General features: G+C 69.9%; 47 protein-coding genes and 1 pseudogene (2 of these 48 running past the window's edge). 13 read left to right on the top strand and 35 right to left on the bottom strand.

The window, feature by feature from the left end; genetic code table 11:
- The 4 genes from ACIBQ1_RS41750 to ACIBQ1_RS41735 form a co-directional block, all read right to left on the bottom strand.
- Positions 1-258, bottom strand: partial view of an HPP family protein gene (locus ACIBQ1_RS41750; RefSeq protein WP_397285938.1) — the 5' portion only. It extends 228 nt beyond the left edge of the window; only the first 258 of its 486 coding nucleotides appear in the window; it begins with the start codon at positions 256-258; the stop codon falls past the left edge of the window.
- Positions 259-482: 224 nt separating this feature from the next.
- Positions 483-1,322, bottom strand: a complete 840-nt coding sequence (locus ACIBQ1_RS41745; protein ID WP_397285936.1) for a universal stress protein — start codon at positions 1,320-1,322, stop codon at positions 483-485.
- A gap of 93 nt (positions 1,323-1,415) precedes the next feature.
- On the bottom strand, positions 1,416-1,589 hold the full coding sequence (locus ACIBQ1_RS41740) for a hypothetical protein (protein ID WP_397285934.1): 174 nt from the start codon (positions 1,587-1,589) through the stop codon (positions 1,416-1,418).
- 13 nt (positions 1,590-1,602) lie between these two features.
- Positions 1,603-1,794: a hypothetical protein gene (locus ACIBQ1_RS41735; protein ID WP_397285932.1), complete on the bottom strand. Its 192-nt coding sequence runs from the start codon at positions 1,792-1,794 to the stop codon at positions 1,603-1,605.
- A 341-nt stretch (positions 1,795-2,135) separates the two neighbouring features.
- Between ACIBQ1_RS41735 and ACIBQ1_RS41730 the strand changes: the two genes are divergently transcribed.
- Positions 2,136-2,900 carry a hypothetical protein gene (locus ACIBQ1_RS41730; RefSeq protein ID WP_397285930.1) on the top strand — a complete coding sequence of 255 codons (765 nt, stop codon included), beginning with the start codon at positions 2,136-2,138 and terminating at the stop codon, positions 2,898-2,900.
- A 171-nt stretch (positions 2,901-3,071) separates the two neighbouring features.
- Here ACIBQ1_RS41730 and ACIBQ1_RS41725 read toward each other — a convergent pair whose 3' ends face one another.
- The 10 genes from ACIBQ1_RS41725 to ACIBQ1_RS41680 form a co-directional block, all read right to left on the bottom strand.
- A complete protein-coding gene (locus tag ACIBQ1_RS41725; protein WP_397285928.1) occupies positions 3,072-4,154 on the bottom strand; it encodes a cellulose-binding domain-containing protein in 1,083 nt (360 codons plus the stop codon).
- Between the two features lie 152 nt (positions 4,155-4,306).
- Positions 4,307-6,094, bottom strand: coding sequence for a GxGYxYP domain-containing protein (locus ACIBQ1_RS41720; protein WP_397285926.1), 1,788 nt, complete (start codon positions 6,092-6,094; stop codon positions 4,307-4,309).
- A gap of 92 nt (positions 6,095-6,186) precedes the next feature.
- Positions 6,187-7,545 (bottom strand): FAD-dependent oxidoreductase, encoded by a 1,359-nt coding sequence (locus tag ACIBQ1_RS41715; RefSeq protein ID WP_397285924.1) that lies wholly within the window; start codon positions 7,543-7,545, stop codon positions 6,187-6,189.
- Positions 7,546-7,594: 49 nt separating this feature from the next.
- Positions 7,595-8,140: a PadR family transcriptional regulator gene (locus ACIBQ1_RS41710; RefSeq protein WP_397285922.1), complete on the bottom strand. Its 546-nt coding sequence runs from the start codon at positions 8,138-8,140 to the stop codon at positions 7,595-7,597.
- 91 nt (positions 8,141-8,231) lie between these two features.
- Positions 8,232-8,372, bottom strand: coding sequence for a hypothetical protein (locus ACIBQ1_RS41705; protein WP_397285920.1), 141 nt, complete (start codon positions 8,370-8,372; stop codon positions 8,232-8,234).
- A 20-nt stretch (positions 8,373-8,392) separates the two neighbouring features.
- A complete protein-coding gene (locus tag ACIBQ1_RS41700; RefSeq protein WP_397285918.1) occupies positions 8,393-9,853 on the bottom strand; it encodes a serine/threonine-protein kinase in 1,461 nt (486 codons plus the stop codon).
- A gap of 374 nt (positions 9,854-10,227) precedes the next feature.
- Positions 10,228-10,809 carry a recombinase family protein gene (locus ACIBQ1_RS41695; protein ID WP_397285916.1) on the bottom strand — a complete coding sequence of 194 codons (582 nt, stop codon included), beginning with the start codon at positions 10,807-10,809 and terminating at the stop codon, positions 10,228-10,230.
- 198 nt (positions 10,810-11,007) lie between these two features.
- Positions 11,008-11,205 carry a hypothetical protein gene (locus ACIBQ1_RS41690; RefSeq protein ID WP_397285914.1) on the bottom strand — a complete coding sequence of 66 codons (198 nt, stop codon included), beginning with the start codon at positions 11,203-11,205 and terminating at the stop codon, positions 11,008-11,010.
- Positions 11,206-11,243: 38 nt separating this feature from the next.
- Positions 11,244-11,372, bottom strand: a complete 129-nt coding sequence (locus ACIBQ1_RS41685) for a MerR family DNA-binding transcriptional regulator (RefSeq protein ID WP_397285913.1) — start codon at positions 11,370-11,372, stop codon at positions 11,244-11,246.
- Between the two features lie 188 nt (positions 11,373-11,560).
- Positions 11,561-12,277 carry an NADPH-dependent F420 reductase gene (locus tag ACIBQ1_RS41680; RefSeq protein WP_397285911.1) on the bottom strand — a complete coding sequence of 239 codons (717 nt, stop codon included), beginning with the start codon at positions 12,275-12,277 and terminating at the stop codon, positions 11,561-11,563.
- Positions 12,278-12,523: 246 nt separating this feature from the next.
- Here ACIBQ1_RS41680 and ACIBQ1_RS41675 point away from each other — a divergent pair, with 246 nt between their 5' ends.
- Complete coding sequence (locus tag ACIBQ1_RS41675; RefSeq protein WP_397285909.1) at positions 12,524-13,795, top strand: aldehyde dehydrogenase family protein; 1,272 nt, start codon at positions 12,524-12,526, stop codon at positions 13,793-13,795.
- A gap of 85 nt (positions 13,796-13,880) precedes the next feature.
- On the opposite strand, the gene ACIBQ1_RS41670 is transcribed toward ACIBQ1_RS41675, so the two are convergent.
- The 3 genes from ACIBQ1_RS41670 to ACIBQ1_RS41660 are packed head-to-tail and all read right to left on the bottom strand — an operon-like array spanning position 13,881 to position 16,666.
- A complete protein-coding gene (locus ACIBQ1_RS41670; RefSeq protein WP_397285907.1) occupies positions 13,881-14,855 on the bottom strand; it encodes an NmrA family NAD(P)-binding protein in 975 nt (324 codons plus the stop codon).
- 41 nt (positions 14,856-14,896) lie between these two features.
- A complete protein-coding gene (locus ACIBQ1_RS41665; protein WP_397285905.1) occupies positions 14,897-15,934 on the bottom strand; it encodes an alpha/beta fold hydrolase in 1,038 nt (345 codons plus the stop codon).
- Between the two features lie 30 nt (positions 15,935-15,964).
- Positions 15,965-16,666: an SDR family oxidoreductase gene (locus ACIBQ1_RS41660; RefSeq protein ID WP_397285903.1), complete on the bottom strand. Its 702-nt coding sequence runs from the start codon at positions 16,664-16,666 to the stop codon at positions 15,965-15,967.
- Between the two features lie 932 nt (positions 16,667-17,598).
- Between ACIBQ1_RS41660 and ACIBQ1_RS41655 the strand changes: the two genes are divergently transcribed.
- Entirely contained in the window at positions 17,599-18,696 is a 1,098-nt protein-coding gene (locus ACIBQ1_RS41655; protein WP_397285901.1) for an NmrA family NAD(P)-binding protein, read from the top strand.
- A 153-nt stretch (positions 18,697-18,849) separates the two neighbouring features.
- Here the strand turns inward: ACIBQ1_RS41655 and ACIBQ1_RS41650 are convergent.
- From ACIBQ1_RS41650 to ACIBQ1_RS41575, 16 genes and pseudogenes are all read right to left on the bottom strand, one after another.
- Positions 18,850-19,041: pseudogene (locus tag ACIBQ1_RS41650) on the bottom strand (substrate-binding domain-containing protein); the annotation flags it as partial.
- 179 nt (positions 19,042-19,220) lie between these two features.
- Positions 19,221-20,897 carry a CocE/NonD family hydrolase gene (locus tag ACIBQ1_RS41645; protein ID WP_397285900.1) on the bottom strand — a complete coding sequence of 559 codons (1,677 nt, stop codon included), beginning with the start codon at positions 20,895-20,897 and terminating at the stop codon, positions 19,221-19,223.
- Positions 20,898-21,002: 105 nt separating this feature from the next.
- Positions 21,003-21,881 carry an alpha/beta fold hydrolase gene (locus tag ACIBQ1_RS41640; protein ID WP_397285898.1) on the bottom strand — a complete coding sequence of 293 codons (879 nt, stop codon included), beginning with the start codon at positions 21,879-21,881 and terminating at the stop codon, positions 21,003-21,005.
- 28 nt (positions 21,882-21,909) lie between these two features.
- Complete coding sequence (locus ACIBQ1_RS41635; RefSeq protein ID WP_397285896.1) at positions 21,910-22,725, bottom strand: oxidoreductase; 816 nt, start codon at positions 22,723-22,725, stop codon at positions 21,910-21,912.
- Between the two features lie 352 nt (positions 22,726-23,077).
- On the bottom strand, positions 23,078-23,680 hold the full coding sequence (locus ACIBQ1_RS41630) for a TetR/AcrR family transcriptional regulator (protein WP_397285894.1): 603 nt from the start codon (positions 23,678-23,680) through the stop codon (positions 23,078-23,080).
- 60 nt (positions 23,681-23,740) lie between these two features.
- On the bottom strand, positions 23,741-24,310 hold the full coding sequence (locus ACIBQ1_RS41625; RefSeq protein ID WP_397285892.1) for a TetR/AcrR family transcriptional regulator: 570 nt from the start codon (positions 24,308-24,310) through the stop codon (positions 23,741-23,743).
- 144 nt (positions 24,311-24,454) lie between these two features.
- Complete coding sequence (locus tag ACIBQ1_RS41620) at positions 24,455-25,753, bottom strand: DUF3533 domain-containing protein (protein WP_397285890.1); 1,299 nt, start codon at positions 25,751-25,753, stop codon at positions 24,455-24,457.
- A 350-nt stretch (positions 25,754-26,103) separates the two neighbouring features.
- A complete protein-coding gene (locus tag ACIBQ1_RS41615) occupies positions 26,104-27,207 on the bottom strand; it encodes a 4Fe-4S binding protein (protein ID WP_397285888.1) in 1,104 nt (367 codons plus the stop codon).
- A 259-nt stretch (positions 27,208-27,466) separates the two neighbouring features.
- Positions 27,467-27,592, bottom strand: coding sequence for a hypothetical protein (locus ACIBQ1_RS41610; RefSeq protein ID WP_397285886.1), 126 nt, complete (start codon positions 27,590-27,592; stop codon positions 27,467-27,469).
- A gap of 272 nt (positions 27,593-27,864) precedes the next feature.
- Positions 27,865-28,482 carry a DUF6262 family protein gene (locus ACIBQ1_RS41605; protein ID WP_397285884.1) on the bottom strand — a complete coding sequence of 206 codons (618 nt, stop codon included), beginning with the start codon at positions 28,480-28,482 and terminating at the stop codon, positions 27,865-27,867.
- Positions 28,479-31,166, bottom strand: coding sequence for a tyrosine-type recombinase/integrase (locus ACIBQ1_RS41600; protein ID WP_397285882.1), 2,688 nt, complete (start codon positions 31,164-31,166; stop codon positions 28,479-28,481). The genes ACIBQ1_RS41605 and ACIBQ1_RS41600 overlap by 4 nt, the downstream gene beginning before the upstream one ends.
- On the bottom strand, positions 31,064-32,227 hold the full coding sequence (locus ACIBQ1_RS41595; protein WP_397285880.1) for a tyrosine-type recombinase/integrase: 1,164 nt from the start codon (positions 32,225-32,227) through the stop codon (positions 31,064-31,066). The genes ACIBQ1_RS41600 and ACIBQ1_RS41595 overlap by 103 nt, the downstream gene beginning before the upstream one ends.
- 313 nt (positions 32,228-32,540) lie before the next feature.
- Positions 32,541-37,715: a DNRLRE domain-containing protein gene (locus tag ACIBQ1_RS41590; RefSeq protein WP_397285878.1), complete on the bottom strand. Its 5,175-nt coding sequence runs from the start codon at positions 37,713-37,715 to the stop codon at positions 32,541-32,543.
- Positions 37,716-37,790: 75 nt separating this feature from the next.
- Positions 37,791-38,747 carry a hypothetical protein gene (locus ACIBQ1_RS41585; protein WP_397285876.1) on the bottom strand — a complete coding sequence of 319 codons (957 nt, stop codon included), beginning with the start codon at positions 38,745-38,747 and terminating at the stop codon, positions 37,791-37,793.
- A gap of 294 nt (positions 38,748-39,041) precedes the next feature.
- Positions 39,042-40,484: a pectinesterase family protein gene (locus tag ACIBQ1_RS41580; RefSeq protein ID WP_397285874.1), complete on the bottom strand. Its 1,443-nt coding sequence runs from the start codon at positions 40,482-40,484 to the stop codon at positions 39,042-39,044.
- A gap of 68 nt (positions 40,485-40,552) precedes the next feature.
- The gene (locus tag ACIBQ1_RS41575; protein ID WP_397285872.1) at positions 40,553-42,019 is read right to left on the bottom strand and encodes an RICIN domain-containing protein; all 1,467 of its coding nucleotides are present in this window, start codon (positions 42,017-42,019) and stop codon (positions 40,553-40,555) included.
- 397 nt (positions 42,020-42,416) lie between these two features.
- Here ACIBQ1_RS41575 and ACIBQ1_RS41570 point away from each other — a divergent pair, with 397 nt between their 5' ends.
- Complete coding sequence (locus ACIBQ1_RS41570; RefSeq protein WP_397285870.1) at positions 42,417-46,256, top strand: Pls/PosA family non-ribosomal peptide synthetase; 3,840 nt, start codon at positions 42,417-42,419, stop codon at positions 46,254-46,256.
- Positions 46,253-47,524, top strand: coding sequence for a M1 family metallopeptidase (locus ACIBQ1_RS41565; RefSeq protein WP_397285972.1), 1,272 nt, complete (start codon positions 46,253-46,255; stop codon positions 47,522-47,524). The genes ACIBQ1_RS41570 and ACIBQ1_RS41565 overlap by 4 nt, the downstream gene beginning before the upstream one ends.
- A 4-nt stretch (positions 47,525-47,528) precedes the next feature.
- Here ACIBQ1_RS41565 and ACIBQ1_RS41560 read toward each other — a convergent pair whose 3' ends face one another.
- A complete protein-coding gene (locus tag ACIBQ1_RS41560) occupies positions 47,529-48,161 on the bottom strand; it encodes a pyridoxamine 5'-phosphate oxidase family protein (protein WP_397285868.1) in 633 nt (210 codons plus the stop codon).
- A gap of 109 nt (positions 48,162-48,270) precedes the next feature.
- On the opposite strand from ACIBQ1_RS41560, the gene ACIBQ1_RS41555 reads away from it, so the two are divergent.
- Both ACIBQ1_RS41555 and ACIBQ1_RS41550 read left to right on the top strand, forming a co-directional pair.
- Positions 48,271-48,567 carry a DUF3817 domain-containing protein gene (locus tag ACIBQ1_RS41555; protein ID WP_397285866.1) on the top strand — a complete coding sequence of 99 codons (297 nt, stop codon included), beginning with the start codon at positions 48,271-48,273 and terminating at the stop codon, positions 48,565-48,567.
- A gap of 166 nt (positions 48,568-48,733) precedes the next feature.
- A complete protein-coding gene (locus tag ACIBQ1_RS41550) occupies positions 48,734-50,695 on the top strand; it encodes a beta-N-acetylglucosaminidase domain-containing protein (protein ID WP_397285864.1) in 1,962 nt (653 codons plus the stop codon).
- Between the two features lie 12 nt (positions 50,696-50,707).
- Here the strand turns inward: ACIBQ1_RS41550 and ACIBQ1_RS41545 are convergent, their stop codons facing one another.
- The gene (locus tag ACIBQ1_RS41545; RefSeq protein WP_397285862.1) at positions 50,708-52,726 is read right to left on the bottom strand and encodes a beta-galactosidase; all 2,019 of its coding nucleotides are present in this window, start codon (positions 52,724-52,726) and stop codon (positions 50,708-50,710) included.
- A 91-nt stretch (positions 52,727-52,817) separates the two neighbouring features.
- On the opposite strand from ACIBQ1_RS41545, the gene ACIBQ1_RS41540 reads away from it, so the two are divergent.
- The 6 genes from ACIBQ1_RS41540 to ACIBQ1_RS41515 form a co-directional block, all read left to right on the top strand.
- Positions 52,818-53,831 (top strand): LacI family DNA-binding transcriptional regulator, encoded by a 1,014-nt coding sequence (locus tag ACIBQ1_RS41540; protein WP_397285860.1) that lies wholly within the window; start codon positions 52,818-52,820, stop codon positions 53,829-53,831.
- A gap of 330 nt (positions 53,832-54,161) precedes the next feature.
- On the top strand, positions 54,162-55,484 hold the full coding sequence (locus ACIBQ1_RS41535; RefSeq protein WP_397285858.1) for a carbohydrate ABC transporter substrate-binding protein: 1,323 nt from the start codon (positions 54,162-54,164) through the stop codon (positions 55,482-55,484).
- A gap of 1 nt (position 55,485) precedes the next feature.
- Complete coding sequence (locus ACIBQ1_RS41530; protein ID WP_397285856.1) at positions 55,486-56,391, top strand: carbohydrate ABC transporter permease; 906 nt, start codon at positions 55,486-55,488, stop codon at positions 56,389-56,391.
- Positions 56,392-56,402: 11 nt separating this feature from the next.
- Positions 56,403-57,269, top strand: a complete 867-nt coding sequence (locus ACIBQ1_RS41525) for a carbohydrate ABC transporter permease (RefSeq protein WP_397285854.1) — start codon at positions 56,403-56,405, stop codon at positions 57,267-57,269.
- Positions 57,270-57,298: 29 nt separating this feature from the next.
- Complete coding sequence (locus ACIBQ1_RS41520) at positions 57,299-57,478, top strand: DUF6903 family protein (RefSeq protein ID WP_397285852.1); 180 nt, start codon at positions 57,299-57,301, stop codon at positions 57,476-57,478.
- Positions 57,475-57,671: the start of an alpha-L-fucosidase gene (locus tag ACIBQ1_RS41515; protein ID WP_397285851.1), read on the top strand. The gene runs 1,228 nt beyond the window's last position; the window shows 197 of its 1,425 coding nt (coding positions 1-197); it begins with the start codon at positions 57,475-57,477; its stop codon lies off the right edge, out of view. The genes ACIBQ1_RS41520 and ACIBQ1_RS41515 overlap by 4 nt, the downstream gene beginning before the upstream one ends.

Here is a 57,671-nt window from a genome sequence, read left to right as displayed (position 1 = left end):
GCGGACCACCGGCCTGCGCTCGCACCCGAGCAACATCCGCACCTGACGGCTGGACTGCTCCTCCGGACCGCCCGACCAGGACGCCGCCACCTGCTCACGCGTCAGGATGCCGAACACGTGCCGACCTTCGACGACCGGCAGGTGATGCACGTCGGCGCGGCGCATCAGCTCCCAGGCCATCAACGGCGACTCGTCCGGCTTGACCGCCACCAGGACACGGCTCATCACCTGCTCGGCGGCCAGCGTTTCGACGGTCATGACTCCTCCTTTACGCGCGGCCGTACCACCGGGGGGCTTCCGGGTCGCCTCTCTCACCTCCATGTTCGCCGCGGCGGGCCCGCCGCGCCCGGGGACGAAGTCCCGAATGGGGGTGACATTGGTCCTCATCCCTGGCGGGCAGCACGGCGGGGCACCCGGCGGTTCAGCCGGCAGGCCGCGGTGGGCATGGCGGACGAGCGTGGACCGACGGCAGGCGCCGGCTGCTAGCGCACCACTGCCACGGCGCAGCGGGCGTGGTGCAGCACCCCGTGGCTGACCGAGCCGAGCAGCGCCGAACGGATGACCCCGCGCCCGTGCGAGCCGACGACCACGAGCGCGGCCTTCGCCGACGCCGCCACCAGGGCGTCGACCGGGTGGGCGCGCCGCACGTCCTCGACCACCACCACCTGCGGGTACGCCTCCCGGAACCGGGCCGTCCTGGCGGCGACGGCCTGGTTGGCGGCCGCCGTGACGTCGTCGGGGTCGTAGTTGACCTGCGGGGCGTACAGTTGCACCGGCGGCTGCCAGGCATGGACCGCGCGCAGCGTGCTGCCGCGCAGCTCGGCCTGGCGGAAGGCGAACTCCAGCGCGGGCTCGCACTCCGGCGAGTCGTCCACGCCGACCACCACCTCACCGCGTACGGACTCCAGCTCCGGCCGCACCACGACCACCGGGCAGTGCGCCTGACCGGCGACGTGCAGGCTCACCGAGCCGAGTAGGGCCCCCTCGAACCCGCCCAGCCCCCGGCTGCCGATGACGATCTCGGTCGCGTCCTTGGCCTGCTCGCGCAGGACGACCGCCGCGGGCCCCTCGACGATCTCCGTCGACACCTCGACGTCCAGCTGGCGATCACCCGCCAGCTCGGCCGCGTCGTTCACGAGGCTCTGCGCCATGCGGTCGAGCACGTCCGGCTCGGGAGAAGCGTGGAACCTCGAAAACTGGTACGGATCACGGTTCACGGCGTGCACGACGCGCAGCGGCTCGTGCCTGCGCTGCGCGTCGTCCACCGCCCAGGCCACCGCCGCATGCGACGCCGGCGATCCGTCGACACCTGCAATGATCATGTCGGCCTCCCCTCTCTCCCATCGCACCACCCGCGCCCGCGCCGCCCCAGGGCCATAAGTCCCTCGTTCGCCGCCTCAGGACCCCGCGGGCTGTCAGTCGCGCCGGTTCAGGAGTTTGGGCAGGGCGGCCAGCGTCGCCCCGCCCGCGCCGCCGCCGCTGAGCAGGGCGCCCGGCCATTCCACGCCGGTGGCCAGGACGAGCGCGCAGGTGATCGCGGCGATCATGATCGTCAGAGTGAGCGTGAGCAGCTGACGCGTGGTGAACATCGGTCCTCTTTCCTCAGATGCGGTGGTCGGCCCAGAAGTCGATGAGCTCTTCGGGGGTGAGGTCCTCAGGGCGTACGGCGGGCGGAGTGCGTCCCGTCGCGAGCACCCAGGTCGTCAAGAGCGTGACCAGCAGTTGCTCGTCTGCCGGGCAGGGAGCGTCGGCGCAGTACGCGAGACTTGACGGGCGAGCCGTGAGTAACGGCATGGGGCGATGGCCTCCCGAAGAGCAGCGATGAATGCGGCAACCATGCGTCTTCGGGGAGGCCGTCGGCCAGCGGTTCAAACGTGCTCGGACGGAGCCGTACAAGTCGGAAAATGAGCCGACAGGACGTAAACCTCCGCACTCTTCCGACATCGTCCGGACCCATCCGGATTTATCCGGCTATAGGCCAGGCGCCCGGCGCTGCCCTTGGGGCCGGTGAGCTGGTGGCCGACTGGAGTGGTCACAGCGACCGGATGAGATGGAATCTGGAAAGTGTCCCGGACTGCGAGACTCTTTCTGAAAATATGGCGACACTAGTTGACCATTCGACGCCACCAAGGACGATGACTGACACTCTCCGGGCAGGAGCCCATCCCGCCTTCATAGCCGCGCTCATAGAGCTGCGGGAATCGGCCGGCCAGCCGAGCTATTCCCAGATGCAACGGCTGTCGCGCGCGCCGGGCGTCCCCAAGGAACTGCCCGGGAGCACGCTCAGCGACATCCTCAACGGCAAGCGGGAACGCCTGCCCGACTGGGGGCTGGTCGCCTCCTTCGTGATGGTCTGCCATCGCCACGCCGAGCTGACCGGCCTGCCCACGGAGGCCCTGGGCACCGTGGAGCAGTGGCAGGCCCGCTGGCGCGCCGCCAGGAACGAACCGCCCCGGCCCCACGCCACCGGTTCGTACGACCTCTACCGGACCCCCGCCGAAGAGGCCGAGCGGCGCACGAGCAGAACCGTCGCGCGCCTGGTCCGCCTGGCGGGCGACGGCGATTCCGAGTCCGCCTACCGCCTGGCGATCATCCACGTGCTGACCGGCGAGTCCGCGCAGGCCCGCTACTGGATCCACGCCGCCGTGCAGCAGCGTCATCCCGACGCCGAAGCCCTCGACGGCAACCCGCACCCGATCGAGTTCGCGGCGAACATGTCCTTCACCTACGGCCGGGCCTACGAGCAGGAGGGGCCGGCCAAGCTCGACATCGCCAGGTTCTACTACCGGCTCGCCGCCGAGCACGGCCACCCGCGCGCCGCCGAACGCCTCCGGGCCCTGCGCGCCGTCCCGTTCGGCAAGCTGCTCCCCGCGCCCATCCCCACCGAGCACCGGCCCTGAGCCGGCTGCCCCTGACGCCCGGACCGGCACCGGACCCGGCGGACCTGACGCCCGGACCAGCGACCGAACCCCCCGGAACCGGTTCGGGCCGGATGTCTCACGTGCCATATCGACGGCGCAAAAGCCGGAGGGCGGCGTGACGACCGATCACGCCGCCCGGCAACGGTCAGATCAGGTGAGGAAACTCCCGTAGAGGCCGTTCAGCATGCCGTTCTTCTGTGTCTGGTTGAAGGTGCAGTTCGGGTAGGAGTAGAAGGTCGCCGACATGCACGTCCCGTCGGTCGAGGTGGCGTCGGGCAGGCCGAACGCGTGCCCCAGCTCGTGCACCATGCCGCCGTACCACCGGTTCATCGGGCCGTTGATTCCCGCGGCGCCGTCGGCGTCGTGGCCGCTGAGGATCACCCAGCCGTTGCCGCCGCCACCGCCGGCGCCGTCGCCTTCGGCGCTGATCTCGCCGACGTTGACCCAGCGGCTGTCCGGCGCGCCGAGACCGAGCTTACGGCGCAGCTCGGCCTGCATGTTGCACACCGTCCACCAGTACTTCTCCCCGCAGTTCGGCGTGTTCTCGTACCAGGTCCGCGGCTGGTCGCCGTTGACGACCTCGACGACCGGGTTGTTCAGCGTGAACGTCTTGCCCAGCTGCTGCTTGAAGAAGCGCTGCGCCTCCTGCATGACCTTCGCGATGCCGTCCGGGTAGCGCTGGTCGTAGGCCACGTCCGCGGGCTTGAGCCAGTAGACCCGCACGGTCCGGGACGGGGGCGGGCCCGAGGTCGGCGTGACGGTCGGCGTGACGGTGGGGGTCACGGTGGGGGTGACTGTGGGGGTGGGGGTCACGCTGCCCGTGCAGGTGACGCCGTTGAGGGTGAAGCCGGCCGGCACCGGGTTGCTGGAGTTGTTCCAGGTGCCGTTGAATCCGAACGAGGCGCTGCCGCCCGTCGCCACGGAGCCGTTCCAGCCGGCGTTGGAGGCGGTCACGGCGCTGCCGCTCTGCGTCACGACGGCGTTCCAGGCCTGGCTGACCGTCTGCGAGGCGCCGAATGACCAGCGCAGGGTCCAGCTCGTCAATGGATCGCCGAGGTTCTTGATCGCGACGTTGGCGCTGAAGCCACCGGCCCACTGCGAGCCCACGGTGTAGGTGACCTGGCAGCCGACGGCGGCGGCGTGCGCCGTGATCGAGCTCACCACCGCGACGCCGGCCATGCAGACGGCTAAGACCCCGGCGATGAGGCCCCTGCGTAGTCCTCGTAAGTGCATCCGCTTCCTCCGTTGCGGCTCGAACCGCTGGACCACTGACGAAATGTGAACCTTAACAACGAGTACGGTGGGGATCTGGCGCGTTCTTGTCAATAAGCAGCAGCGGAAGCGGCCTGCCGCCATGGGGAAATGCTTTTGGGACTCTGAAAGTTTCAGGCCGACAGATGTTCCCGTAAGAGCGCGAAGAACGTGTCGCCGCGGACGATCTCGAACGGGTCCGCCAGCAGCCCGCCGAGCTCGGCGACGTCGGACGGCGTCCAGCTCCAGGCGTTGACCGCGCCCGCGATGAACAGCGGCTCGCTCCCGTCCCAGCCCTCGATCCGCCGCACCAGCGTGTCCCGGTATTCCTGCGCCTTGCCCTGCGGCGAGAAGTTCCCGATCACGGGCAGGCCCGCCGGGTCGATCAGCAGGTCGCCGGTCTCCCACGACTGGATGATGCCGCGCACCGGGGTGTCGCGCCGGTACGCGGCCACGATGCGCTCGTCGAAGGCCACCCAGCCGTCCCCCTCGGGCTTGCGATGGTTGTAGGCGTAGACGAGATCCATGCCGGTCCGGCGCAGGAAGCGGCCGCTGAGCCGCGTGTACGCGGCCAGCGCCGCCGCCGGCCACGACCCCGGGTAGGTGTAGCCGGCCCCGGACGGACCGGCGACGAGCAGGTCGGCGGCGGTGGCCGTGCGCTGGTAGTACGCCAGCAGCGCGGGCCCGATGTCGGCCAGCAGCGGGCTGACCGTCCAGTTGACGGGCACGCCGCCGCGTTCGGGGTCGTCCCAGATCTCGCGCATCCGGCGCTGGCAGTACTGGATGTTGTCGCCCTCGCCGAACGTGAGCGTGAGGTAGACGCGATCGCGCAACCTGGCCGGCGGCCGCGGGCGTACCCGGTCGGAGATCCTGGCGGGGACCCCGGCGTGGACGGTGGCGTTCATGTAGTAGTCGGCGGGGACCACCTCGACGGCGTGCTGCGAGGCCCGGTCGACGCCGCCCCACTCGCCCGCCACGTCGTTGGAGAACCACCCCGCGTACGGCGTGGTGGGCTCGACCCGGCCGAAGATCTCGTCGAGCAGCTCACCGGTCCCGCCGCTGGGCGGCAGCCAGAAGACCATGGCCCGGGTCGCCACCGCGTAGTCCCGGAAGTAGGGGAACGGCTCGACCCGGGTGGGGGCGGTGGTGGCGGCGGTGACCAGGTACTGGTTCCACAGGTCCACCTCGACGAGCAGTTGCCCGGCGCCGTCCTGGGCGGTCGCCAGCTCCTGGCTCAGGTCGAACGCGCGCACCGCCCGGTTGGAGGCGTCGCGGACGCGCTCGGTCTCCCGCGCGAGCTCGCGCCACCGCACGCCGTCCACCCGCACGGTCCTGGTGGGCGGGAGCCCGGCGAGCAGGGCGTGGGTGCAGCGGGGGAACAGGTGGTCGAGCTGCCACCGGTACGTGGCCAGGACGTCGGCCGGGTCGAAGCGGCCGCGCAGGTCCACGACGGTGCGCAGGCCGTGCGCGGCGGCCTGCTCGGCGGTGGCGGCGACGGCGTCCTCCAGCCCGGCCAAGGTGGTGGCGACGTTGACCGAGTCGGGGACGTCCGGATCGTGCAGGATCGCGCCCCGCACCTCGGCCCGGTAGCGGGCGACCAGGTCGAGGGGCTGGTCGTGGCGGGTGACCGCCGCTCCGGTGCCGGCCAACCAGCGCTGGTCGTAGGCGGCGGCGTCGTAGTTGAAGTAGAGGCGCGGGCGGCGGCGGTTGACGACGCCCTGGAGGGTGGTCAGGAGCAACTGGTCGTTGCCGTGGAGGGTGGTGAGGTCGGCGAAGTCGAGGTGGGTGGGACGGCCGAAGTTCGGAAGGAGGGGGGCGGCGGGGCGGGTTCTCGCGGCGGCGGGGCCCTGGAGGGTGAGACCGAGGCCGCCGGCCGCGAGGACCACGCCGTTCGCCTGGAGGAAACTGCGTCGTGACACCATCAACGATCTCCGCTCCTCGTGGGGGGACAAGGACTGACACCGCTGTCAACTGTCCTCGAACCTAACAACGTGACGTGATGTTGTCCACGGCGTCAAAGCCTCAGCCCTCCCCCGAACACCGCCCGGCCCAGCGGCGGCACGGCCCCGCAGGCGCGGAAGAACCACCGGGCCGCCGACCGCTGGAGCGGGTTGCGGACGATCGCGCCGTCGGTGTTGCGGACGACCTCGCGGACCGTTTCGAACCCGTAGCGCAGCATGTCCGCCTCATAGGCGTGCAACGCCTGCGCCAGCGGCTCCTCGCCGCGGTCGGCCGCGGTGAGCGCGGCGCAGAGCCGGTGCGCGTCGCGCAGCGCCGTGTTGCCGCCGAGCCCGCCGACCGGGGGCATGTGGTGAACGGCGTCCCCGAGCCCGGTGACGTTGCCCGTCTCCCACGGCCGGAGCGGTTCGGCGGCGCTGAACTCGGTCTGGTACAGGGTGTCCAGGGTCGAGCCGGTGAGCAGCCGGCGCAGGTCAGGATGCCACCCGGCCGTCCGCCGGGCCAGCATCTCCCGCACCGCGGCCGGGTCGGCCTGGGCCCTCGCGACGAAGTCCGCGGGAAGGGAGTCGCGGTGCGCGATGAACGCCCACAGCACGTAGTCGTCGTCATGCGCGTCCGCCAGCAGCTGCTCCGGGTCCAGCCCGAGCTCGCGCACCCGGTCGCCGAGCCTGGCGGTGATCGCCGCCGGGTCCTCGCGCCTGCGGAAGATCGCGGTGAACAGGAAGTCCCGGCGCGGCCAGAACACGTTCTTGCCGGTGAGAAGCTGCTCCGGCAGCCATCGCCGATGCTCCTCGGTCAGGAAGAGCTTGCCGGCCACGGCCGTCGCCGGCAGCGTGGTGCGGCCGGCCGCGGGATGGAGCTGCGCCCACACCCGGGAGTTGGCACCGTCGGCCGCGACGAGCACGTCGGCGGTCGCGGTGGTGCCGTCGGCGAACGTCGCCGTGACCGTCCCGTCGTCCGCCCGGGCGAAGCCGGTGAACTCCTTGCCGAAGCGCACGACCTCGTCCAGGCCGGCCAGCAGCAGCTTGCGCAGCGTGACGCGACTGACCGCGTGCTCGCCGCTCGTGGGGTCGAGCGGGTCTCGTTCCCGGCCGGTCGCCGGGCCCAGCGGGTCTCGATCGTCCTGGCCGATGCGGATGAGCGGCCGCATCCGCTCGTCCAGGAAGCCGATCCCGGCCCCCGCGTCGCCCGCGGTGGCCACCAGCACCTCCCAAAGGGCGGGCGGCAGGCAGGCGTGCAGGGCGACGCTCCCGGTCGGCTCGATGTTCAGCCGGAAGCCCTGGAGCCGCGAGTCGGCGGTGAGGTCCCGTTCGTACACGGTGACGTTCACGCCGGCTCGCCTCAGGCCCTGCGCCAGGCAGAGCCCGCCGATCCCGCCGCCGATCACGGCGACGCGCAGACGCCGAGAGGACATGGGTTCCCACTTTCTGGTCGGGGGCGCGCCTTCGGGCGCGCCCGTGCCGTCAGGTCTGCTCGGCCTGGTTCGCCAGCTCCGCGAGCAGGCGGTCGTGCCAGGCCAGCTCCGCCTCCAGCTGCATCAGGGTGTAGTCGAAGGCGACGGCCTCCAGCCCGGTCAGGTGCGGCTCGGCCTCGGCGCGCAGGTTGCGCCAGAAGCCGAGCTGCTCGGCGTACGCGGCGCGCCGCCGCTGGACGGCCGTGCGCAGCTCGTCGGGGCCGAGCTCGCCGCCGTGCAGGAGCACCAGCTGGATCGGGTCCGGCCGGAGCCTGGTGTCGGCGAGGACGGACCTGATCAGCGAGACCAGCTCGGTCCGGCCCTTGTCGGTGATGCCGTACACCGTGCGGGCCGGGAGGTTGCCCTCCTGCTCCGTGCGGACCACCTCGACGACGCCTTCGTCCGCCATCCGGCGCAGCGCGCCGTACAACGAACCGGGCTTGACGTCGGCCCACAGCTCCACCCGGTCCATCTGCGCGGAGGCGCGGATCTTGTGCCCGTGCATGGGACCGCCGTCGGCCAGTGCCCCGAGAATGAAGAGGCGCGTTGCTCGCATATGAGTACTCAAACACGAGCACTCGCAACCGCGCAAGAGAGAGTACTCAAAAAGGAGTACTCATCAGCGACCGTCGAATGGGCCGGTGCGGTCAGGGGCCGGTCAGCATCGCACGCAGGGCCGCCCGTACGGGGTCCTGGTCGTCGGCGACGACCACCCGGATCGTCACGACCCGCTCTCCCGCAGGAACGTGGCCGGGACGCCCCGGCGCCGCCGAGGCGTCGGCGACCACGACGCCGAGCTCCCCGCCCGCTACAGCGCCTCGACCAGGGCCACGATCACCGAGGTCAGCGCGACCGGCCCCATCACGGCCACCGTCACCACGATCGCGTTGCGGCCCGGCAGGAGGCGGTCGAGGGCACGCGAGGCGGCCCGCCGCACCGCTCCCGCGCCGGGCAGCACGAACAGCCCCAGCGTGAACGCCCCCGCGGCCAGGGACTCCGCGTGGCCGGCATTCAGCCAACCGGACAGGTGCAGGAGGCTCGCGACCACGGTCCCGAACGCCAGCGCCAGGAACATGTGCCCGACCGCGATGAGCGCGGACTTGGAGAACGTCCGCCGGGTCTCGGCGAAATAGTGATCGCCGGCCCGCAGCGCCAGCGAGAGCGCCGCCGCCACCAGGCCCACGGTGACCGGCGTGACGACGGTCGCCGCCACGAGCGTCACGAGCACGAGCACCCCGACGAAGCCGGTGCCCGCCAGGAACCGCCGCAGTTCGAAAGGCTCGGCGGGCGGTGGGGCCGGGCGGGGCTCCTTCGGCTGCCCGGCGTGCAGGGTCGGCGCCGACGCGGGCACGTAGGGCGGCGGCCGCTCCTCCTGACGGCTCGGGGCGTATTCGACCGGTGGGAGCAGGTCGGAGACGATGTCCATGGTCAGCGTACGGCTCGCGAGCGGCTTGGCGCCGTCCTGGCGGCCCGCCGGATCGAGCGCCCTGGCCATCCGCAGCAGCTCCCGCGCGCCGGGCCGGGCCGCCGGATCGACCTGCATCGCCCGGCTCAGCCAGCCCCGCAGCCACTGGGGGGCCTTGTCGATCTGCGCCCGCCCTTCCATGGTGTTGAAGCAGACCGCCTCGAACGTCCCCGTCCCGAACGGCGGCAGTCCCGTGGCCGCGAAGAACACCGTCGAGGCCAGCGCGTGCACGTCGGCCGCCTGGGTGATCTGCGAGTCGCGGATGATCTCGGGCGCCAGGTAGCCCGGCGTGCCGACGAACATCCCGGTCTGCGTCAGCCGGGCCGCGTCCACCAGGTGGGCGATGCCGAAGTCGATGACCAGCGGCTCGCCGCCGACGAGCATGACGTTGGACGGCTTGAGGTCCCGGTGGATCACGTCGGCCGCGTGAATGGCCACCAGCGCCTGGCAGAGCCCCTGGGCGAGCCTGATGACCTCGCGCGCCTCCAGAGGACCGTCGGCCAGCACGGTGTCCTCCAGCGTGCGGCCCGCGGCGAACCGGGTCACCACATAGGGCCGGTCGCCCGCCAGCTGGGCGTCGATCACCTCGGCCACGTACGGGCTGCACACCCGCCGCATGGTCTCCACCTCGCGGAGCAACCGGTCGCGCGCCTTGAGATCGGCCGCCACATGCGGGTGCAGCACTTTGATCGCGACCTCACGGCCCGCGGCGTCGAGACCGAGGTGGGCGACCCCCATGCCGCCCTCGCCGATCTTCCGGACCACCCGGTAAGGGCCGAGATGCTCGTGCGCCTGAATGCTCATTCCCGACGTCGTCCTCCGTGTTTCCCCCGGAACGCCGCGCTTGCCTACGCGCTGGCCCGGATATTCTCCCGCAGCGTTTCCCCCAAGATGCACAGTAATTGGATTTACCAGCCTCGAACTGCCGCAAGGACTGCTGGGCAGGGGCTGTCACGTGCCGGACGTGTGCGGGAGGTGAGCGGATGGCCGCAACGTCTCTTGAGGGTCACTGGCAGAAACGGGCCGCGGGTAGCGGTACATCTTCTGACCTGGGATTTCACCACCTGCCGTCAGAGCGTTTCCCTTACCCATGACGAGCAGGCCGCCGTTCCGATGGCGCATCCCGAGATAGTCGATCAGGCTCGCAGAATGAGCGCGGCAGCCAGCCGGTATGCTGCTCAGCGTCGCGCGAGTGCCGCGTAGGCGGTGGAGCGGCCGACTTTGAGAGTGCGGGCAGCCTCGGTGACCGAGACACCGTCGTCGACCAGGCGGCGTAGTGTGGCCAGCTCGGCGGGGCCGATGACGCGCGGCCGACCGGTCTTCTTCTTGCCGGGCAGCATGGCACCGGTGGCTTCGCGGCGCTTTGCGGCGGCGATACCCTCTGCCTGGCGCTCGGCTCGCAGCTCCAGTTCGTATTCCGCGGCCGCGGCCAGGACCGCGGACATGAAACGGCCCTCCTTAGTGCCCAGATCAAAGTTCTCGGTCAGCGACACCGCGGTGATGCCGCGGTCGCGCAGCTCGTTGACCGTGGTCAGCACGTGCCCCGCTGAGCGGCCCCACCGGTCGGACTTCCAGAACTTCAGTGTGTCGCCCGCCTTGGGCAGGGCCAGGAGTGTCTCCCATGCCGGTCGCGCGACGCCGCGCTTGCCCGATTCCTTTTCCATGACCAGCTCGTCGTATCCGCTGGCCGCCAGGGCGTCGAGCTGGAGCTGCGGGTTCTGATCACGCGTCGAGACCCGCGCATACGCCCAGACGATCATCGACCACCTCCGGAGTGTCCAGAAACGTCAACTTTCGGGACACCATGCTGAGATGGAAAACGCCGTCCAGAAACCTCTGTCCAGCAGGCTCGGTGCGAGCAGAGCGGCTGGGGACGCTGTGTCTGGGGAGGTGGAACACGAAGGTCCGCCAGGCCTCGCAAGGGGCTGGCCTGATCGGATGCCCGGTCTAGGTGGTGTTCATGGGCCGGGCATCCGCATGGCCTCCTGCGTGGCCTTGATCAGACCGTCCAGGGTCTGCCGTGCGCGGGCGAGTTCGTCCGTCTGGGCATCGATGCGGTTGCGCTCCGCGGTGAGCTGGCGCAGTACCGCCGGAGGGCAGCGTTCCCCGGGATCCTTGATGTGCGGCAGCAGGGCGGCGATGACCTTTCCGGTCATTCCGACAGCGAAGAGCTGTCTGATCAAGAGCACCCGGCTCACGGCGTCCTCGCGGTAGTGCGCTGCCCGCTCGCACTGCGCTGGCTGGAGAGCATGCCCTGCTCCTCGTAGTAGCGCAGGGAGCGCACGCTGGCCTCGGTCCGCTTGGCGAGATCACCGATCCGCACGGCCGCCTCCCTCCCCTGACTACCCTCACACGGATGTCAGGTCTGAGTGTAGCGGTGTGCTGCCAAGAGTCACTGGACGTGGTTTCGCGTTGACCCGCACGAGCCGACGCGCCTCGGTGGTTCGCCGAGGCCCGCCAGACGGACCAGGCACTTCCGCCGTTTCTCCGGCGGAGGTCTCGGTGCGGGCTTCAGAAGGTGCGCTCAGCGACCTTCACTCGCTGGCTGGCCTTCAACGCGGCACGCAATTTGTCGGCCGGCAGCGGCGCGGCGGGGGCTTGGAGCATGCGCTCGACCGGCACGTCGGGGTCGGCGAGGTAGCTCTGGGTGTAGGCGCCGGACTCGGGCTCGAAGCGCCAGCTCTCGGCGAGCGTTCCGGCGTCGACGGTGTCGAAGCCGAGCCGCTCGATCAGCTCCGCTGCCCGAGCCTTCGCGCCGGGGTCGTCGCCGGCAATGGGCAGGGCGCTGCGGTCAGAGGCCCCGGCGGGCCGGGCGAGCTGGGGGATGTGGTGGGCCAGGATGTTGTTGAAGGCCTTGACTAGCAGGGCGCCGGGCAAGAGCTGCTGGGCCAGCTCGGTCGTGGTCAGCTTCTCGGAGTCGAGTTCGGCGATGCGGCCGTCGCGGGAGGGGTAGTAGTTGCCGGTGTCCAGCACGGTCCGTCCCCGCAGCAGTTCGGCGGGCACGGAACTGTAGGCGGTCAGCGGAATGCTGAGCAAGGTCGCCTCACCGGCGCGGGCGGCCTGCTCCACGGTGGCTGCCACAGCTCGCGGCCCCAGCTCTTCGACCAGAGCTGCCAGGCTGTGCGGGCCACGCGAGTTGGCGATCACCACGTCGATGTCCGCCGCCACCGCCAGCCGCGCCACCGCCGATCCGATGTTTCCGCTTCCGATGATTCCCATAGTCGACATTGCGATTCCTCCCTCTACGTTGTGGCCGCCCGAGCCCATACGCCCGTGAACGCATGGGCCGGCTTAGCCACGTTAAGACCTCACATCAGTGTCAGCGGCAAATCCGCGGCGCCCGAGGCGTGATCAGAAGGCCCTGCCTCCTGAGGCGCCTGGTGCACGGCGAACGAAACAATTCCAGAGGATTGTTGAACGATGCTACGATCCTCTTCAAGTTGCCATTGCGCCCCGCCCGCAGAAGGACGCCCCTTGACCAGCGACGACAACCGGCAGACCCGCTCGACCGAAGATGCGGTGCGTGCCTGCGCGCTCCGGGCCAAGCAGAGCTGCGCGGCCCTCCACAACGCGACGGACACGGCCATCGACACCGCGCTGCGCGCCATGGCGGAACGGTTGCGGGCAGCGCGGGACACTCTCACGTCCGCCAACGAGGAAGACCTCGCCGCAGCCGTGTCCGCCGGGATGTCACCTGCCCTCCAGGACCGGCTGCGGTTGACCGGTCCGCGACTGGAGGCCATGGCCGCCGAGCTGCGGACGCTGGCGGATGTGGCGCACGAGCCTCGGGACAAGGTCCTGGAGGAGCGTTCGGACGGCCTCACCTTGCTGGAACGCCGCAGGCCGGTCGGCGTCATCGGCGCGAACTTCGAGGCGCGTCCGAACGTCACCCTCGACATCGCCTCCCAGTTCCTCAAGTCACGTAACGCAGGCGTGCTCCGCACCGGTTCGGCCGCGCTCCGCTCGTCCCGGGCCGTGGTGGAGCAGGTGATCGCACCGGCCCTCGGCGAAGCCGGCCTGGATACGGACGCCATCCAGCTGGTGCCCAGCGAAAATCGCTCGGCGGCGTACGCGCTGGTGTCCCTGCCGGAGCTGATTCCACTGGTCATCCTGCGCGGCAGCGGCGAAAGCACCCGCGACCTCGGCCGCGAGGCCGCCCGCCACGGCGTGCGTACCCTCGCTCATGCCGACGGCGGCGGGGTCCTCTATGTGGATTCGGCGGCTGACGACAAAGCCGTGCACCAGCTGATCGCCGACAGCCTGGACCGGCTGGGCGTGTGCAACCGGCTCAATCTGCTGCTCATCGACCAGTCCGTGTACGACGAGCGGCTGCCCGGCATTCTGCAGGTCCTGAACCGCCTGGGCATCACCGCTTCCCTGCCCCCGCACACCCACCCGCGCGGATATGAGTGGTCGCTCGACCCGAAGCGTGCCGCCACCGTGACGGTCGACGCCGCCAACGGCCCACGGCACGCGGCTCGGATCGCCAACGAAGAGACATCCGGACTGGCCGCCGCCATCGCGACCGAGGACCCAGCCGCCGCCGCGCAGTTCATCGACGCCTATACCGGCTCCGGCGTCTTCTGGAACTCCACCACACGGCTCCTCGACGGCTTCAAGCTGCTGCGGCTGCCGGAGACCGGCATCAACATCGACCGGGTGCCCGGCCCACGCGGCCCGGTGAGCTTCCGCGACCTGCATCTGCGGCAGTACATGGTCGTGCCGAGCGAACGTCTCACGTCCTGACCGGACCGTCGTTGCCCCACCGAGCAGAGCAAGAGTTTTGGAGACAGGCACAGAGGCATCTGCGTGCTCTGGAGCGCTCACCGGCTCAGGTAGTCGCTAGTTTCCGGATACGCGGATGGTTCTCCAGTGCCCACCGCACGGTCTTCGGCGGGCGCCCGAGCAGGGTTTCCAGCTGGTCGGTGACACCGCGATACCCCCCGCCGCCAATCAGCCGGGTCAGCGTCTTCAGATGCTCCGCGATATGCGGGAACTGGCCCATAGCGGGGTCCACATAGGTCTCATTCCAGGTTTCGACGTCCTCGGGAACGTATGTGATCTTGCGTCCCAGCACGGCTCCGAAGTCCTCCGCGATCTCGTGCATGTCCTTCAGCTCTGGGCCGGTGAGCGCGTAGGACTTCGACAGGTGCGGCGCCGGGTCGACCAGGATCGTCGCGCACAACTCCGCCACGTCGTAAGCCGCGATGGGCGCGAGCCGGTGGTGGCCGAAGGGCAGGCGCAGTTCCCCGTCGGCCAGCGAGCCCAGTGCCAGCCAGGTCAGGATCGGGTTCTCTACGAAGAAGGCCGCCCGGACGTTGACGGTCGGGAGGCCGGACCAGTCCAGCACCTGCTCGGCGACCCAGTGGGCCCGCTGCTGCGGTGACCAGTCCGCGACGAGTCCGCCGAGTCGCGAACGCCGTTCGTCCTCCGGTGCGATCATGTTCTCGAACGTCATGAACGACTGCTCGTACTCGGAGATGTTGACGAAGACCTCGATATCGCCCTGGGCCCGCGCCGCCGCGACCATCAGGCTGACTGCGTCGGTGTAGTACGGCGACAAGCTCATGCTGAAGTAGATGCGGCGGCAGCCTTTCAGCGCGGCGGTCACGTCGGCGATGCTGAGCAGGTCACCGACGAAGACCTCGGCCCCGGCCCGGCGTAGCGCGTGGGCGCGTTCGTCGTCCTGGCGCACGAACGCGCGCACCGGGTGCCCTTGGTCAAGCAGCATGTCGACCATTGTTCGGCTCACACCACCGATTTCGCCGGCGGCTCCGGTGATCAGGATGGGATTGCGCTGTGGCATCGATCTGTCCTCTGTCTGGTTGGTGGGGTGGGTCAGCGGTACTACAAGCGGGGCGTCGAGCTGTCGATGCTGGCGAGGAAGCCGAGGAGTGCGGCGTTGACCTCGGCGGGACGCTCCTGTTGCGTCCAATGCCCGCAGCCCGGCAACACCACCGGGTCGTGCATGTGGGGCGCGAGGGCGCTCAGCGGGTTGCCCGGCCCGCCCTGGCCACGCAGAAGATCGCTCAGCGAGCTGCCCCCGTCCGGGCCGCGCAATGAGGTGACCATGTCACGGTCTCCCACCACGTACAGCGCGGGGACGTCGATCCCGCGCCCCTTGAAAGGCGCGAGCAGTTCGTTGTTGCGTTCGATGTTGCGGTACCAGTTGAAGGCTCCGGTGAAGGCCCGCTCGCCATGCAGGGCGAAGTCCTCGGCGTAGGCCTGGATGTCCTCCTCGGTCAGCCAGGCCGGGAGAGCGGGCGTCTGCGGCATGGTGTCCAGCAGGCCCAGACCGTCGGGTATGACCAAGGGACGGGGCTGGCTGCCGAGCGGGTTGTCGCCTGAGGCGCCGACCAGGAGGCGGCGGAAGGAGTCCGGGATGTCCTTGGCGAACTCCGCGTCAGCGACTCCCGGCTGCTGGAAGTAGATCTGGTAGAAGCCCTCGCCGTACTGGGTGCGGGTGATCGAGGGCGGGACCATCCCGCCGGGCAGGATCGGCGGAATGCTGAGGCCGGCCACTGCGCGGACCTTGTCCGGGCGCAGCATCGCCGCGGTCCAGGCAACGGGTGCACCCCAGTCGTGACCCACGAGGACCGCCTGCTCCTCTCCCAGCTCCTCGATCAGGTCGATCACGTCGCCGACGAGGTGGAGCAGGGTGTAGGAGGTGACGTCCGGCGGCTGCTCGCTGCGGGCGTAGCCGCGCTGGTCAGGGGCGACGACCCGGTACCCGGCCGCCGCCAGCGGCCCGAACTGGTGACGCCAGGAGTACCAGCTCTCCGGCCAGCCGTGCAGCAGCAGGACCAGCGGCCCCTGCCCCTGCTCGGCGATGTGCAGCCGGACCCCGTTCACGTCGACGAAGCGGTGGGTGAGCGAACTTTCCACAAGGATCCCCTTCAGATCGGTGACTGCGTGCTACTTCTTCAGCTGGGCGTACATGGCTTCCAGGTCGGCGGACAGCTGTGACTTGATCCAGCGGGTGGTGTCGTCGGCCAGCACCTCGTGTGCCCCCGCCGCGATGCCGTCGAGCGCGGCCACGGCGACGTCGCGGGGGTCGGCCTTGGGCGCGTCGAGGCCCGACGTCATGTCGGTGTCGACGTAGGCCACGTGAAGCCCGGTCACCGCGATGCCGCGCGGCTGCAACTGCAGGCGCAGGGAGTTGGTCTGCGACCACAGGGCGGCCTTGGAGGCGCTGTAGGGCGTGCCGTCGGCCAGCCAGGACAGGGCGGAGTGGACGTTGAGGATGTGCCCCCCGCCGTTGCGCTCGATGATCGGCGCGAAGGCCCGGGTGACCTGCAGCGGCCCGTAGAAGTTGGTCTCCAGATCCCGGCGCACGTCCTGCATTGGGGAGTCGAGGTACGAAGCGCGAACCGAGGCGCCCGCGTTGTTGATCAGGATGGTGACGTCCCGGGCCTGCTCGGCGGCGGCCACCACGGATGCCGGGTCGGTGACCTCCAGCGCCAGCGGGACGGCATCCGGGTGCGTCACCGAACGCGGGTCACGGGCCGTGGCGTAGACCTTGCCGGCACCGCGCGCGTAGAGCTCTTCGACCAGCACCTTGCCGATACCCCGGCCGCCTCCGGTGACGAAGACGTTGGCGCCCTTGATTGCTGTCATGACATGCCTCCACGTGAGAAACCGATCGGTTTCCATCACCATAAACCGATCGGTTTCCTCATGCAAACGCAGGTGAGCCAAACCATCACCATGTGAGTTTCAAAACTGGGCCAAATAGGTCAGTCAAGCGGGGAGGCGCTCACCAAGTGGACGAGTGAGCACACCGCCGCGACAACCGGTCATCCGTGGTTCCCGCGGACCCGGGGGACTCCGTCCGGCTGAAGCCCGGGCGTGACAGTGACCACAGCCTGCGAGCCACAGCTCTGGCAACGGAGCAGCTGCGCGCGGGCCTCGTACCGGTGCCGCATGTCGGCCGGCCGGAGGCGGTCAAGGCCGTGGTCGAGCCGGTGCCGGATGCGCGATGGGTCGTGGTCCACCTTTGGTGTCCTCGCGATAGCGCGTCCGCACTCATCCACGCCCGCGCCGACCTGGCGTCATCCGGCCGGGGCGACTGGTTTGGGGCGACTGAGCCGGCGCGGCGCTCGTCCAACCCCATCTGATGCTTGACAGCACGGTCCCAGGTCATGCCTGACACCTGTGATGGCGGCCGGGCCGGAGAGCAGGACGCGTGCGGCGGGCAGTTTCGCCTGCTGGGCGCTGGTCTGCACGGTCAGTCCTTGCCCGCCTGGAGCGAGGCCGGAAATTCCGCCGGAGAAACGGCGTCCTATACGTCGAGCCCGCAGCCACCTCCTCACGGTCAACTGTCGAGAACCGGATACCCGGACCGGATGCCCGGGCGCTTGCCGCTTAGAAACCGATCGGTGTACCGTGGCGGAAACCGATCGGTTTCAAGGGGCTCATGACCCACGGGCATCGGCGCAGCGTCAGTCGGTCAGTGCCGTTGATCGCCAAGCCGATGCAGAGATCAGTCCCGAACGCGCCGCGCCTGGCGCGTGCTGATCGCGTGCGTACTCAACCTCGGAGTCAAAACCATGTCTGCTCATGCCACCTCCACCATCTTCGTCATCGGCGGCACAGGGGCTCAAGGAATACCCATCGTTCGCGCCCTCGTCGCCGACAAGAAGTACTCCGTCCGGGTCCTCACCCGGGACGCCACCTCCCCCCGGGCCCAGGCTCTCCTCGCGCTCGGCAACGTCTCCATCCTCGAAGGGTCATTCGCCGACGAGGACGTGCTGCGCGAAGGATTTCGCGGCTGTGACGGGGCGTTCATCAACATCGACGGGTTCAACACGGGCGAGAAGACCGAGACCTACTGGGCCATCCGCAGTTATGAGATAGCGATCGAAGAAGGAATCAAGTTCTTCGTCTATGGAAACCTCGACTACGCCCTGAAGAAATCAGGCTACGACTCCAGGTTCCGCACCGGCCACTATGACGGCAAGGGCCGCATGGCCGAATGGGTGCTGTTCCAGAACGAAAAGAACAGGGATCGGATGGGAGCAGCGGTCTTCACGTCAGGTCCCTACATCGAGATGGTCATCTCACCGCTCACGCCCATGACGCCCACCATCGAGGACGGTGTCGTCACGTGGCGAGTCCCGCTCGGCGAGGGAGCTGTTCCGCATGTGGCTCTCGAAGACTGCGGATTCTATGTCCGCTGGCTCTTCGACCATCCGGAACGGGCCAATGGCATGGACCTCGAAGTCGCCATCGAGCACATGACCTACACCGATATGGCTGCAGCATTCGAGAAGGTCACCGGGTATCCGGCCCAGTACATCGACACTGATCTGGACACATATTGGAACAGTCCGGACCTGAGGGGGATTGCTGATCACCCTGCCGGATACAACGCCGATCCCAACGACAAGAGCACCATGAGCTTCCGCGACAACTTCACGGGCTTCTGGAATGTGTGGAAGCACGGAATCATCACCAGGGACTACGCTCTGCTCGACGAAATTCACCCCGACAGGATCAGAAACGCTGAGGAGTGGTTCCGTCGCGAAGACCAGTTGGGAAGGGAGCTCGGCAAGGGAAGTCTCTGGGAGAGAGTCCAGCCGGAGAACTGGAGCATAGACTCCGCGATCCTCAAGAGCAGCGCGGATTTCAGGACGGGCAAGTTGTAGGCGGGCACGATCAGCGCCGCCCACGGCGGCTAGGTCGTCTCGCTCTGGATGAGGGCGAGGATGTCGCCCGCGCCGGGTCGGCTCGGCGCTGCCGGGGCCCGGAGCGCCGACCGTCGAGAGGATGCCGGTGGTGAGATTGCCGGCCGCTGCGGTGAGGTCCATCCCGATGGTGGTTAAGGCCGGTACGGCGAGCGAAGGTACGGGGAGGTCGTCGACGTCGATGAGCGCCAGGTCGTCCGGGACTTCGATGTGCTGCGTGCGGCAGCTCGCCAGGACCGCGAGAGCGATCAGGTCGTTGAAGGCGGCGACTGCTGTGACCGGGGTGGCGCCCTGCGTCCACTTCACGGCGGCGGCCCGGGGGGAGGGCTTCGCCGCGGAGATCGCCGACGGCCAGGCACCTCCTGGGGGGAGGGCATCGCCTCCGGCGGCGGGATGCCTGCGGCCCCCCGCCGGAGCCAACGCGGCTGCTTCGGCGTCCTTGCCCACTGGCGCAACGGTTCGGCCGGCTCTCCCGCCGCTTCCTGTCAGGCCGGAACCACCACGGGGAGGACGATGCGAGAGGGCCGGGCAGGGTCGTGGAAGACCTGCTGGCGGGCTGCTCGGGCCGTGGTCGCGCTCTTCTCGGGTTCGTCTGTGTTGAGGTTGCGGTCCCAGCGGGGGAAGTTGCTGGAAGTGACCTGGAGCCGTATGCGGTGCCCTGCCCGGAAGACGATGCTGGTCGACCACAGGTCCACGACATGCTCGGCTGCCTCGCCCGGTGTCGCCGCGTGCACCCGCACGATGCCGTCGGTGACATTGCGGGAGACACCGTTCTCGTCGACGTCACACAGCCGTGCCACCCAATCGGTGGAGGGCCCGTCCGTGGCGGCGAAGAGCACGGCCTTGACGCGGCCGGTCACCTCGGTGTCCTCGGCGAGCGGTTCGGTGGTGAAGACCAAGACGTCCTCGCGCGCCTCAACGGCCGTCTGATCGAGGGGCCCGGGACGGAACTCGTCGGTCATCAGCAGCGCGCCGCCGGTGGTGGGCACCGGATCCATCGGGTCGTAGGTGAACTCCCCGGGCTGCTCGGCGATGGACGGCGGCTCCAGCGTGAGCCGCCCGTCCGCGCGCAGGTGGAAGTCCGTGTCCGCCGCCCGCGACAGAGGCCACTCCGTCTCCTCGCGCCACTGGTTGATGCCCATGACGAACAGCAGCACCTTGCCCGTGTCCGGCTCCAGAGCCTCACCGTCGCCGATCGTGCGCTGGTACCAGTCGAGCTGCAGGTCGTGCAGGCGTCCGCGCATGCCCATGAAGGCGGAGTTCGCGCCGAACCCGAAGTTGACGTCGCCGACCACGTGCTGCTGGTTGGTGTGACTCCACGGACCCATGATCAGCGTGGCGGACCGGCCGGCGCGGCGCATGGCGGTGAAGTTGTCGAGCGTGCCCTGGGCGAAGATGTCGTACCAGCCGCCGACTTGGAAGGTGGGCAGGTCGACCTCGTCATGCCGGCCCGCGACCCGGCAGGCCCGCGCCCACTCGGGCTCCCGCCGGGACCGCTCATAGCCCAGCTCAGGAAGGTCGTGCCGGGCGAACGCGGGCAACCGCCCGGAGGGCAGTTCCCCGTAGCCGCCGTCGGCCAGGCCGTCGAGATCCTGCACGAGCCTGCCGAGACTGCCACCGAGCGCGGCGGGATCGGTGCTGTGCCGGCGCATCAGCGTGTCGGCGCCCATCATGAGGGACCAGAGCCCGGTGATGCCGAGCTCGATCGCACCGCCGCGCGTCCACAGTCCGTCATCCGGATCGGACCACGTGACCATCGGCGCGATCGCCTTCAGCTCCGGCGGCTTGGACAGCGCCGCCATCCACTGCGTGTTGCCGAAATAGCTGGCGCCGATCATGCCGACTGAGCCGCTCGCGCCTGGAAGGGCAGCAGCCCACCGCACGGTGTCGTACCCGTCGCTCTCCTCGAACGTCCACGGCTCCCACTCCCCTTCGGAGGCGAACCGGCCGCGGGTGTCCTGGATGGCCACCATGAAGCCACGCCTGGCCGCCGTCAGGGGATCGAGGATGGCGAGCACCATGGGCATCTGCTTCCCGTACGGCAGCCGGCTCACCAACACCGGCCACGGCCCCGTACCCCCGGGCCGGTAGACGTCGGCGCGCAGCACGGTGCCGTCACGCATCTGAGCCGGAACATCGAACTCGATCTGGATCTCTGCCACGTATTGCTCCTTCGCGTGCCACGACGCTGTCACGCGACATGGTCGAACCTGGTCCCCCTCACGCACTACACCCGAACAGGGGTGGCCACGGCACTCTCGGGGCGGTCACGCCACCGCGTTCAACAGGTCGGCCAGCACGTCGGGCCGTTCCAGGGCGATGAAGTGACCGGCCTTCGGCACCTGCGTGAAGTCGGCGGCCGGCAGCAGTTCCTTGTTGGCTTGCCGGTCCGAGGGCCGGGACCAGTCCTTCTCCCCGTAGAGGAGGTGAATGGGGGCCTTGACCGCGGTGTAGCGCGCGCGGGCCGCGATGAGGCTGGGCAGGCTCTGGTACACGGCACGGGCGACGGTCGGGTAGCCGGGGCGGCCGCCCACTTGGAGGAGCTCGTCCACGTAGTCCTCCCGCAGCGCGTTCTTGTCGCCGAGGCCGCCCTGAAGGATCTTGCCGAGGGCGGCCTTGGGCTCCACTCCCGCGATCACCGGGCCCACTCCCGGCGTGAGGACACCGCTGACCACCACACGGGCCAGGAGACTGGACCGGGCGATCCCGCCGCGGAAGTCGTAGGTGTTGACCGCGACGACGCGCCGTACCCGCTCCGGCAGGTCCGCCGCGGTGGTCAGGGCGAGCACCGCACCCATGGACTCCCCGACCAGCGTCACGTCATGGAGGTCGAGTTCGGTGAGGAGCCGCTTGACGCCCGCGCGCATCGCCGGCTCGTCGTACGACGCCCCGAGCACGATCTCGGAGTAGCCCATCCCCGGGAGATCGAGGGCGTACACGGTGTACCGGTGCGAGATCATGGGGATGAGGGCGCGGAAGTGCTCGGCCTGCGTGCGCACGGTGTGCAGCAGGACCAGGGGAGCACCCGTGCCCGCTTTGAGGTAACGCAGCGTTCCCTCATGGTTGTGGAGCCTTCCACGCGGGGCGACGGTGTGGCTGGTGGTCCCCGGAATGTGAATCGTGGGACGCGCCTCTTGGTTGGGCATATCGACGACTCCTTGTGGCGGGCAGGCCTCAGCCGGCCAGCTGGTTGAGCTTGCGGATCTGTTTGTCGAAGACCCGGGCAGGAGCGATGCGGCGCAGTGTGCTCGCGCGTCCGGCCAAGGACCCGGCGGTGTAGCGCAGCTTCGGCTTCGGGTCGGTCGCCGCCTCGACGATCACCTTGGCGACGATGGCGGGGTCGTCGCCGTCCTTGATCGCTGTCTCCATCATGCGGTCGAAGGCGCGCCGCTGGTCGGCGTAGACCTGCAGGGGCGTGTCGGGCCGTGGGCTGTTGGCCTCGAATCCGGTGCTGGTGTAGGCGGGCTCGACCAGAAGCGCCCGCACGCCGTACTCGCGGACCTCGTGGTCCAGGGACTCGGAGTACCCCTCGATCGCATGCTTGGAGGCGGCGTAGGCGGCCATGTAAGGCGAGGGGAGGAAGCCGACCACGGAGGAGAGGTTGATGATGCGCCCGCGTCCTTGAGCGCGCATATGGGGCAGGACCGCCTTCGTCATGCGCATCACACCGAAAACGTTGACGTTGAAGAGGTCCTGGGCCTGCGCGACGGAGCTTTCCTCAACGGCACCGATTGCACCCATGCCGGCGTTGTTGACCAGCACGTCAATTCGCCCGAACCGCTCAATCACCTGCTGGACCGCGGCGGTGACCGACGTGTCACCGGCCACGTCGAGGTCGAGAAAGGTCACACCGTCGAGCGGGGTGACGCGCGAGGTGTCACGGCTGGTGCCCACCACGTCGAAACCCGCTTCGACCAGCGCGAGCGCGGCCGCTTTTCCGATGCCGGATGACGCACCCGTCACGAGTGCCACCGGCCGATTTGTCGCCATCCCAGACTCCCAAGCCCAGTGAGAAAACCAATCGGTTTCCCTCACTGTAAACCGATCGGTTTCCCCGTGCAAGCTCAAACAGGAAACAGATCCAGGCGCGTCACCCTTCGTTCACGGTGCCCGCCAGCAGAGGGTCAGCGTTCGACCGGCGCCGGGGCCAGACGCACAAGCTTTGCGCCGTACCGCGCGGGAGCTTCGCGGCCGCCTATGGGATCTCGGCGTAGGCCGGGCGGAGCGCTGTGCCATGCCCGCGCGCCGTGGCGGTCGGTCGGCCGCCCGGCCAGCGGTGTGACGGCGGCCATCGCCGCGGCCTAGGCAGCGAACAGCGCGCCGCCAGCCGCGGCCGCAAGGGTCACGGTTCCTCCTCATCCTGCATCAGGCCGGCCACGATGGCGCGGGCGATGCTCGCGGAGGCTTCGGGCGCGGGCAGGTCCTGAGGGGCGGTGGCGGCGGTGGCGGTGACGCCGCGCAGGAAGGCCATCACGGCGAACAAGACGTCTGCCGGCCGCAACCCCGCCCGGACGCCGGTACCGGACTCAAGCAGCGAGATGATCAGGGCCGCCCACTGGTCGGTCTCCCGCATCCCCTCGCCGACGTCGATGACCTGGGGAGCGACGAGGACCGAGACAACCGCAAGCGCCCGGAAGGATTCGTTCTGCGCAAGCAGGCACAGGTAGCGGGAGAGGAACCCGGCCAGCCGCCGGGCGGGCCGGTCCTCGCAGCTCGGTTCGCTCAGGGCAGGTGCGGCGTGGCGGCGCCACCCGGCGGAGATCGCCTCCTCCAGCAGCCGGGTCTTGTCCCGGAAGTGGTGGTGGACGGCGCCGCGCGTGACGCCCGCGCGGGCGCCGATGGCGTCGTAGGTGGCCTCTTTCCAGCCCGTGCCGGCGAACACCAGGATGGCGGCTTCCAACACCCGGGCACGGGTGGCCGCCGCCTCTTCAGCAGTGCGTTTCATTGATACATCGCGCGACTTCCGGGCTCTGGCCCTGCTGCCCTACCTGGAAAAGGTGATGCATCAGCGCACGCCCGCCGCATCGAGCAGGGTGACCACGGTGGGCGCGATGAGCCCTGTCAGGGTGTCGGCTCCGATCCCCGCACGGGCGCTGGCGCCGTCGAAGACCACGCTGAGCTGCCGGGCCAGCAGATCCGGGTCGTTCGCCCCACCTTGCTCGGCCTCGGCACGGAAAAAGGCCATCAGGTTCCCCTTGACCCGGTGCGCCACCTGGCTCGCAGGGTGGCTCTGGTCCTTGAGCTCGATCTGCACAGCGAGGTACTGGCAGCCTCGGAACTCGGGCGCACCCGCCTGCAACTCCACCTGCTCGAAGACGTGCAGGATCCGCGCGCGGGGTGAACGCCCATCGTCCGCCCCAGGCAGGAGCTTCGCCACGAAGGCGGACGAGCGCTCCTCCAGGCTCGCTGCGAGCAGTTCGTCCTTGCTCTCGAACAGCTGGTACATGGAGCGCTTCGACACCCCCGCCGCCTTGCACAGCGCCTCGATGCCGATGCCGACACCGTTTCGGTAGGTGAGCGTGGCCGCCGCCTCCAGCAGCCGCTCTCGGGGACTTAGCCTCACTTCGGTGGTCATACTGCGAGGTTAACTCCATTCCAGCGAAATGAAAACCGATCGGTTTCCAGCGTGTGTCGCGGCGATATCCGACGCCGCGCACAGCCGAGCGGACACCCGAAGTCCGCGCAGACCATGGCGTCGTCCAGGGTGAGTCGCGTTCTGCTACGCCGGCACGGCGGTCTTCTCGGGCTTCGGCTCGGCGGGGATGCGGTGCAGCCCCTTGCGGTCGTACCAGCCCAGTACGCCGAAGCCGAACAGCGCGGCCACCAGGAGATCGACGGCCATCATGACCCATCCCCGGGTCAGCCCCGCGTCGCCTTGGGCGTCGTAGTAGAGGATCGAGCGGACACCGCCGGTGATCTGCCGCAGCGGCTCGAACTCCGCGAGGAAGCGGTAGAAGTCGGGCAACGCCTCGATGGGGGTGGTGGCACCGGCCGTCGGCACCGCCATCGCGATATAGACCAACGTGACCACCAGCATGCCGGGCGTGCCGAACACGGCAAGAAGGGCGAGCGCACCGATCCCGCAGACCGCGATGGCGTACACCGAATACAGCCACAGCAGCGGCAGGTGAGAGGCGTCCATGCCCATGATGCCGACCGCGCCCACCATGACCATGGTGCCCATCAGCAGAGAAAGACCGATCATGAGCGTGCAACTGATGGCCAGGGTCTGCACCCGGGTCGCCCGGATCAGCGGGCGGTGCAGGCGCAGCGGGCCCATGTCGTTATGGGTGTAGCCGAGGGCGTGGTCCACCTGGCCACTGATGACATTGGCGGCGAGCATGGCGCAGACCACGAGGACAAGCGCGTAGTAGAACGCGGTCAGGCCCAGGCCGCTGTGCGAGTCGAGCGGATGGCCGTCCTCCACCGTGACGGCGGCCGGGTCGGCCAGCAGGATGCGTGCCGCGGCGGGCAGCTTCGCCTGCTCGGCCCCGATCTGCGCGGCCAGTGCCCTGCCCACCTGGCGCGAGGCGCTCTCGGCCGCCGCCGTCGAAGCAGCCCGGGCCAGGCTGGAGCCCATGCTGCCGGCGGACTGGTTGGTCAGCACCCTCAGCGTCGGGCGAACCGGGCTCTCGGCGCCTGCGGCGCTGGTCAGCGCGATGACGGAGGAGGTGAAGTTGCCGGGTACGACGAGCGCGCCGTACAGCTTGCCCTCGCCGAGTTCCTCCTTCGCCTCCTTCTCCTCCATCAGCTTCCACTCGATCATGTCCCCACTCGCAGTGGACCCCTTGATCGACTCGGCGACCTGCGCCCCCAGGTTGACCTGCTTGCCGCCGACAGCGGCCCCCTTGTCGGCGTTGACCAGACCGACGGGCAGCTTCGTCAAGTGACCGGCCGGATCGATGTTGGCGCCGACGTAGAACACAGTGAACAGCAGCGCGAGGACGCCCGTGATGACGCCGTTGGCGATCCACAGCGGCTTGGCGCGCAGGACGCGGAAGGGATGAATTCCATTCATGACTTACTCCGGTCTGGACAACACAGCTACATCAGGAGGAGACGGCGTCCTTACATGCCGGCCTCGGAACGTTCACCCCTCGGCGCACACGGCCGCCGCCGAACGGTGGAGTTCCTGACTCGGTGAGGGCCACCCGGCGACCGCTCGCAATTCCATCGCTGGTAGCACCATCGGATAGTCGGGTACCAGGCCGAATGAGGCGAGGGGTGCTTGGCGAGCGCGAGCACAGAGCCCTGAGAGGCGTCCTACACCGAAGACCACCTCATGCAGGTCGAGCAGGCTCCCGTGTTCGCCGACAACAGCGCGGGCGTTCGCGACCGAGTACGGGCGTGACAGGGAGCCGCACCGGGTCAGGAGGATGCGGGGCGTTTGGCCGGGGGCTGCCAGCCGCCGGTGACTTCTTTGACGGGCTTGTGAGGGAAACGGCGCTGGGCGTATTCCTGCGCGTGTGAGCCCGGCAGGACGTAGAGGGTTTCCTTCTTGTCCTGGAGCGGTCGCAGCACGGTTTCCATGAAGGCCTTGCGGTCCTCCAGGTACGGGCCCAGGACGTCCTCGCCGCCGGGGCAGACGGCCAGGCAGTAGCCGGACTTGTAGCCGGGGGGAGAGGACAGGCTCTGCCACATGGAGGCGTTTTCGGAATCGGTGACCCGGGAGCGGTAGTCGGCGGCATCCTGGCTGTCGGCCACGGTCTGCGCCCAGTCGGTGAACCCGCTCATGAACTCACGGTAGTTATGCGTGGTGCAGGTGAAGAAGTCGAAGTCGCCGTCCTTGCTGATGGCGCCGACCGGGCAGGCGGCGACGCACAACTTGCAGTCGATGCATGGGGTGTAGTCCAGCGCCTGCCCGTACTCGCTCACCTCGGCGTCCACCAGGACGGTGGCCAGCAGCACGAAGTTGCCGAACTTGGGGTGGATGACATTGCGGTGCAGGCCCATCACACCGAGCCCGGCGGCCACCGCGACCGTCTTGTGCGCCACCACCCAGATCCGCTCACTGGGGTAGCTGTCCATCTCCTGGGGGAAGCCGACCGACGGGTTGAGCGCACGGTAGCCAGCGTCCTGCAGCGCCCGAGTGACGCTGCGAGCGGCGTGGTTGGCCTGCTCATCGGTCTGGTGGAACTCCTGGTTGGCCACGCTGCGGGCCGGGGAACGGCAGTTGTCGCGATTCATCCGGAACACCATCGCGATCAGGGCGCGAGTGCCGGGCAACGCGGCCAGCGCGTGCTCGCGCTCGCCGGCCAGGTCGGGGTGGTCCAGGCTGACCGCGGCCGCGTCGTCCGCACCGGCCGCCAGACACAGCTCGCGCAGCCAGGCCGCGTCGATCACCGGCGACGGACTCGCGACGTCACCGGTCCTGCGCCGGGCGAGGACGGCCTGCACCGACGGGTGCGCAGCCAGCTTCGCCGGCAGCTTCGGATCCGGCGGTTGCCGCTCGGCGTCGCGCGGGGTAGTCATCCGATTCCCCCTCGTGGGTCTCGTTTTCGGATTCGCCTCTACGGCGAGAAACCGACCAGTTTCCACAACCGTAAACCGATCGGTTTCGGTGCGCAAGTCCAAGCGGCGGCCCACCGGCCCACTCGGCGACGGCCGGGAGCTTCGGCTCCGTGGCAGATGACGGCCACGAAGTTCAGGCCGCCCCCGCCGGCAACCCAACCGGCCCGGGAAATGGAGGGCATTCCACTCCTCTGGACTTCCCTGCGGGCTGGAGTCGCTGTCAGCTGCTCTGCTTCATCGTGCTCGGCGCCTGGTCCGGCGGGGTCAGGTTGATCACCCAGTTGCCGAACCGGCGTACCGTGTGGGTGATGTACGGGGAGGTGGTGGCAAGGTCGTCGACGGCCACCGCCTCCCCTCGGCGGCCAGCTGATTGGCCGCGTCTGTGACCTCGGCTTGCCCGAGACCGTCGGCTGGCTGAAGAGGTACTCGCCGTCGTTGCCGCCGAGCAGAAAGACGAAGCGGTCGGCGTCTACGCAGAGGTCGGCGGCGTCATAACCGGGGCACCCGACGAACTGTGCGAATCTGGCCTTGGCTTGGTCGTCGGTGGTGAGCCAGTCCTTGATGAACTCGAGCATCTCGCTGAGTTCGATGGCGTCCATGGCATCGAGCTTGACCCCTTCATGGTTCGGTGACCGATCGCAGATACCGGGCGGCGGTCTGGGGGTCGTGTTCCAGGAGGAGCCCTTGCAGGTTGGCGATCTCCTTTTCCTGGGACCGGTAGTTGTCGCGAGAGGCTGCCAGCCGTTCGGTCAGTTTCCGGTTGTCGGCGGTGAGCGCGTGGAGTTGCTGTTTGAGCGTGGTGTTCTCGGTGGTGAGTCGTTGGACTGCGTCCGCGGGGAGGTCGAGCTCAAGGTCACGGATGTGGCCGAGGAGCTCGCCGATCCGTTTGCGCTGCGTGTGGATTTCGGCGGTTGCTTGCTTGAGGCCCTGCTCAGCGTTGATCGCTCGTTCGCGCCATGAAGCGTTGATGTGATCGGCGGCTTGCCGGCGCCGTTGAGCGTGGTGACCGTCTGCGCGGGCGACTGCTGCTTCGGCCAGCGCGCGGGCTTCGGCGTTCTGATTGAGGAAGGTGCGGGAGACTCCAGATCGCCTCACGATTGCGCTTTTCGTGATGCGCGCGTGGTCCTTGTGGAGTTCGGCGATGGCGTCCCGGACGCGGTTGAGCAGCGCGTTCGAGTGCTGGCGGCGCGCTTTGATGGCCTGAGCGGTCCGGTCGGGCGGAGTCTTGCTCATCATGCGCGCTCGAGTTCAGAAGGGCCGTTGAGGCTGGCGAGTGATTCGATTGGGAAACCGAGGTTCCAGAGCCGGTGGAAGTAGTCCTGGGGCCGCCTCAGGTCCAGGGCGAGCGCTTGGTCGAGGAGCCCCATTCCGGCCAGGACTCTCTCGAGGCCGTCGATAGCGCGCGCGGTGGGCTCGAAAACTTGGTGGAGGTAGTTCGCGGTGGCGTCGTCTGGAGCGCGCTCAGCGATGGAGTACCACTGTTCACGTTTTCTCCGCCAGTAGAGGAGATCCGCTCCGGTCATGACGAGCTTGTCGCAGTTGTCGCAGTCCAGTTTCTTCTTCTTGGGGCAACGCCCGCCGTCGACGACGACCTGTTCGCTGCAAAGCCCACCGAGCGTGGGGGTGCAGCGGTAGCTGATGTTCACCGCCATGGCCTCTGCCGCCTCCCGGCTCAGCGGTGCGGGGAGTTCGTTCAGCAGCTCGCCCGGATTTTCCGAACCGGGACCTGCCACCCAGACGCGGGAGAGGACGTCGTCGAGGTCGGATCCGGAGAGGTGCACGTAGTGCTCGGCCATCTGGTTGGAGATGTGCCCCAGGTACTTCCGTATGTGGGTCAAGGTGGCGCCGGCTCGGAGCAGCCGGGTCGCGAGCGTGTGGCGGGCCTGGTGTGGGACGCAGCGGCCCAGGTCGAGCGATGCGATCCAGGCTTGAAAGGCCCGTCGGAAGAGGGAGTAGGAGATCGATCTGGTCTCCCTGGGGTTCCTGACCCTGCTGGGGAACAGCGCCATCTCGGCTTTCTCATCCGGCGTCGGCGGCAGGCCGTGCCGGTGGACGAACCGCTGGATGGTCTTGCGTCGACGTTCGTCGAGACGGGTGTAGAGATACTCGGGGATGCGGATGCCCGCGTCATAGTTGCCGACCTTCGTCTGGTCATGCCAGAGCATCGGGATGTTCCCGTATCGGCCCAGGCAGTTGAGGCGCAGCCGGATGACCTCGCGGGCGCGACGACCGGTCGCCACGAGTGTTTCCCAGATGTCGCACAGACCGTTGTCTCTGGGATCATGCTCGGTCTCGAGGCGCCGAAGATTCTCCGGATCGGCCAGGGCCCGGGCGGTTTGGTCGTCGAATGGGCGACGTCTTCGGAGCTTGGTCTTCCCGTGCGGGAACGCCGTGATGAACGTTCGCGAGAGTCCGATCTGTTCGGCGTATCCGGATTCCAGGGTGCCGTAGAGGATCCTCCGGCAGTTGTTGAAGGTCACGGTCAGCGTGTTGCTGGTCACCGTTCCCGGCTGGCCGTTGGTGCGGAGGATGGCCAGGGACGGCAGCTGGTTGTCGGCGCGGTGCCGGTAGTCGGCAACGAACCGGTCCGCGTGCTCCTTCGTGAGCAAGGACGGGGTGCGGCCTCCGTCTGGAGAGTCAACGGCCAGGAAGGCACCGAGCTCCAGCAACGCCTTGCGGAGGGCGTCGAAGACGAAGCGGCCCGTCGGGCAGTTCACTGATTCCAAGACCTCGGCCATGGACTCCCAGAGCAGGTCCCGGAGCCAGGGCTGCGGAACGCCGGTGAGGTCGAAGTGCCCCTTGCATTCGGTGAGGCTGCGGCCGAAGTGAGCGGTCTCGATGAAGCCGAGCCGCTTGCTGTCCTGCTTGGTGTAGTAGATCGGCCGGAGGCCATCGGTGATCTCACGGACGATCATGGGGATCTGGATGCGGTGCCCCGTCAGGTCGAGATCGGCCAGGCAGTCCAGACCCTGCTCCCGGCAGGTCTGGGCGATCTCCCGCAGCCAGTAGACGCGCCAGGTGGTGCGGTCGGCTATCCGGGTGTGTGCCTCCAAGCCCCACTGGAGCTCGGCTTTGACCAACGGGCGAAGCCCGACCAGGTTGATCTGGTTCGGGTTCGGGGGAGGTCCCTGCTGGGCGCACCATCGCTGGAACTCCCGTATGTCGTCGGCGAGGACCGGAACAGGCTGGCCCTGTCTCTCGTAGTAGCGCTCCCAGAGATCAGGGAGCCGAGCGCCGCCCGGCTGCCCCTGCTCGCGATACGACCTGTCGTGGAAACGGCAGAGCCCGAGAGGGGTCGTTGCCATGCGTTCGCAGGCTGTGGTCCCGCAGTTGCCGTAGGACGGCAACGCGTCCTGCTCCGCAGCCCAGGCGTCGAAGTCCTCCTCTGTGCCTCCGCGCCGGAGGTGGTCGCGCCAGCGGCGCATGTGTCGTGTGCAGAGCTGATGCTCGTTGGCAAAGGCGGGCCGACCGGGGCAGATCCTGCAAGGAGGGGGCTCGTAGCCCTCAGCGCGGGGCAACGGCGTGGCCAGTCGTCGGAAGGCCGCTCTGGCCTCGTCTCCGGGGTTCTCCGAGGAGAAGATCGTCCACTCGTCCCGGTGGGCTCCGCAGAGATCGATCTGCTGGTTGACCCGCGGTCGTTCGCACTCCAGCACGCTGCAGGCCCACTCATAGACCGGGTGATCCGCCGGAAGGGTGATGACGTCGCTGCGGAAGAGGGGATCGAACGCCGGGCCATTCATCAACGCCTGGAGGATCTCGAGGCGGTCCCTGCCGACTCGATCGGCCTGCTGATCGGCGAGGCCGAGCGCTGCCGGGCTCACGGTGTCTCGCCCCAGACCGAGTTGAGCGCCCTGGTCATCACCGGATCGTCGATATCGGCGTGTCCGTAGACCTCCTCGACGGTGGTCGCCGAGGCCCATCCGCCCGCGTCACGGGCCACCAGCGAGTTGCCGCCGCTGGCCCGCAGCGCACCGGTTCCGAAGTCGTGCCTGAACTGGTGCGGCGTGATCCGCCCCAGCTCCAGACGCTTGCCCGCGCGCCGAAGCAGCTTCCGGGCCGAATCACAGGTCCAGGGCAGCCCGGCCGTCGGTCCGGTGAGGTTGACCAGGAGCATCCCATGGGTGGCGTCTTCCGGGTATTCCGACGTCATGTACTCGAAGTAGCTGCTCACCATCGCCGGGCTCGCTCTGCGGATGGTCCCGCCGCGGATGACGCCGTCCTCGAAGAACCAGTCGTGTTTCGTCTTGACGCGCGAACCGTTCGGGTTGCCCTCCCGGTGGCAGATGTGGATGTGCGCCGCCCGGCACTCGCGGCAGAGCGCGTCCTCTCGGAGGTGCAGATCAACCAGGTGGAGACTGGTCAGCTCCCCGATGCGGAACCCTCCATCAGGCAGCCAGGTCACCACCATCCTGTCCCGGGCGGTGTCGAACGCCTCCACCAGCGCCTGCCGGGCGCCGTCCGGAGTCATCTTGGGATGACGCTTCACGCGGCGTTTCGGCCGGAGCGGGTTGGCCGGCATCTCCTGGAGCACGTGCCCGAGGAATGCTCTCTGCCGATCGGCCTTCGTCGGCAACCGGGACCCACTCAGCACCGCGCCGAGATCCCTGTTTATCCCCAACGTCGAGGCCTGGAACAGGTAGAACCGCTTCAAAGCGGCGGCTGCCGTGTCCAGCGTGCTCTGTCGATAGGGCTTCTTATCCACCCGCCACGGCGAGCCGAACGGGCCCGCAAACTCCGCGCCCACCGCGCCCATGTAACGGCAGACGTCCCGGAACGCCACCGTCTCCGGCGAGAGTCCTTCCTGACGAAGCCACCGAAGATGATCGACCAACAGATACGCATAGGTCTTCGCCGTACCCACCTCAAGCAGCCGGAGAAGCGCATCTGCCGCTTCGTGGACGATGCCGTCCGACCCGACGATCGTGTACCCAGAACGGCCATCCCGCCGACGCATCTCTTGAACCCTCAGGTCGTCGATCACGACCCTCAACCGGCTCACCGGGCAACCCCACCGGACATGGTCACGAACCGAACACACAAAGTGATCATGGCTGGTTAATGTAGCGGCGACGTCCCTGAACGACGGTCAGGAACACGTCAAGATCACAGCAGGGGTGGGCTGGTTAAAGCGAAGATCGGCGAGAGTGCGGGGCCCGCTCGGACGAGCACTCAGAAGCGGGCGGCCCAGGTGAGCGGCAGATCCAGGGCAGCAGGGTGCCGGCTTGCTCGGCGGTCGGACCGGCCGGCCGATCGATATCGCCGGCCGGCATTGATCAAGAAGTTCGCCAGGCGGCTCAGTACGGGCGCTGGAGGTAGCGGCCCAGCGACGGGTCGTACAGGCGGCCTGACACCAGGACGGTCCCGTCCAGCGTGGTCGGGTGGAACGCGCCGCCCAGCCAGCCGTAACGGACCGGCTGGGACGGCACGCCGAACTCGTCGTACCCGACCACCGTGGCGAGGCCGGTGTCGAGCTCCAACTCGGTCCCGACGTGTCCCTCGACGGTGAGCAACTGGACGCGCACCGATCCGGTCGCTCCGGTGAGCGCGGCCAGTTCGCCGCCGACGCCGGCCACGTTGCGGACGACGGCGCCGTTCTCGGCCGTCCAGGAGGGCCGTTCGCCGTCGGAGCCGTAGTGGTGGACGGTGAGCGCGCCCGTCTCGGTGGTCTCCGAGCGGGTCCGGCCCGCCGGGTCGCGGGTCCAGGTCAGGCTGCGCTCGCCGGAGTTCTGCTTGGCCGGCAGGCCGTCGGCGAAGTAGCCGATGGTGCGCCCGCCCGGCAGCGAGGTGGTGCGGCCCGCCGGGTCGTAGGCGTAGCCGTCGCCGGTCAGCCTGCCGTCGGAGGTGTAGGCGTACGTGGTGATGCCGGCGGCGGAGTCGTCGGCCACCGGGCAGTCCTCGTCGGACGCCTGCACGGCCAGCCGGGTCCGGTTGCCCGTGCGGTCGTGGTCGTAGCGGCGCAGCGTGCACATCGGGAACGCCATGTCCAGCGCCGACGCGAGCTGGCCCGCCTTGTCGTAGCCGAGCTGCCGCTCGCTCATGGTGTCGGTGCGCAGGCTGAGCACCTCCTGCCCGTGGATGTTCCGGCCGATCTGGTCGATCATCACCGGGGCCTCCATGCCGTCCCGGGTGTAGATCCGGGCGTAGTTCTGCCCGCGCTCGTCGTACGGCGACTGCAGGTGCAGCCCGCCCGGCAGGTCGCCCTCGAACTGGCGGCCGTCGGCGTCGTAGCGGGCGGTGAAGGTGCCCGCGACCGAGTCGGTGACCGAGGTGGGCAGGCCGCGCGGTTCGGCCGCGTGGTCGTAGGCGTAGGTCCTGGTGGACGGGGCCGAGTCGGTGACCTTGACCGGGCGGTCGAGGTCGTCGTACTCGGTGCGGGTCTGGCCGCCGTCCGCGTCGGTGTGGGAGATGACCCGGCCCAGCCGGTCGTAGGCCGTCACGATCTTCTCCGTGCCGCGCCACCGCTCGGTGGACCGGCCGGTGGCCGGGCTGTAGCCGAGGCCGAGCTCGGCCTCGCCGCCGGCCTGGGTCGCGATGGGGCGGCCGGCCGCGTCGTGCTTGAGGGTGGTGACCGTGTTCCCCTCGGTGATGGTGGCGGGCAGGCCGGAGGCGGTGTGGGTGTAGGTCCGGCCGCCGTCCTGGCACGTCAGGCCTGCCCATTCGGGCCGCCCGCCGCAGGCACCGCCGCCGGTCGCCGTGTAGGGGACCGGCCCTGGGGTGTCGGCGGTGACCGCGCGGCCGCCGGGGTCGCGGACGGTCCTGATCTGCCGGCCGGTCGCCCAGTCGTAGGAGAGGGCGGTGGTGCGGACGTCCACGTCCGGCTCGGACTCGCGCCCGACGATCACGGCGCCGGTCTTGACGGTGGTCGGCAGGTCGCGGGCCGTCGCGGAGGCCGGACGTCCCTCGTCGTAGGTGTAGACGGTGCGGGTCCTGGCGCCGATGGCGTACCCGGCCGGCAGGTCGTCCACGTCGGACTCCAGGTTCACGATGGAGACCGGGCTCAGCTCCTCCACCTTGCGCCGGCCCGTGGCGTCGTAGATCCGCCGGGTGGACAGCAGTTCGGCGCGCTCGTCGGGGCCGTAACCGGTGATGGCGAGTTCGACGAGCCGGAAGTCCGTGGTGTCGCGCTGCGACAGCTCCCTGTTCGCGGCGGTGAGCACCCGTACCGCGTGGCCGTACCGGTCGTAGTCGGTGGCGGACAGGTGCCCGCCGGGCGTCAGGACGTTGACCGATCTGCCCGACTCGTCCAGGTACGTCACGGTCGGAGCGAGGCCCGGCGGTTGCATCGCCGTCGCGGTCACGGGCGCTGACGTCTGGCCCCAGGCGGCAACGTCCTTGGCCGTCACGTCGGCTGGGCCGCCGCCTGCCCTGGTGAGCGGCACTCCATAGGTGACGGTGGTCTTCGCCTCGCCCGCGAGCTGGTCGGCGGTGCCGGGCTTGAGCGTGGCGCGGGTGACGGTGCGCAGCCGGCCGTCGCTCTCGTAGCCGAAGGTCCACGGCAGTTCGCCGGGCGGGGTGAGCGTGGTGACCCGGCCGGTGGCGTCGTAGCCGTAGGTCGTCTTCAGCGGCGGGCTGATCCGCGGGTCCCACACCTCGGAGAGCCGGCCCGCGCCGTCGTAGCCGTATTGGGTGATCACCGTTCCCTTCAGCGAGACGGTGGACAGGCGGCCCGCGGCGTCGTAGCCGAGCTCCAGCGTGTGCCCGGAGCGGGTGATCGACTTGAGGCGGGTCTGCTCGTAGGCGTGGCCTGCCGGTACGTAGACGTCCCCTTGCTTGGTGAAGGTGGTGACCTCGCCGCTGGAGTCGGTGAGCGTGTACGTGCCGGTGAGGGTCAGGTTCCCGGCGCCGGGCTCGGGCCTCCAGCCGTCGTTGGCCTTGGTGAACTGCACCGGGGTGCCATCGGCCCTGGTCAGCTCCACGGACGTCGGCGAGGTCTCCTTGAGCAGGGTCACCGCGGGCGTCCACGTGAGGCCGGGGTCGCGGGAGGAGGCCGTGCGGGTGAGCGTCAGGCCGAACGGGCCACCTGCCGTGCTCTGGAGCCGGTAGTCCCCGGTGAGCAGGTTCAGCGTGCCGGGGCCGACGGGTGCGGTGGCGGCCCGGGTGGCGCGGCGGTCCACCACGACCTCGACCGGGTGGGACTCCACCGTGACCGAGCCCGCGACGACCGCGCGCACCTGCACCGCGGCGTCGCCGAGCTGCGTCCCCGCGTCCCAGACCAGGCCGGACACCCCGTTGGGGGCCGCCACGGGCCAGGCGGTCAGCGGCTTGCCGTCCGCGCCCGTCACGTTCGCCACGGGCAGGTCCGCCCAGGCGTCGGTCTCCGAGCGCCGGAACTGGAACCTGGCCTGGGTGAAGGCCGTGCCCGTCACGGCGAGCGGCACCTTACCACTGCTGCGCAGGCCGTCGGCGGGCGCGGCCAGCGTGGCCACGGCCGCGCCGGAGCCCACGTTGAAGGCGTAGGACGTCGTGGGCGAGGCGTTGCCGGCCTTGTCGACGGTGTACACGCTGAGCGTGTGTGCGCCCGTCGTGGCCGGGGTCAGCTTGGCGGTGACGGCCGCGCCGGTGGTGAGCACCTTCGTGGTGGCGCCGCCGTCGAGCTTGTAGGCGATCCAGCCGGCATCCGTGCTCGCCGGGGTGAGCGTGAACGTGCCCGCCTTGCCGGCGTCGCCGTGCCAGCCGCCGTCGTTCGGGTAGTCCGCCGAGGTCACCTTGGGGGCGGCAGGCTTGACGGTGTCGACGGAGAACGCCGCCGTCTGGTACGCCTTCGAGGTCAGCGAGCCGTCGTTGGCCCACGACCGGATCGTGTACGTCTTGCCGTGGGCCAGCTTGCCCGCGGGCACGTTCGCGCCGGAGAAGCCGTTGCTGGCCACGTACGCGCCGTAGAGGTCGTCGATCAGCATCGTCGAGCCCAGGTACAGGTCGAACTTGCCGCGCACGTTGCCGCCGTCGGGGTCGCGCACGTGGTTGCGCAGTTGCGGGGTGACCGTGTTGGTCCAGCGGACGCCGTCGTACTCGCTGTACGGCGAGACCCAGGTGGAGACCGGGGTGCTCGGGTAGGAGTTGTAGGTCACCGAGATGACCGGCACCTTCGACGCGGCGTTGCCCGAGTGGAACCTCTTCCAGGCGTACTCGTCCGACTCGCTGGAGGCCCGCAGGCCCATGCCGGACTCCTTGAAGCCCTGGTCGGCCCAGTACTGCGCCAGCGAGGTGACGTTGGCCGTGACCACGCCGTCGGCGCAGCCGCTGCCGTAACCCTTCGTCTGGCTGGAGGAGGCGTACTCCTTCACCAGCGCGGGGCCGGGCCAGCGCGACGCCGTAGAGGCCCTGTTGGCCGACCAGACCTCCCACGCGCGGGCGCTGCACGACCACGAGTGGTGGTTCCAGAGCTTCAGCGTGGCCGAGACGATCTTCTTGCCGGCGATGCCCGGGGTCTTCCAGGTGATGAACGAGCGCGCGACCTGGCCGCTGCCGTTGTTGCCGACCTTGAGTTCGGTGGCGCCCGACTGGTCGGTCCCGTAGCCCTCCTGCACGAACGTGTCGAAGACCTGGCCCAGGTTGAGCGAGGGGTCCACGGTGACGGGGTAGGTCGTGGCGGGGTCGTTCAGGAAGGCCGGATCAGGGGTGAGGACGAGGTCGCGGCCGGAGACCTTCATGTCCACCGGAGCACGGCGCAGGTGCTCGCCGGAGGCCGGATGCGTGGCGGCGTCCCACATGACCGGGGCGGGGATGGTGACGGCGACCTTGCCCTTGGCGTCGGCCAGCTCCACGCCGCCGTCGGCCGACCTGCGCGGTTCGAGGCCCGGCGCCTTCAGCCGCAGCGTGTACGTCAGCGGCGTCGTCGGGCGCGACTTGAGCAGCAGGAACTGCTCGGCGCCCGTCCTGGTGGCGGTGACGACCAGGTCGGCCCCGGGCATGACGTCCGGGTACGTGGCCGTCTCGCCGGACAGGCGCGGCGCCGGCAACCCGCCCTTCCACTGCATGGTGACCTTGGCGGCGCCCTCGCCGATCGTGATCAGGTCGGTCAGTGCGGGCGCGCCGGCCTGCCGGGCGCCGAGGCCGGTCCGCCCGCCGCCGAGCCGGAGCGCCCGGCCGTGGCCGCGGGTCGTGATCTCGCCCGACGGGGCCTTGGTGAGCGCGATGTCCACCGGCGCCCACACGCCGTCGCGGCGGAACCTGACCGGGCCGGCGAACGAGTCGACCGTCAACGTGCCGTCCGGATTGGCATAGGTGGTGGTGGTCTCGGTACGGGCGTCCGCCACCTCGACCCGCCGGCCCGTCAGGCGGGCGGACAGCCGGGCGGAGGCCTCGTCGGGCGCACTCGGCTCGGCCGCGGCGTTGGAGGGGTCGCCCGGGTCCGCGGGGGCCTGCGAGGTGGCGGCGGACGGCGGTTCGGCGGCGGCCGGAGGCGTGGCCAGAGAGACAAGCAGGAGGGCGAGACCACCGGCGAGGGCCCGTGGCATGAGGGCAGGCATGAGTGCTCCGGGGAGGTGTGCGGGTAGGGCGACGCCCCCGCCGGGTCTGGCGGGGGCGTCGGGATGATGCGGGAGCTACTTGCTCTGGCAGCTCTTCTTGCGGACCTCGTACCAGACGATGCCCGGAGCCTGGAACCGGATCGCGAAGCACTGGCCCTTTCTGGCGGCTTCCCGGACCTTGTAGATGGCCGAGGCGCCGCCCGACGTGTAGGCGATCTTGCAGATCAGTTTGGCCTTGCCCTTGAGCTTGTCGCAGGCGCCCTTCAACGCCTCGATGGCGCCGGCGACGCCGGCGACGAACCAGACGTTGTAGATCTGCTTGGTGAGCTTCTTCGAGAAGATGAGCCGGCACATGGCCTTCCACCACTCGCACTGCAGCTTGAGCGCCGGGTCGGCGACCACGGGGTAAGCGGCGCCCGCGTGGTTGACCGTCTGGATGAGCGTCATGCCCTCCACCCGGTACGAAGTCGGCACCGGGTTGCCGTTGGCGTCCTTGGCCCAGGGCAGGTCGATCTCGCCGAGGTAGAAGTCGTTGTTGTAGATCAGGACGGTGCCGTCGTCCTCCTCGACCTCCAGCATGCTGCCCTCGGGAGCCGAGATCGGGAAGCGGTACTCGGTCGGCGCCGAGGCGTCATGGATGACGGTCAGCGCCCGGGCGATCTGGCCGGTGCGCTGGTGGGCGAAGGAGACGCTGGGCTGCTTGGCGGCGTAGGTGACCAGGCCGGGCAGCGGCTGGCTGCCGGCGCCGTCGGCCTCCGGCATGCCGATGCCGATCTCGGTCTCGCTGACGGACACCGACAGCGTGTGGCCGGGGTCGGTCGCGGCGGCGAAGGGCCGTTGGACGTCGCCGTCGGGGATCTCGGTCGGCGGGACGGTCCTGGCCTCCTCGATGATCTCGGGGACGACCTCGGTAAGTGCCGCCAGCGTGGGATCGTCGGCCTGCGCGAAGGCCGGGATGCCGGCCACGTTCGCGCTGGTGAGTGCCAGGGCGGTCGCTAACGCGACGATCAATGCCCGAGCGGAAATGCGCATGGATGTCCTTCCACGACGGTGGGGGGCAATGCACAAACGCCGCAAACGTAAAGATCGTCGGAGGCCATTCGGGTGGTCTTGGATTGATGATCCGTAAACGTTTCCCGTCTTCCAGGTTTCATCCCTCGGCCTGGCGCGAGAGTTCCGTCAACGTGCTCCGATGCCCTGAACCGTCACACGAACGAGACCGCTCGCGTCGCCGCCATCGGCCGCGCCCGGCGGGTGGCCGCCTACCTACCGTGATCTGCCGCCCGGGGCGCCACCAAGGTCGACGGTCACCTGCGGAAAACGGCGCTAACCGGCGGGGTTCCAGCCGTCGCTGCCGGCCAGGTACTTCTGGGGGGTGTAGTTCGCCGCCTGCGCGTCGCTGAGCTGCGGGCGGTTGGCGTTGGTGGTAGCGCCGGCGCCGTTGTTGCGGTATTCGAGGAAGCGGGCGTTCTTCCAGGAGTTCGATGACATGTCCGTCCACGGCTGCGCGGTGGCGATCGTCGCGCTCAGCGTCGACTCCCGGTACAGCACCTGCGCGTCGGGGCGCCACGGCCGCCCGAGGGTGGTCACGTTGTTCGTGGCGCCGGTGATGCGCGACTTGTAGAACAGGAAGCCGTACGTCTTGGCCGCCGCCGTGCTGGCCGCCGTGACGGGACCGCCCGTGCTGCGCTTCTCGTAGATGTCGCAGCTGTGGAAGACGATCGTGCCGCCGCCGAAGACGAAGTCGACGGTGCCCTCGACATAGGAGTTCTTGACGTACGCGCGGGCCGAGTCGTTGACGAGGAACGTGTCCTGGTCGCCCAGGACGCGGACGTTCGTCAGCGTGGTGCGGTCGCCGTCCAGCCGCAGCGCGACGGCCTGCTGGCCGCTGGGGATGGTGCTCTCGTCGAGGTCGTTGGAGATCGTCAGGTTGGTGGCGGCGGCGTCACGTGCCGAGATCAGCGCGGTGTAGCTGCCGGACGTGCCGTGGGTGTAGGCCGAGCGGTTGTTCACGATGACGGTGTCCGACGGGGACGCGCCCAGGCCCTGCAGCGTCACGTAGGGCTTGTTGACGGTGACGATCTCCCGGTAGTTGCCCGGCTTGATGGTGATCACCACGCGGCTGCCGTTGGTGGACGGCACCGCGTCGATGGCCGCCTGCACCGTCCGGTAGAGGCCGGTGCCGTCGGACGCCACCGTCGGAGTGGCCGATCCGGTGATGGGGTTGAAGCTCCACTGCATGCGGGCGAGGTCGGAGCAGGTCTCCTGGACGACGGGGTTGTTGCCCGCCGTGGAACCGTCCTTGTTGCTCACGCACAGACCCGTGGCCACACTCTTCACCAGATACTTGCCCGACGCCGCCGAGGACGGCGTGAACGTCCACTGCTGATTGGCCTTACTACCGTCACCGCAGCCCCACTGCTGCAACTGCGTACCCGAGACCGTGGACGACCCAGGAACGTCGACACACCGGCCACTACCGCCGTTGACCAGATTGAAGACACTCCCCCGCGCCACCGCCCTGAACTGCTGATCAGCGGCCGAAGCCACACAGGCGACCTGAACCAGCAGAGCGCCATTGTCGGCCGACGAACCCGTCACATCGACGCACTTACCACTCGAACCCGAAGCCAGCGTGTACACGCCACCGTCGGCCGGAACCGCGGCGGCCGAGCTGACTCCGGTGGCGATGGTCAAGACGGTGACGGGCATCGCCAGGACGACCGCGATCTTCGCGGAGCGTGACGGTGCCGGGATGCCGTGGCGCATGGTCAGTCCTTTCCTGAGGGGGTGCGCGCTCGGGGCCGGCCGGGGATCGGCCGGCCCCGAGGTGTCGGTCACACGCCGATGTCGGCCTGCGGGCCCGCGTAGGTGCGAAGGAGCGCCGGGACCTGCGCGGCCGGGTCCAGCTTGTAGGAGTAGAAGGAGGACGGCGTGAAGGCGGAGCCGCCGGTCTCCTGCTGGCCCGTCGAGTTGACCACGATGCTGCCGCTCTGGCGGAGCTCTGCGGCGTCGTCCCTGTAGTAGGGGTCCTTGACGTTGTCGTAGTAGCTGTTCTCGATCACCATCTTGGTGGCGCCGCGCGAGGAGTTGCCGTACGAGGTGATGTTCTGCAGGTAGTTGTTGTACAGGTGGGCGTAGGCGACGTTGTCGGTGCTGGGGTTGCGCTGGTTGTTGTCGTGGATCCAGTTGTGGTGGATCGTCATCCGCGCCGTGACGTTGTCGGTCCAGCCGATGCCGAACGCCTTGTTGTTCTCCGACAGGACGTTCCAGGACACGGTGAGGTAGCTGGTGTCCTTGCGGCTGTCGATCAGCCCGTCGTTCATGCGGGTGATCGTGTTGTGGTCGATCCAGATGTGGTGGGCGGTGTCCATCTGGATGCCGTCGTAGTCGTAGAGCTTGTCATCCGGGTCGTCGTCGGCCATGCGGGTGTCGCGGATGGTGAGGTTGCGGATGATGACGTTGCTCACACCGGAGCCGAGGAAGAAGCCGCCGTTGACGATGTGGCCCCTGGTGCCGACGCCGACGATGGTCTTGTTGGAGGCGACCTTGAGCTCGGTGCCGTACGGCGTGACGGTGATGGCGCCGTTGACCTTGATGACGTACGGGTCGGCGGCGGTGGCGTACTTGACCAGGTCGGCGTAGGTGGTCACGGTGACCGTGGCGCCGGCCGCGCCCCCGGTGGTGGTCGGCAGGCCGTTGCCGCCGGTGGCGGCGAACCCGTCGGCGTTGTTCGACCAGACCGGACCCCCGGCCGAGGGGGCGGCGAAGGTCCACTGCATGCGGGCGACGTCGGAGCAGGTCTCCTGAACGATGGGGTTGTTGCCCGCGGTGGAACCGTCCTTGTTGCTCACGCACAGACCGGTTGCCACGCTCTTGACCAGGTACTTGCCCGACGCCGCCGAGGACGGCGTGAACGTCCACTGCTGATTGGCCTTACTGCCGTCACCGCAGCCCCACTGCTGCAACTGCGTACCCGAGACCGTGGACGACCCAGGAACGTCGACACACCGGCCACTACCGCCGTTGACCAGATTGAAGACACTCCCCCGGGCCACCGCCCTGAACTGCTGATCAGCGGCCGAAGCGACACAGGCGACCTGAACCAGCAGAGCGCCATTGTCGGCCGACGAACCCGTCACATCGACGCACTTACCGCTCGAACCCGAAGCCAGCGTGTACACGCCGCCGTCGGCCGGTGCCGCCGCCTGTGCCGGTCCGGCGGCCCCCACCAGCGCGGTGGCGCTGACCAGGACGGCAGCCGCAGAGAGGGTGCGGCCTTTGATGGTTGAGAGCAGATTCATTGATGACATCCTCGAAGGTCGAGATGAATCTCCGCATCGGACGAATCAGCGCGCTTACTAAATAGCCGCCCTCCGCGTCGGTGCGCTGAGGTTACGACCGCGTTTCCGATTACGTCAATCCATGAAACAAACGGGCGATCCCGCTCCGATACCTGGCCGAACCCCCGTTTTCAGCGCCGTTGACACCCGGTGAAGACCGTCCTTCCGGCGTTTTTCGCTGGTCATTGCATGACCCGGGGCAAAGGGCGGCCGGCGCGACGGCGGGCGGCCATCCGAAAAATTTCGATGATTCGACGGCGCGCGGCCCTGAAACTTTCCCCCACCCCCGGGCTTCCCGGTTCGCGACACGGGGCGCGTACTCTGGCATGTCACCCGTTGTCCATCAAGGGAGCACCGCTTGCCCAGCCATCCTGCCGATTTAAGCCTGCGGCCCGCGACCGCGATCTATCCCGCGGGCGTGCTGGCGCCGGCGCCCCGTACCCTGATCGACGTCCTCGACGAGACCACCCGCCGCCACCCGCACGCGCCGGCGATCGACGACGGCACCGTGCTCCTCGACTACCGTTCGCTGCGCGCAGAGGTGGACCGGTTGGTCGCCCGGCTCGGCGCGGCCGGGGTGGGCCGCGGCGCCCGGGTCGGCGTGCGCGTCACGTCGGGGACCGCCGAGCTGTACGTGTCCATCCTCGCCGTGCTCGCCGCGGGCGCCGCCTACGTGCCCGTCGACGCCGACGACCCGGCCGAGCGCGCGGAGACGGTGTTCGCCGAGGCCGGCGTGGACGCGGTCATCACCGGGGAGCTCACGGTGACCGGCGCCGCCGACCGGGCTCCCGCACCGCCCGAGCCGGGCGACGACGCGTGGATCATCTTCACCTCCGGTTCGACCGGCAAGCCGAAGGGCGTCGCGGTGACGCACCGCTCCGCCGCCGCGTTCGTGGACGCCGAGGCGGGGCTGTTCCTGCAGGAGCGGCCGCTGGGCCCCGGCGACCGGGTGCTGGCCGGGCTCTCGGTGGCCTTCGACGCCTCCTGCGAGGAGATGTGGCTGGCGTGGCGGCACGGCGCCTGCCTCGTGCCCGCGCCCAGAGCCCTGGTGCGCACCGGGATGGACCTGGGCCCCTGGCTGGCCGACCGGCGGATCACGGCCGTCTCGACGGTGCCCACGCTGGCCGCGCTCTGGCCGGCCGAGCACCTCGACGGCATCCGGCTGCTCATCTTCGGCGGCGAGGCCTGCCCGCCCGAGCTGGCCGAGCGCCTCGCCGTGCCAGGGCGCGAGGTGTGGAACACCTACGGGCCCACCGAGGCCACGGTGGTGGCCACGGCGGCGCGGCTCACCGGCGACGGCCCGGTGCGCATCGGGCTGCCCCTCGACGGATGGGACCTCGCGGTCGTCGACGGCGCGGGCGAACCGGTGGCCCTCGGCGAGACCGGCGAGCTGGTGATCGGCGGCGTCGGCCTGGCCCGCTACCTGGACCCGGTCAAGGACGCCGAGAAGTACGCGCCGCTGCCGTCTCTGGGCTGGCCACGCGCCTACCGCAGCGGCGACCTGGTACGCGCCGACTCCGAAGGGCTGATCTTCGCGGGCCGAGCCGACGACCAGGTGAAGCTGGGCGGCCGCCGGATCGAGCTGGGCGAGGTGGACGCCGCGTTGCAGGCGCTGCCCGGGGTCGCGGGCGCGGCCGCCGCCGTCCGCACCGCCGGCGGCGGCCACCAGGTGCTCGTCGGCTACGTCGTCGCCGAGCCCGGTTTCGACCTCGGGCAGGCGCGCGAACGACTCGCGGCGACGCTGCCCGCGGCCCTCGTGCCGCGCCTGGCGCCGATCGACTCGCTGCCCACCAGAACCTCGGGAAAGATCGACCGGGCCGCGCTGCCGTGGCCGCTGGCCGGGCCGGCCGCCGCGGAAGTCGCGCTGAGCGCGGCCGAGGCGCGGCTGGCCGAACGCTGGACGGCCGTGCTCGGCGTACCGCCGAGCGGCCCCGACGCCGACTTCTTCGCAGACGGCGGCACCAGCCTGGCGGCGGCCCGGCTGGTGTCGGTGCTGCGCGCCGACCATCCCGACGTGGCCGTGGGCGACGTGTACGCCCAGCCGACGCTCGGCGGGCTGGCCCGGCTGCTGTCCGGCAGGGGCCAGGCCGAGACCGGACGGCGGCCCGTGGTCCCGATGCCCAGGCGGGCCGAGCTGGCCCAGTCCGCGCTGATGGTGGTGCTGCTGAGCGCCGGCGCGGCGCGCTGGATCGTGCTGCTCGCCGCGCTCGGCAACCTGCTCGCGCCGCCGTGGGCCCCGGCCCTGTCGTGGTGGTGGGTGGCGCTGGGCGCCCTGGTGTTCGTCACGCCCCCGGGGCGGATGGGCCTGTCGGCGGCCGTGGCCCGGCTCCTGCTGCGCGGCGTGCAGCCCGGCGCCTATCCGCGCGGCGGCGGCGTACACCTGCGGGTGTGGTTCGCCGAGCGGTTCGCGGAGCGGCTCGGCGTGCCCGACCTGGCCGGAGCGCCGTACATGACGTGGTACGCCCGGCTGCTCGGCGCCCAGGTGGGCGGCGACGCCGACCTGCACTCGCCGCCGCCCGTCACCGGGCTGCTCAAACTCGGCAGGGGCGCCTCGGTCGAGCAGGAGGTCGATCTCAGCGGCTACTGGTACGACGGCGACCTGCTGCGCGTCGGCGAGATCAGGATCGGCGCGGGCGCGACCGTCGGCTCCCGTTCGACGCTCCTGCCCGGCACCAGGATCGGGAAGAACGCCCAGATCGCTCCCGGATCGGCGGTCGCCGGCACCGTGCCGGCGGGCCAGCACTGGGCGGGCGCCCCGGCGTTCAGGCAGGGCAAGTCCCGCCGGTCGCGCCCGGCGGAGCGGCCCCCTCGCTCCCGGTTCTGGGCCGCCGTGTACGGGCTCAGCGCCATGGTGCTCAGCCTGCTCCCGGCCGTCGCGGCCGGGGCCGGGCTCGCGGTGCTGGCCGCGTTCGCCGCGGACGCGCCAACGGTCGGCGCGGCCCTGGCCGCCTCCCTGCCGGGCGTGCCGGCGGCGACCCTCGCGGGCATGGCGGCCTTCGCCCTGGTCACGCTGGTCACCGTGCGACTGCTCGGGCTGGGCCTGCACGCCGGCCGCCATCCGGTGCACAGCCGCCAGGCGTGGCAGGCGTGGGCGACCGGACGGTTGATGGCCTCGGCGCGCGTCTGGCTGTTCCCCCTGTACGCCAGCGTCCTGACGCCCGTCTGGCTGCGGGCGCTCGGCATGACGGTGGGCCGCGGCGTCGAGTTGTCGACCGTCCTGGCGCTGCCCACGATGACCTCCGTCGGCGACGGCGCGTTCCTGGCCGACGACACGATGGTGGCCCCGTACGAGCTGGACGGCGGGTGGATGCGCATCGCCTCCGCGCGGATCGGCAAGCGCGCCTTCCTCGGCAACTCGGGGATGACCGCGCCCGGCCGCAAGGTGCCCAAGGACGGCCTGGTCGGCGTGCTGTCGGCGACGCCGAAGAAGGCCAGGTCCGGCTCGTCGTACGTGGGCATGCCGCCCATCGAGCTGCGCCGCACCGCCGAGGAGGCCGACCGGAGCCGCACCTACGACCCGCCCGCCCGGTACAAGGCGGCCAGGGCGCTGGTCGAGGCGTTCCGCGTGGTGCCCGCGATGTGCGCGGTCGCGCTCGCCGTCATCGTCGCCGCCGCCCTCGAGTGGCTCGCCGCGGGTTACGGCTTCGCCGCGACGCTCGCGCTGGGCGGCGTGGTGCTGCTGGCCGCGGGCGTGGCCGCCGCCGCGGTCGCGACGGCCGCCAAATGGCTGCTGGTCGGCCGGATCCGGGCAGGCAGCAAGCCGCTCTGGAGCTCGTTCGTGTGGCGCAACGAGCTCGCGGACAACTTCGTGGAGGTGCTCGCGGCGCCCTGGTTCGCGCAGCCGTGGCTGGGGACCGCGCCGCTGAACGCGTGGCTGCGTTCACTCGGGGCGCAAATCGGGCATGGGGTCTCATGTGACACGTACTGGCTGCCGGAGGCTGATCTGGTGACATTGGGGGACGGCGCCTGCGTCAACCGGGGCTGTGTCCTGCAGACCCACCTGTTCCACGACCGGGTCATGAACATCGACACCGTGACCCTTGAGGCGGGCGCGACGCTGGGCCCGCACGGCGTGGTGCTGCCCGCCGCGCGGGTGGGCGCCGACACCACGATCGGGCCGGCCTCGCTCGTCATGCGCGGGGAGTCGGTGCCCGGGCGTACGCGATGGTTCGGCAATCCCATCTCGGCGTGGCGATGACACCGTACTTCCCCGGGCACGGCGACCACCGCTACATGGTGTCGCGCTATGACCTGTCGTTGAAGTACCGGGTGTCGAACAACCGGATCGACGGCACGGCCCTGCTGACGGTGACGGCCGCCGAACCGCTCAGCGTGCTCGAACTGGACCTCGGCCGCTTCCGGGTCGCGGGCGTCGCCGTGGACGGCGTCGCCGCCCGCCATCTGCACGACCGGGGCAAGTTGCGGGTGACGCTGCCCTGGCCGCTGCCCACGGGAGCCGTCGCCGAGGTCGAGGTCCGCTATTCGGGCAGCCCGGTCCCGGTGCGCAGCCCGTGGGGCGGGCTGGGGTGGGAGGAGCTGTCCGACGGCGCGCTGGTCGCCGGGCAGCCCATCGGCGCGCCCTCCTGGTTCCCGTGCAACGACCGGCCCGGGGACAAGGCGTCGTACCGGATCGCCGTGACGACCGCCTCGCCGTACCGGGTCATCGCGAACGGGGTGCTCACCGCCCAGCGGCGCGCCGGCGGGACCACGACGTGGATCTACGAGCAGCGCGAGCCGATGGCGAGCTATCTGGCCAGCGTGCAGATCGGGCGTTACCAGGTCACGCAGGTCGCGGGCACCCGGGTCGCCCATCCGGCGCGCCTGGGCGCCCGCGTCCGGCACGACTTCGGGCGGCAGGGCGAGATGATGGCGGCGTTCACCGACCTGTTCGGGCCTTACCCGTTCACCGGCTACGTCGTCGTCGTGGCAGACGACGAGCTGGACATCCCGATCGAGGCGCAGGGCATGTCGATCTTCGGCAGGAACCACGTGGACGGGCGGCGCGGGTCCGAACGGCTGGTCGCGCACGAACTGGCGCACCAGTGGTTCGGCAACAGCCTCACGGTGTCCCGCTGGAGCGACATCTGGCTGCAGGAGGGGTTCGCCACGTACGCCGAATGGCTCTGGTCGGAGTCCTCGGGCGGGCCGTCCGCCGCCTCGCACGCCAAACGCTGGCACCAGCGCCTCGCCGCGCTCCGCCAGGACTTCGTGCTGGCCGACCCCGGGGTGGACACGCTGTTCGACGACCGCGTCTACAAGCGGGGGGCGCTGACCGTGCACGCGCTGCGCCGGACACTGGGCGACGAGGTCTTCTTCTCCATGCTGCGCGACTGGACGGCCGGGCGCCGGCACGCGAACGTCACCACCCAGGACTTCGCCGGGCACGTCCAGCGGCACACCACCCTGCCGGTGGGGCCGCTGCTGTCGGCCTGGCTGCACGACAAGCCGCTGCCCCCGATCCCCTGACCTCTCAGTACTGGTTCATCTTGGCGTCCATGGCCAGCCCCGCGTCGATCACCTTCGCGGGCACCTTGAGGCCCATGTGATCCTTGGCGATCCGTCCGAGCGTGGGCAGGCTCTTGCGGTCCGGCCAGGTCTCGGGCTTCCACAGGGACGAGCGCAGGAACGCCTTCGCGCAGTGCATGTAGAGCTCCTCGACCTCGACGAGGAGCGCCAGCTGCGGCCGTTTGCCCTTGACCGTCAGGTCATCGAAGAACGGCGCGTCCGAAACGAGCGTCGCGCGGCCGTTCACCCGCAGGGTCTCGTTCATCCCCGGCACGATGAACAGCAGCCCGACACGGGGGTTGTCCAGCACGTTGCGGAAGCTGTCGAGCCGGTGGTTGCCGGGCCGGTCGGCGAGCACCAGCCGATGGTCGTCGAGGACCAGCACCGACCCGGCGGGGTCGCCTCTGGGTGAGACGTCGCACAGGCCGTCCGTGTTGGAGGTCGCCAGCAGCACGAACGGCGAGTGGGCGATGATCGTGCGCGCGTGCTCGTCGATCCGGGCGATGTCCTTGTCCCAGATGGTCTGCGGCGGGTCTTTCACGATCTCGCGGAGCTCGGCCTCGGTCGTCACCGTACGGATCTCAGAAGGATTCGTCACCCTCCCAACATAAGGTAAGCCTAACCTTCGCGACAGGTGTTCCCTGGATGATCAGACTGCGCTCTACAGCCTGTAGAGTATGGGCGATAATCGGACGAAAGGGTGGATTGTGCTGCGCTGGTTTCGACTCGTGGCGGTAGCCGAGGCGTGCTCGTGGGCGGGGCTGCTGGCCGGGATGTTCTTCAAGTACGCGACCGAGACCGGCGAGCTCGGCGTGAAGGTGTTCGGGCCGATCCACGGCGCGCTGTTCGTGCTGTACGCGCTCGGGGTGGTCCTCTCGGCGCGGGAGGCGGGCTGGAGCCGGGGCACGGTGGTGCTCGGCCTGGCGTGCGCGGTGCCGCCGTTCACCTCGGTGTGGTTCGAACGCCGGATGGCGGCGCGCACGGCGGCCGAACAACCCGCCTGACCCGATTTGCCAGATGTGTGGGCCAACATAACTCTTGACAGTAAAGGTGCGGATATTAACCTGATGATCAGGTTGCCGGTCTAGACCGCGTAGAGAAAGGCGCGAGCCCACCCCCCAGCAGGTGACACCCTGATCACCTTGCCGGTATAGACCAGTGGAGACTTTTGTGACAAGACGCAAGATCACCACCGCAGCGGGTCTCGCGCTGGCCGCGTCCCTGTGCGCCGGAGCGCTCCTGCCCGTCCCCGCGGCCCACTCCGCTCCCGTGCCGCCCTTACCCTCGGTGTCGCCGACCCCGCAGTCACTGACCGGCGCCGGCGCCGCCGCCGACGTCACCGGCCGGGTGCTCGTGGTCGCCGACGCCCAGACCGACCCCGCCGCCCGCGACCGCCTCGTACGGGAGCTCAAGGCGCACGGCGCCGGCCGGGTGGACACGGTCGCCCCCGGCAGGATCCCCCCGGGCACGTCCGGCCTGCTCACGGTGCGGCTCGGCCCCGCGGCCCGCCCGGACATCGCCAAGGCGCTCGGCGACACGACCGTGCCCGGCCAGGCCGAGGGGTACGCGTTGCGGGTCTCGGGCGGCACCCCACGCCAGATCGCGCTCGGCGGCAAGGACGCCGCGGGCCAGTTCTACGCCGTGCAGACGCTGCGCCAGTTGTTCGTCCAGTCCGGCGGCGGCTGGAAGGTGGCGGGGGTCCAGGTCAGCGACTTCCCGTCCATGCCGCTGCGCGGCACCATCGAAGGCTTCTACGGCGCCCCGTGGACCCACGCCGAACGCCTCGACCAGATGGACTTCTACGGCGACGTCAAGGCCAACACCTACGTCTACGCCCCCAAGGACGATCCCTACCATCGCGACAAGTGGCGCGACCCCTACCCGGCCGACAAGCTCGCCGAGCTGGGCGAGCTGGTGGCACGCGCCGGCGCGAACCACGTCCGCTTCACCTTCGCGCTCTCGCCTGGCGTGTCGATCTGCTACTCCGACCGCGCGGACCGCGACATCCTCAAGGCCAAGCTGCAGGCGCTCTACGATCTGGGCGCCAGGGCGTTCTCCATCCCGCTGGACGACATCAGCTACACGCGCTGGAACTGCGCGGCGGACGAGGCCGCGTACGGCGCGGCCGGACGCACCGCCGCGGCGAAGGCCCAGGTCGATCTGCTCAACGACCTGCAGCGCACCTTCATCGCCACCCACGAAGGCGCCCGGCCGCTGCAGATGGTGCCCACCGAGTACGGCGACCTGACCGACACCACGTACAAGCAGACCATGCGGGCCTCCCTCGACCCCGCGGTCGAGGTGATGTGGACCGGCACCGACACCGTGCCTCCGGAGATCACCAACGCGCAGGCCGAGAAGGCGGCGCAGCTGTTCGGGCGCAAGGTGTTCGTCTGGGACAACTATCCGGTCAACGACTACGGCAACACCAGCGGCCGGTTGCTGCTGGCGCCGTACGACAAGCGTGAGGGCGGCCTGTCCGCGCATCTGTCCGGCATCGTGGCCAACCCGATGAACCAGCCGTACGCGAGCAAGGTCGCGGTCTTCGGCACCGCGGACTTCACCTGGAACGACAAGGCGTACGACGCGAGGAGGAGCTGGCCGCGGGCGATGGCCTACCTGGCCGGCGGCGACCAGGCGGCCACGGCGGCCCTGCTGGTCTTCGGCGACCTGGAGCACGTGGCTCCGACCTTCGGCGGCACCCCATGGCAGCCGCAGGCGCCCGAGCTCGCCGCGCGGGTGACCGCGTTCTGGCAGGCGTGGGACGCCGGGCGGCGGGCCGAGGCGATCATCGCGCTGCGACCGTACGCGACGGCCATCGCCACGGCGCCGGCCACCATCCGCGGCGGGGCGGTGCAGCGGGGCTTCGCCGCTGACGCCGGGTCCTGGCTCGATGCCACGCAGCTGTGGGGCAGGGCGATGGTGGACATGATCGACGCGCTCCAGGCCCGGGAGGCGGGGGACGCGACCAGGGCCGCCACGTTGCTCGCCGAGTCGCGCGAGCTGCAGCGGCAGGCCCGCGCCGTCCGGGTCAGCCCGCCGCGCAACCGCTGGGGCGCGGCCCAGCCCCAGGTCGGCGACGGGGTGCTCGACGTCTTCCTGGCCGAGGCCGACTCCCGGCTCCAGCGGTGAGCGGCCGGCGGGTCAGCCGAACTCCTCGACGTACTCCTCGGGAGGTCCCAGCTCGGGGCGGTCGCGCAGCTCCAAGAGCCCGCCGAGGTGTTCTAGTTCGAGGACCGTCACGATGTTCTCGCCCGTGCGGAGCAGCGGTGCCGGGCAGTACAGCGTGACCTGCGGGCCGATGTCCCAGTAGCGGCCGAGCAGGAACCCGTTGACCCAGACGAGGCCGCGCCGGGATCCCGGCAGGGCCAGGAAGGTGTCCGCGGGCGCGCCCACGTCCACCGTCGCGACGGCGAACCCGGCGGGCGCGGCGGTGGACCCGGCGTGGGTGGACGCGGGACCACCCGGCGCCGACGCGGGACCGGCGGGCTGGGGCACGGAGCCGACGGGCTGGGGCACGGGGCCGGCGGGCTGGGGCGTGGGGCCGGCGGCGAGCGCGTGGGTCAGGTCGGCGGCGGACCACTCCTGCAGGGCGATCGGCACGCTGTCCCAGCCCTGCACGATCCGGCGGTCGACGAGGACCGGGCCGATCAGGCCCTTGTGCCGGCCGATGCCGGGCCCGTAGTTCACCCGGCCGAGGTTCTCGACCAGGACCTCCAGGTGGACGGCGGCGCCGGTCCCGCGGATCGGGAGCTCCTGGTGGTCGGGGTCGGCGACGCCGAGGAACGTGCCGTCGGTGAAGACCAGGGCCCGGTCGCGCACGTCGGTGAGGACGAGCCGGTGCTCGCCCGCCGGGACGCGCGGGCGCGCGGTGTGCAGGACCATGCCCGCGTCGAGCCCGAGCCGCTCGAACGACGCCGGGCGCGGGCCGGTCGAGGTGAGCGCCGGCACCGCGCGCAGGCCGGCGAGCAGTCCGGCGCGGTGGACGAGCGGGACGCGGGCCGGCGGCAGCGTCGGCGTCCGCGCGGGCATCCGTACGGGCCCGCGCGCGCCGAGCGCCTCCCGCACGGCGAAGAACTTGGCGGTGAGCGTGCCGTCCTCGGCGACCGGCGCGTCGGAGTCGTAGCTGGTCACGGTGGGCTGCAGCCGGCCCTCGTGCTCGTTGGCGCCCGCCCAGAGCCCGAAGTTGGTCCCGCCGTGCGCCATGTAGATGCTCACGCTGCCGCCGTCGGCCGTGATCTCCTTGAGCGCGTCGACGACGCTGCCGGCGTCGCGCACGTGGTGGCGTTCGCCCCAGTGGTCGAACCAGCCGTTCCAGAACTCGGCGACGACGAACGGCTCGTCCGGCCGCCGCGCCGCGAGCAGCCGCCGGGCGGCGTCGGGCTTGGAGCCCAGCGTGACGGCCGTCAGGGTGCCCGGCAGGGCGCCGCCGTCCAGCATCAGCTCGGTGGGCCCGTCGGCGGTGAACATCAGCTCCCGGATGCCCCGCGCGGCCAGGGCCTCGCGATTCCAGCGCAGGTAGACCCGGTCGTCGCCGAAGCTGCCGAACTCGTTCTCCACCTGCACCGCCACGACCGGCCCGCCCTGGCCGGCCTGGAGCGCGGCGATGCGCGGGACCAGCTCGTCGAACCAGCGGCCGACCGCGGCGATGAACGCGGGGTCGGAGCTGCGGATCGCGACGTCGCGGCCGGTGAGCCAGCTCGGCAGGCCGCCGTTCGACCACTCGGCGCAGATGTACGGGCCGGGCCGGACGACGACGTCGAGGCCCTCCTCCCCCACCATGCGGATGAACCGCTCGACGTCCCGCCAGCCGTCGAAGCGCGGCGCGTCGTCCTCGCGGGGCTGGTGGAAGTTCCACGCGACGTAGGTGTCGACCGTGTTGAGCCCGAGGTCGGCCAGCCGGCGGATCCGGTCCCGCCAGAGGTCTGGGTGGACGCGGAAGTAGTGCAGCCCTCCGGACAGGATGCGATGGGGTGCGCCGTGCCGGTAGAGGCGGCCCCCGCGCCAGGTGAGCGCGCTCGTCCCGGCCGAGGTCACAGACAGGGTCACAGCCGCGGCCGCAGCCGGGGGCGCGGCCGAAATCGGGGCCGAGGGGTCGGCCGGGATCGGGGTCGTGGTCGTCGTCGGGGCCAGAGAGGTGTCCGGCGCGGGCAGCTCGATCACGGTGGCAGAGCCTATGTTATCGATGCCATACGTAACAAGGGCGGTAGGATCGGCTGACGACGTCGCGGGCAGGCCGCGAGAGGGGAGCGCCATGACCAAGGCCACCGAGCGGCCCACGAGGCAGCCGAGCATGGCCGACGTGGCCAGAGCCGCCGGGGTGTCGGCGCAGACCGTCTCGCGCGCCCTCCGCGACTCGCCGAACGTCAACCCGGCGACCAGGAGACGCGTGCTCGCGGCCGTGGAGCAGCTCGGCTACCGCTTCAACAACGCCGCCCGGGTGCTGTCCTCCGGGCGCAGCCACACCATCGGGCTCGTGCTGCTGCAGTCCGGCGGCTACTACTCGCGCTCGGCGGTGACCGCCGGCGTCGAGTCGGCCGCGGGCGCGGCCGGCTACGCGGTGAGCATCGCGACCATCGCCAGGCTCGACACCGGCCTGATGGAGCGGTCCCTGTCCAAACTCGCCGACCAGGGCGTGGACGGCATCGTGATCGCCGTCCCGCTCATCTCGGTGACGCAGAAGATGGAGGACATCACCCGGGACATCCCCACCGTCACGCTCGACGGCTCGCGCACCGCCAGCGCCCGGGTGCTCGGGATCGACCAGAAGGAGGCGGGCCGCCTCGCCACGCAGCACCTGCTCGACCTGGGGCATCGCCAGGTGTGGCACGTGTCGGGCCCCGACGAGTGGATCGAGGCGCGCCAGCGGCGGCAGGGCTGGCAGGAGTGCCTGGCCGCGGCCGGGATCCAGGCGCCGCCCCCGCTGGAGGGCGACTGGTCGCCCGACTCCGGACACCGGCAGGGGCAGGTCCTGGCCATGATCCCGGACGTGACCGCCGTCTTCGCCGCCAGCGACGAGATGGCCTTCGGCGTGATCCGCGCCCTGCGCGAGCACGGCCGGTCCGTGCCCGGCGACGTGTCCATCGTGAGCGTCGACGACATCGCCCTGGCCGCCTACTGCCACCCGCCGCTGACGACCGTGCGGCAGGACTTCTACCGCTCCGGCGCGGCGGCCGTCGCCCTGCTGCTGGGCGGGGACGCCGCCGACGCTCCGGTCACCGCGTCACTGTCGGTGCGCGACTCCACAGCGCCCCCACGTCGCCACTGAGCACCACCGCGACTCCACAGCACCCCCGCGACTCCACAGCACCCCCGCGAGTCATCGCTGAGTGCCCCCGCGAGTCATCGCCGAGCGCCGCCGTGGCTCCACGGCGTCACCACGTCGCGGCCGGGCCATGTCGCGATCGTCCGCAAAGTGCCTCTTGCGCCTTCATGTTATCGATGCCACTGTAACAACGTCCGGACCCTGCCGAGAGATCCAGATCCCCGGCTGGCGGCGCGGCGTCCCGGCGTCGTGACCTCCGACGCGGCCTGGCCCGGACCTCGTTCCTCCGCCCCACCCAGGTGGGCAGATGTCCACGGGAAGGACCCCAGAACCATGAGGAGATCACTCGTCCTCGTGAGCGCCGCGATCTCGGCGCTCGGACTGCTCACCGGCTGCTCGGCCGACGGGGACGGCTCGGGCTCCGGCAAGACGACCCTGAGCGTCGCCGCGCTCGAAGGCGGTTACGGGCGGGACATGTACGCCCAGGTCATCCAGGCGTACAAGACCGCGCACCCCGGCGTCGACGTGCAGTTACAGATCTCGAAGAGCATCGAGGACGAGATCACGCCGAACATGAAGGCCGGGCGGTTCCCGGACGTCGTGGTGCTCGGCCAGGGTCGCAAGGCCGCGCTCACCGAGACGCTCATCAAGGACAAGGCGCTTGAAGACCTCACGCCGGTGCTGAAGGCGAAGGTCCCCGGCGAGGACAAGACCGTGGGTGACAAGCTCATCGCGGGCATCGTCGGGAACCTCAACACCAACCCGTACGGCACCGGCCAGACGTACACGATGCCGATGTACTACGCGCCGACCGGGCTCTTCTACAACAAGGGGCTGTTCGCCCGGAAGGGCTGGAAGGTCCCGGCCACCTGGGACGAGATGTTCGCGCTCGGCGAGAAGGCCAAGCAGGAGAAGATCTCGCTGTTCACGTATCCGACCGCCGGCTACCTCGACTCGTACTTCTTCGCGCTCCTCGCCGACGTCGGCGGGGAGCAGTTCTACACCGACGTCATGACGTACAAGCAGGGCGTCTGGCAGACGCCGCAGGCCCGGCAGGTCCTCGATCTCACCACCCGGCTGCTGAAGTACGCCGCGCCGACCACGGTCGGGTACGCCAACGAGCAGGACTTCACCAAGAACCAGCAGTCGCTCCTCGACGACAAGGCGCTGTTCATGCCGAACGGCACCTGGGTCGTCGGCGAGATGAAGGACGCCCCGCGCGCCGACGGCTTCCAGTGGGGCCTGACGACGCTGCCGGCGGTCACCGCGGGCGGCAAGCGCTACATCACGACGTCGGTCGAGTCGGTCTGGATCCCGAGCGCCGCCAAGAACAAGGACGCGGCGAAGGAGTTCGTCGCCTACCTCTATTCCGACGAGGCGGCGAAGATCTTCGCCAAGTCGAACGCGATCCAGCCGATCAAGGGCATCGTGAGCAGCCTGTCCGGGGAGAACGCCGAGTTCTACAAGGTCTACGAGGACCCGGCGGTCGCCGCGCTCGTCGGCGGGTTCGCGGGCACCGCGCCCGTCGAGGGCGTCGACATCAAGGCCACGCTCTTCGACACCGCCAACAGCATCATCAGCGGCGACAAGACCGAGGACCAGTGGCAGGCCGCGCTCAACGACGCCAGCGAGAAACTGCGCCAGGCGGGTGGCTGACGTGGCCGGGAGCAGCCCGGCTCGGCGGCGCGGCAACGGTGCCTTCGTGCTCGCCTGCCTCCTGCCCGCGCTCGTGCTCTTCGCGGTGTTCATGATCGTCCCGACCCTGAACGTGTTCCGGATGTCCTTCTACACCTGGAGCGGCTTCTCCCCGGACATGCGTTTCGTGGGACTCGGCAACTTCGCCCGGCTGGTCGACGACGCGCAGTTCGTCCGCGCGTTCCAGAACACCGTCGCGCTGCTGGTGGTCGTGACCGTCGTGACGATGGGCATGGGCCTGTTCCTCGCGGCGATCATGACCCGCCAGCGGCTGCGGGGCCGGACGCTCTACCGGTTCATCCTGTACGTCCCGAGTGTGCTGTCCGTGGTCGTGATCGCGGCGGTCTTCTCCGCGATCTTCGACCAGCGCAACGGCCTGCTCAACGGCACGCTGCGGCTGCTGTCGCTCGACGGCCTGCAGCAGATCTGGCTCGGCGACCAGCAGCTCGTGCTCTGGTCCGTCGCGATCGCGATGGTCTGGCAGTCGCTCGGCTACTACATGGTGCTCTACATGTCCGGCATGGCGAGCATCCCGGAGGAGATCTACGAGGCCTCCGCGCTCGACGGCGCGTCCGCGGGGCGGCAGTTCTTCGCCATCACGCTGCCGCTCATCTGGCAGAACCTCCGCACGACGCTGACGTTCTTCGTGATGAGCGCGGTCAACCTCAGCTTCGTCCTCGTCCGCGCGATGACCGGCGGCGGGCCCGACGGCTCCTCCGAGGTGCTGCTGAGCTACATGTACAAGCAGGCGTACACGAACTCGTCGTACGGCTACGGCATGGCCATCGGCGTCGTCGTCTTCGCGTTCTCGTTCCTCGTGTCGTTGCTGGTCAGCCGCGCGACGCGGCGCGAGCCCCTTCAGTTCTGAGGACCGCTGCCATGACCACGATCAAACGCGCCGGCCGGCCGCTGACCTACGTCCTGGTCACCGCGATCGCCCTGGCCATCGCGGTGCCGGTCGGCTGGGTGCTGCTCGCCTCGCTCAAGCGGAAGGGCGAGTTCTACGGCAGCCCCTGGACGCTGCCGCAGGGTCTGCACCTGCAGAACTACGCCGACGCGTTCGTCACCGCGCGCATGGGCCAGTACTTCTTCACCTCGGTGCTGGTCACGGTGCTCGGGCTGGTGCTCGTCGTGGCCGTCTCCGTCCCGGCGGCCTACGTCATCGCCCGGTACGAGTTCCGCGGCCGCGGCCTGGTCGAGGTCGCGATGCTGGCCGGGCTGTTCGTCAACGTCAACTACATCGTCGTGCCGATCTTCCTCATGCTCGTCGGCTGGGACCGCGCGCTCGCCGACGTGTTCCCCGACGGCTTCTTCATCGACAACCCCGGGGTCCTCTCGCTCGTCTACGCGGCCACGTCGATCCCGTTCACCATCTACCTGCTCACCGCGTACTTCCGGTCGATCCCGGCCGACTACGAGGAGGCCGCGGCCCTGGATGGGGCCTCCCGCTTCCAGGTCATGGTCAGGGTCATGCTGCCGATGGCGCGGCCAGCGCTCACCACCGTGATCCTGTTCAACTTCCTCGCCTACTGGAACGACTTCATCATCGCGCTCACCCTGCTCCCCGGCGAGGGCAAGACGCTGCAGGTGGGCCTGCTCAACCTGATGACCGCGCAGAAGGCGGCGGCCGACTACGGGCGGCTGTACGCCGGCATGGTCATCGTCATCGTCCCCGTCCTCATCTTCTACGCGCTCATCCAGCGCCGGCTCATCGAGGGCATGGCATCCGGCGGCGTGAAGGGCTGACCGGCCCGTTTCCCAGAGAGGAAACCGTCTTGAAGGATTCGACGCGCAATCTGCTGCTCGTCGCCGCTCGCACGGTCGTCGCGGCCGGCTGCGTCGCCGTCGTGGTCACCGCCCGCACGACGGCCGGGTGGGGCAGCCTCGCGATCATGCTGGTCGCGCTGGCCGGGCTGCTGGCCGTGCTGGCCTCGTACAACCGGCGGTTCCGGTGACCCCGCGGACGCGACCGGCCGCGCTGGCGGCGGTACGGCCGAGCGCCCGCCAGCTCGCCTGGCAGGCGATGGAGTTCTACGGGTTCATCCACTTCGGCATGAACACGATGACGGACCGGGAGTGGGGCGAGGGACACGACGACCCGGCCGCCTTCGACCCGGCCGGACTCGACGCCGACCAGTGGATCAGGGC

The sequence above is a fragment of the Nonomuraea sp. NPDC050153 genome (assembly GCF_044460125.1).
Classification (GTDB): Bacteria; Actinomycetota; Actinomycetes; order Streptosporangiales; family Streptosporangiaceae; genus Nonomuraea.
The sequence above is the reverse complement of the archived record's forward strand: the minus strand, read 5'-3'. Positions and strand labels throughout refer to the sequence as shown.

Coding starts and splice junctions, on each gene's coding strand:
- ACIBQ1_RS41740 (WP_397285934.1), bottom strand. CDS start 1,589: ATGTTCACCACGCGTCAGCTGCTCACGCTCACTCTGACGATCATGATC.
- ACIBQ1_RS41710 (WP_397285922.1), bottom strand. CDS start 8,140: ATGCGAGCAACGCGCCTCTTCATTCTCGGGGCACTGGCCGACGGCGGT.
- ACIBQ1_RS41605 (WP_397285884.1), bottom strand. CDS start 28,482: ATGATGAGCAAGACTCCGCCCGACCGGACCGCTCAGGCCATCAAAGCG.
- ACIBQ1_RS41600 (WP_397285882.1), bottom strand. CDS start 31,166: ATGGGCCTCGGCGACCACCGTCGAGGAGGTCTACGGACACGCCGATAT.
- ACIBQ1_RS41615 (WP_397285888.1), bottom strand. CDS start 27,207: ATGACTACCCCGCGCGACGCCGAGCGGCAACCGCCGGATCCGAAGCTG.
- ACIBQ1_RS41535 (WP_397285858.1), top strand. CDS start 54,162: ATGAGGAGATCACTCGTCCTCGTGAGCGCCGCGATCTCGGCGCTCGGA.
- ACIBQ1_RS41670 (WP_397285907.1), bottom strand. CDS start 14,855: ATGCCACAGCGCAATCCCATCCTGATCACCGGAGCCGCCGGCGAAATC.
- ACIBQ1_RS41580 (WP_397285874.1), bottom strand. CDS start 40,484: ATGCGCCACGGCATCCCGGCACCGTCACGCTCCGCGAAGATCGCGGTC.
- ACIBQ1_RS41680 (WP_397285911.1), bottom strand. CDS start 12,277: ATGTCGACTATGGGAATCATCGGAAGCGGAAACATCGGATCGGCGGTG.
- ACIBQ1_RS41525 (WP_397285854.1), top strand. CDS start 56,403: ATGACCACGATCAAACGCGCCGGCCGGCCGCTGACCTACGTCCTGGTC.
- ACIBQ1_RS41700 (WP_397285918.1), bottom strand. CDS start 9,853: ATGAGCATTCAGGCGCACGAGCATCTCGGCCCTTACCGGGTGGTCCGG.
- ACIBQ1_RS41565 (WP_397285972.1), top strand. CDS start 46,253: ATGACACCGTACTTCCCCGGGCACGGCGACCACCGCTACATGGTGTCG.
- ACIBQ1_RS41630 (WP_397285894.1), bottom strand. CDS start 23,680: ATGAAACGCACTGCTGAAGAGGCGGCGGCCACCCGTGCCCGGGTGTTG.
- ACIBQ1_RS41635 (WP_397285896.1), bottom strand. CDS start 22,725: ATGGCGACAAATCGGCCGGTGGCACTCGTGACGGGTGCGTCATCCGGC.
- ACIBQ1_RS41640 (WP_397285898.1), bottom strand. CDS start 21,881: ATGCCCAACCAAGAGGCGCGTCCCACGATTCACATTCCGGGGACCACC.
- ACIBQ1_RS41585 (WP_397285876.1), bottom strand. CDS start 38,747: ATGCGCATTTCCGCTCGGGCATTGATCGTCGCGTTAGCGACCGCCCTG.
- ACIBQ1_RS41660 (WP_397285903.1), bottom strand. CDS start 16,666: ATGACAGCAATCAAGGGCGCCAACGTCTTCGTCACCGGAGGCGGCCGG.
- ACIBQ1_RS41540 (WP_397285860.1), top strand. CDS start 52,818: ATGACCAAGGCCACCGAGCGGCCCACGAGGCAGCCGAGCATGGCCGAC.
- ACIBQ1_RS41620 (WP_397285890.1), bottom strand. CDS start 25,753: ATGAATGGAATTCATCCCTTCCGCGTCCTGCGCGCCAAGCCGCTGTGG.
- ACIBQ1_RS41730 (WP_397285930.1), top strand. CDS start 2,136: ATGACTGACACTCTCCGGGCAGGAGCCCATCCCGCCTTCATAGCCGCG.
- ACIBQ1_RS41625 (WP_397285892.1), bottom strand. CDS start 24,310: ATGACCACCGAAGTGAGGCTAAGTCCCCGAGAGCGGCTGCTGGAGGCG.
- ACIBQ1_RS41725 (WP_397285928.1), bottom strand. CDS start 4,154: ATGCACTTACGAGGACTACGCAGGGGCCTCATCGCCGGGGTCTTAGCC.
- ACIBQ1_RS41715 (WP_397285924.1), bottom strand. CDS start 7,545: ATGTCCTCTCGGCGTCTGCGCGTCGCCGTGATCGGCGGCGGGATCGGC.
- ACIBQ1_RS41745 (WP_397285936.1), bottom strand. CDS start 1,322: ATGATCATTGCAGGTGTCGACGGATCGCCGGCGTCGCATGCGGCGGTG.
- ACIBQ1_RS41655 (WP_397285901.1), top strand. CDS start 17,599: ATGTCTGCTCATGCCACCTCCACCATCTTCGTCATCGGCGGCACAGGG.
- ACIBQ1_RS41590 (WP_397285878.1), bottom strand. CDS start 37,715: ATGCCTGCCCTCATGCCACGGGCCCTCGCCGGTGGTCTCGCCCTCCTG.
- ACIBQ1_RS41575 (WP_397285872.1), bottom strand. CDS start 42,019: ATGAATCTGCTCTCAACCATCAAAGGCCGCACCCTCTCTGCGGCTGCC.
- ACIBQ1_RS41720 (WP_397285926.1), bottom strand. CDS start 6,094: ATGGTGTCACGACGCAGTTTCCTCCAGGCGAACGGCGTGGTCCTCGCG.
- ACIBQ1_RS41690 (WP_397285914.1), bottom strand. CDS start 11,205: ATGACCGGAAAGGTCATCGCCGCCCTGCTGCCGCACATCAAGGATCCC.
- ACIBQ1_RS41735 (WP_397285932.1), bottom strand. CDS start 1,794: ATGCCGTTACTCACGGCTCGCCCGTCAAGTCTCGCGTACTGCGCCGAC.
- ACIBQ1_RS41695 (WP_397285916.1), bottom strand. CDS start 10,809: ATGATCGTCTGGGCGTATGCGCGGGTCTCGACGCGTGATCAGAACCCG.